We start from the raw sequence: 57,671 nt of genomic DNA, 5'->3' as shown, positions 1-57,671 counted from the left end.
CACCGGGGGCCGGGCCGAGGGGAGCGCCGGTCTCCGTACCGAGAGGGCGGGGACGGCGGCGGCATGCCGGCCTCCTGCTGAGGGGACTTTGGTTCCGAGCTCCGGGCGGGTGACCGGGGCAGTCGTCGTGAGGTCGGTGGGAACGATCACCACCGCGCGGACGCCGCCATAGGCGGAGGGACGCAGCGAGACCTGCAGGTTGTGCTCCTGCGCCAGGCGTCCCACCACGGCCAGGCCGAGGCGCGGCGTTTCACCCAGGTCCTTCAGGTCGATCCCGGACTGCGCCTCGCGCAGCATTCGCTCGGCGCGCTCCCGGGCCTCCTCGCTCAGGCTCACACCGCCGTCCTCGATCTCGATGGCGATGCCGGACTGCACCTCCGATGCGGTCAGAATCACCCGCGTGTTCGGTGGCGAATACCGGGTCGCGTTGTCGAGAAGCTCGGCCAACGCGTGGATGACCGGCTCCACCGCAGGACCGACGAGGGCAATCTGCGTCACCGCCTGCAGGTCCACCCGCTGATAGTCCAGGATCCGCGACATGGCCCCGCGCAGCACGTTGTACAACGGGACTGCCTTGCTCCACTGCCGGCCGGAGCGCGCTCCGCCGAGTACGGCGATGCCGTCGGCGAGGCGTCCGACCAGCGCGGTGCCGTGGTCCAGACGCATCAGATCGCCGAGGACCTCGGGGTCCTGTCCGTGCCGTTCCTGCATCTCCCGGGTGGCGTGCGCCTGTTGGTGCACAATGGCTTGAACCCGACGGGCGATATTGACGAACGCGCGTTGCGCGGACTCCCGCAGACCCTCTTCGGCATCCACGGTTTCCAGCACCCAGCGCATCACCGCGAGGTGCTCGGTCCTGACGGGCCCCGCGAGGTCCAGCGCCTCGTCGACCGTCGCACCCTTCTGCAGCCGGCCCACGGCCTCCGGCAGCAGCTCTTCGGCCAGGCGCAGCGTCTGGATCTCCTGCTCGGCCAGCCGGCGTCCGAGGCCTTCGCCGGCTGCGGCGTGGTCCCTGCGCAGCTCGGCGATGACCTTCCCGCGCCGCACCGCGACAGCCGCCAGGACGGCGACGGCCAACGTGGCCGTCACAGCGCACCAGACGACCGACACACGTGCCTCAGCCGGAACGACGCACACGGCGACGGTCCCGACCACTGCGGTGACCACCGCGGGAAGCAGCAGCGCGAGGGCGGAGGATTGCCGTTGCCCAGGTGGCGATTGATCACGAACCATCTGCAACCTCAAGGTATCGAAAGTGGGGGGATGGCCCAGCGATTACACCTCGGACCAGTCGCTGCCGGCGGCCACACACAACCGACCTGACCCATACGTGTGACCATCACTGCGACGGCAGGCAGCAGGGCGACAACGGAGAGTATTGTGATCAACTCACCGCGCCGCCAAGGAGCATATCCGCTGCCGGCATGCCCCAGGCACATCCAGTCCAACTGATACGACGTGAACTCGCCTGTGGTACAAGGCATTTACTGGTTTCTGGCATCGCACATGTGGCCACTGCCGAAGCCGCGGACCCGGCTGCCGCAGCGAGCGCGAAGCGAACCGGCCACGCGGCGGACCACATGATTCGTCCCGGATTCGGCTCGTCGCCCCAGTCAGCCTGGTCCGGGCGCCCGGAATCAGCTCGAAGCGGCGGCGCGTTCCGGCCAGTTCCCTCGGCGTGATGCCGAGATCCGTGGCGACCTTCGGGCGGGCTTCTCGAACGTAGAGCTCGACCCGCTGGTGATGACCGCTGAGCCGTACTCCGTGGCCGGCCGCTCATGGATGGCCGAAGCCTTCACAGGATCTCCGCGCGGAGCATCGGGTCGACCAGCGGTGCGAACTCGTCGAACATCCTGGCGCGGGACCGCGCAGCCGGCGGTACCGTGCAGCCGCACGGCGCCCACCACCTGCTCGGACGGCCCGGCCGCGGCGCGTGATCCGTGTCTCAACCCGGCCGGGCCTCATTGCCTATGCAACTCGTTGCATAGCAGGATGCGGGTATGGCCCTAGAGCACGCGATCCTCGTCTCCCTGCTGGAGCAGCCCGGCTCCGGGTACGAGCTGGCGCGCCGCTTCGACCGTTCCATCGGCCGTTTCTGGACCGCCACCCACCAGCAGATCTACCGGGTGCTGCGGCGGATGGAGACGGACGGCTGGATCGCCGTCGAGGAGGTCGCCCAGGACGGCCGCCCGGACAAGAAGGTGTACTCCGCCGCCGCGCCGGGCCGGGCCGCCCTGGCGTCCTGGCTGCGCGAGCCCGTCGAACCGGAGACCGTCCGGCACGAGCTCGCCGTCAAGATCCGCGCCGCCGCCTTCGACGACCAGGCCGCACTGACCTCACTCATCTCCGAGGTCGAGCGGCACCGCGAGAGCCATGCCGCGCTGCTGGCCCGCTACCTCACCGGCGAGCGGCGCGACTTTCCCGACCTGACCTCGCCCTCCGCCCAGCAGGAACTGCAGCACGTGGTGCTGCGCGGCGGCATCGAGTACGAGCGGATGACCCTCGCCTGGCTGGACGACGTGCTCGCCACGCTCCACCGCATCGCCAACTGACCCTCATTCCCCTGGAGTCCACATGCTCTTCAACCCGCGTACCTACGACCCCGTACAGTTCGACGAGCGCACCCGACAGCTGCTCCGCGCCACCGTCGACTGGTTCGAGTCGCGCGGCAAGAAGGCACTCATCGACACCTACGTCGACCGCGCCTGGTACGGCGACTTCCTGGAGTTCGCGGCGAAGGAAGGGCTCTTCGCGGAGTTCCTCACCCCGTCCTCCGCGGACGACTCGAAGCGCTGGGACACCGCGCGGATCGCCGAGCTGAACGAGATCCTGGGCTTCTACGGGCTGGGCTACTGGTACACCTGGCAGGTCACCATCCTGGGCCTGGGACCGGTCTGGCAGAGCGGGAACGAGGCCGTGCGGGAGCGCGCCGCGAAGCTCCTGTCCGAGGGCCACGTCATGGCCTTCGGCCTCTCCGAGCGGACGCACGGCGCGGACATCTACTCGACCGACATGATCCTCACCCCGGACGGTGCGGGCGGCTTCACCGCGAGCGGCTCCAAGTACTACATCGGCAACGGCAACGTCGCCGGCCTGGTCTCGGTCTTCGGCCGCCGCTCGGACATCGAGGGTCCCGAGGGCTATGTCTTCTTCGCCGCCGACAGCCGGCACGAGGCGTACCACCTGGTGAAGAACGTGGTGAACTCGCAGATGTACGTCAGCGAGTTCCGCCTCGACAGCTACCCGGTGCGCGCCGAGGACGTGCTGCACACCGGCAAGGCCGCCTTCGACGCCGCGCTGAACACCGTCAACGTCGGCAAGTTCAACCTCTGCACCGCGTCCATCGGCATCTGCGAGCACGCGATGTACGAGGCCGTCACGCACGCGGACAACCGGGTGCTGTACGGCCGGAAGGTCACCGACTTCCCGCACGTGCGGCGCGAGCTGACCGACGCGTACACCCGCCTCACCGCGATGAAGCTGTTCAGCGACCGCGCCGTCGACTACTTCCGCTCCGCCTCGCCCGAGGACCGCCGCTACCTGCTCTTCAACCCGATGACCAAGATGAAGGTCACCACCGAGGGCGAGAAGGTCATCGACCTGATGTGGGACGTCATCGCGGCCAAGGGCTTCGAGACGGACACCTACTTCGACAAGGCCGCGCGCGACATCCGCGGCCTGCCGAAGCTGGAGGGCACGGTGCACGTCAACCTCGCCCTGATCCTCAAGTTCATGGCGAACTACCTGTTCGCCCCGGCCGAGTACCCCGCCGTGCCGAGCCGTCTCGACCCGGCCGACGACACCTTTTTGTTCCAGCAGGGCCCGGCCCGGGGCCTGGGCGCGATCCGCTTCCACGACTGGCGCACCGCGTACGACGCGCACGCGCACCTGCCCAACGTGGCCCGCTTCCGCGAGCAGGCGGACGGCCTCTGCACCCTGCTCCGCACCCACGCGCCGAGCGAGGAGCAGCAGCAGGACCTGGACTTCCTGCTGGAGATCGGCCAGCTGTTCGCCCTGGTCGTCTACGGCCAGCTGGTGCTGGAGCAGGCCGAGCTGACCGGCCTGGACGCCGACCTGCTGGACGAGATCTTCGACGTCCTGGTGCGCGACTTCTCCACCCACGCCACCGATCTGCACGGCAAGAGCTCCACCACCGACGAGCAGGCCGCCTGGGCGCTGGCCCACATCCGCCGCCCGGTCTCGGACGCCGGCCGCGCGGCCCGGGTCTGGACCCAGGTCGAGGCACTGTCCGGCGCGTACGAGATGCAGCCGTAGGACCGATCGGTCGAGGGGGTGCCGCCGGTGCGGCGCCCCCTCTGCTACGCCGGGAGCCGACGGGCTCCGGTGAATTTTTCCGCCGGTGCGGCAGACTGGCCGTCGTGACCTCGACACCTTCGCTCGGTAAGGGCGCCAATGTCCCCGTTGCTGCCACCGCCGTCCGGGCCGTGCTGACCTGGGGCGCGGGCCCGGGCGTGCCGGACGTCGACGCTTCCGCGCTGCTGCTCACGGAGGCGGGGCGGGTGCGTTCCGACGCCGACTTCGTCTTCTACAACCAGCCGGAACACCCCAGGGGCGCGGTGCGCCATGTGGGCTCGGCGGCGTCCGGCGAGGACGTGATCGACGTGGACCTGGGCCGGATCGAGCCCGCCATCGACCGCGTCCTGCTGGGCGCGTCCGCCGACGGTGGCACGTTCGGCCAGGTCCCGGCGCTGCGACTGCGGCTCCTCGACCTGGCGACCAACGCCGAGCTGGCGCGCTTCGACATGACGGCCACCACCGAGACCGCCTTCCTGGGCGGAGAGCTGTACCGGCGCGGGGACGGCTGGAAGTTCCGCGCGGTGGGACAGGGGTACGCGTCGGGGCTCGCGGGCCTCGCGCAGGACTTCGGGATCAGCGTGGACGAGGAGCCGCCGGCCGCGGCCGCGGCCGCGACGCCGACACCCGTGCCCGTAGTACCGCCGCCGCCACCGCCGTCGCCGGCGGGGCCCGCCGCCCCGGCCATGCCCGCCCGGCTCACCAAGGGCGAGGAGAACCTGCCCGTCGACATGCGCAAGCGGCTCTCGCTGCGCAAGCAGCAGGTCGCCGTCAGCCTGCGCAAGCACGGTGCGGAAGGCGTGGTCGCCCGGGTGATCCTGGTCCTCGACGCCTCGGGATCGATGGCCGGCCTCTACTCGCGCGGCACCGTCCACAGCGTGGTCGAGCGGATGGCCGCGGTCGCCGCACAGGTCGACGACGACGGCGAGATGCAAGCCTGGACGTTCGCCTCGCACCCGGCCCGGCTGCCCGACCTGACCGTCGGCGATCTGCCCGACTGGCTCGAACTCCATGTACGGGTGGGCCAGATCAGCCTGTTCGGCCGCAAGAAGCCGCCGAAGGGACAGCGCCCGGGACAAGTCGACATGCGCGTAGTCGGCATCCAGAACGAGGAGCAGAAGGTCATCGCCGAGGTCCGCCGATTCGTGCGCGACAACCCGGCGCAGGCGCCGACCCTGGTGCTGTTCTTCTCCGACGGCGGGGTGTACCGCAACGCCGAGATCGAGCAGGAGCTGCGCGCGGCCGTGGAGGAGCCGGTGTTCTGGCAGTTCGTCGGTCTCGGCCGGGCCAACTTCGGGGTGCTGGAGAAGTTCGACAACATGCCCGGCCGGCGGGTCGACAACGTCGGCTTCTTCGCCGTGGACGACATCGACAAGGTCTCGGACGAGGAGCTGTACGACCGTCTGCTGCAGGAGTTCCCGTCCTGGCTGAAGGCGGCCCGCTCCGCCGGGATCCTTCGCTAGCCCCGAAGGTTCTGGCAGAACGGAAACGTCCGGGCCGGCCCCTGCGGGCCGACCCGGACGCGGTGATCACCGGCTGTGATCAGTCCTCGTGATCAGACGAGGTCGAACCGGTCGAGGTTCATGACCTTGTGCCACGCCGCGACGAAGTCCGTCACGAACTTCTCCTTGGCGTCATCGCTGGCGTAGACCTCCGCGAGCGCGCGCAGCTCGGAGTTCGACCCGAAGACGAGGTCGGCCCGGCTGCCGGTCCACTTGACCTCGCCCGTGGCGGCGTCGCGGCCCTCGAACGTGTTCGCGTCCTCGGACGTCGGCTGCCACGTCGTGCCCAGGTCGAGCAGGTTGACGAAGAAGTCGTTCGTCAGGGTCCCCGGGGTCGTGGTGAGGACACCGAGCGCCGACTGCTGGTGGTTCGCGCCCAGGACGCGGAGACCACCGACGAGGGCCGTCATCTCGGGGGCGCTCAGGGTCAGCAGGTTCGCCCGGTCGATCAGCAGGTACTCGGCCGGCAGCCGGTTGCCCTTCCCGAGGTAGTTGCGGAACCCGTCGGCGGCCGGCTCGAGCGCGGCGAACGACTCCACGTCCGTCTGCTCCTGCGACGCGTCGGCGCGGCCCGGCGTGAACGGGACCTCGACGTCGAAGCCCGCGTCCTTGGCGGCCTTCTCCACGGCGGCACCGCCCGCGAGCACGATCAGGTCGGCGAACGAGATCGCCTTGCCGCCGGTCAGGGTGGCGTTGAACGCCTGCTGGACGCCTTCGAGCGTGCGCAGCACCTGCGCCAGCTCGTCGGGTTCGTTGACCTCCCAGCCGCTCTGCGGCTGGAGACGGACGCGCGCACCGTTGGCGCCGCCGCGCTTGTCACTGCCGCGGAAGGAGGAGGCCGACGCCCAGGCGGCGGACACGAGCTGGGCCACCGACAGGCCCGAGGCGAGGATCTGCCCCTTGAGGGACGCGACGTCCCCGGCGTCGACGAGCTCGTGCGTCACCGCGGGAAGCGGGTCCTGCCACAGCAGCGTCTCGGTCGGGACCTCCGGGCCGAGGTAGCGCACGACCGGGCCCATGTCGCGGTGGGTCAGCTTGAACCACGCGCGGGCGAAGGCGTCCGCGAGCTGGTCGGGGTTCTCCAGGAAGCGCCGCGAGATCTGCTCGTAGGCCGGGTCGAACCGGAGCGCGAGGTCGGTCGTCAGCATCGTCGGAGCGTGGCTCTTCGACGCGTCGTGGGCGTCCGGTACGGTGCCCGCACCCGCGCCGTTCTTCGGCCGCCACTGGTGCGCACCGGCGGGGCTCTTGAACAGCTCCCACTCGTTGCCGAACAGGATCTCGAAGAAGCTGTTGTCCCACGCGATCGGGGTGTTCGTCCAGATACCCTCGAGACCGCTGGTGATCGCGTCGCCGCCCTTGCCGGTGCGGTAGGAGCTCTTCCAGCCGAGGCCCTGCTGCTCGAGCGGGGCGGCCTCGGGATCGTCGCCGACGCTGTCCGCCGGGCCCGCGCCGTGCGTCTTGCCGAAGGTGTGACCGCCCGCGATCAGGGCGACCGTCTCCTCGTCGTTCATCGCCATCCGCAGGAACGTCTCACGGATGTCGCGTGCCGCGGCGAGCGGGTCCGGGTTGCCGTTGGGGCCTTCCGGGTTGACGTAGATGAGGCCCATCTGGACCGCGCCGAGGGGGTTCTCCAGCTCACGGTCGCCGGTGTAGCGCTCGTCGTCGAGCCAGGTGGTCTCAGGACCCCAGTAGACGTCCTCGTCGGGCTCCCAGACGTCCGCACGACCGCCGCCGAAGCCGAAGGTCTCGAAGCCCATCGTCTCCAGGGCGACGTTGCCGGTGAGGATCATGAGGTCGGCCCACGAGATGCTCTGGCCGTACTTCTTCTTGACCGGCCACAGCAGGCGGCGGGCCTTGTCGAGGCTCACGTTGTCCGGCCAGCTGTTGAGGGGGGCGAACCGCTGCTGACCGGCCCCGGCGCCGCCGCGGCCGTCGCTGATCCGGTAGGTACCCGCGCTGTGCCACGCCATACGGATCATGAGCGGGCCGTAGTGGCCGAAGTCGGCGGGCCACCAGTCCTGCGAGGTCGTCAGCACCTCCGCGATGTCCCGCTTCACGGCCGGCAGGTCGAGGGCCTTGAACGCCTCGGCGTAGTCGAACTCCTCGCCGAGGGGGTTGGCCACGGCGGGGTTCTTGGCGAGGATCTTCAGGTTGAGCCGCTCCGGCCACCACTGGCGGTTTCCGCCGCCCTGCGTCGGGTGCGCGGCGCGCCCGTGCGCGACCGGGCAGCCACCCCCGCCCTCCGCCTTCGCGTCTGTGACGATCGCGTCGTTGTTCTCAGTCATGGGAATCCTTCCGGACCTGGGAGATCACGGTGCTCTGTAACTGCGGGCGGGGGGAACGGCCGGGGCGCGGGCCCCGGGACCGTCCGGGACGGTGACCACCACGGCGTCGACGCCGTGGTGGTCACCGTCCCGGACGGTCCCGGGCAGCGCGACGTGGGCGGCCGTCACCCGCAGGCCGGCACCGCGCAGCTCCTCGGCGGTGGTCCCGTACGTCTCTGTCTCCTGCCGTACTGGAGGCTTCCTGTCTCTTGGCTATTGCCGGAACCGATCCTACGATGGACAGATTCCAAGTCAAGAAGCGCGCCAGGCCCACATCCAATCGGAACCCGGACATCCATCGGTAAACTTCGGGCATCCCACCGAACCTGAATAGGTGAACCGATATGAGTGACCTGCTGGAACGACTGCGTGGCCGTGGCTGGCGGATGACCTCCCAGCGACGTGTCGTTGCGGAGGTCCTCGACGGCGACCACGTGCATCTCACGGCCGACGAGGTGCACGCCCGCGCGGCGCAGCGGCTGCCCGAGATCTCCCGGGCGACCGTCTACAACACCCTGGGCGAGATGGTGTCCCTCGGCGAGGTCATAGAGGTCGCCACCGACGGCCGCGCCAAGCGCTACGACCCCAATGCCCACCACCCGCACCAGCACCTGGTGTGCTCCACCTGCGGCACCATCCGCGACGTCCACCCCACCGGCGATCCGCTGGCCGACCTCCCGGCGGAGGAGCGCTTCGGCTTCGCCGTGTCCCAGGTCGAGGTCACCTACCGCGGACTGTGCCCCTCCTGCGTCTAGGCGCCGCTTGACCGGACCGCACCGACGGATCGCACCGACTGGGCCGGATCAGGTCGTGACAGGGCGCCGGCGGCGGAGCACGCTGTCTCACGGCGGTCCGGTATCAGGGGGCGCGGGATCCACCGCGGCCGGACGCAGGCCCAGACTTTCCCGTGGCCTCCCGTCCGTTCGAGGAGGATGCCATGGCGTCGGCGGCCGGCGGCGGAACGAACGGTCGAGCGGCGGGGCCGCGCCATGACGCGGCCGCCTACCACCGAGACCCCTTGGCGTTCCTGGAGACGGAGTTCGACGCCACCCACGACGTGTGGCGCTCCGCGTCGGGCCGGCTGTGCGTGGCCGATCCGGAGGCCGCACGCGCGGTGATGGGCAACCGCCGGGGCCTGTTCGTCGAGACGTCCGATTTCTTCCACACCCGCGACGGCGTCTTCGGCCCCAGATCCGCGCAGATCGAGATCGGCCGGGCGGCCCGCGCGCTGGTGCGCGGCCGGCTCGACGCCCGCCGGGACCGGCTGCCGCTCCTGGTCGAAGAGCGGCTCGCACCCTCCGCCGACTGGCCGGACGCGGGAAATCTCCTGGTCCGCGAACACCTGCGGGACGTCCTGCTGTGCCCGGAAGCACCCGCGGAGCTGCACGAAACCGTCGACGGCATCATCACCCGCGCGGTGCTGTCCGGCGCGCCGCTGCGCCATTCCGCGCTGTCGCGGCTCGCGTTCCGCCGCCGGGCCATGCGCGTCCTGACCCGGGAGATCCGGGCCCGCCGGAGCGCGGGCCCTCACGACCGTCCGCCGCGCGACCTGCTCGACGTGACCATCACCGGAGCAGGACCGCCGGCGGATCCCGGCCAACTCGCCGAGGTCTATCTGTCGTTCCTGTTCGCCACGGTCGGCTCGATCGGCTTCGCCCTCGGCTGGGCGGTCCTCCTCGTCGGCACCCACCCCGGCACCGACGGCGACGAGCCGGAGTGGATCGTCAGGGAGGCGATGCGGCTCCGGCCGGTCGCGTGGCTGTTCGCCCGTACTCCGAGCCGTGTGCACGAGCTGGCCGGAGTCACGGTCGGCCCGCGGGACGACGTGGACGTGTGCTCCTACCTCGTGCACCGCCACCCGCGGCACTGGGACCGCCCCGACGAGTTCGCGCCACGTCGCTGGGCGCAGTCCCTCGTCGATCCGGCCTTCATGCCGTTCGGGTTCGGGCCGCACACCTGTGCCGGCGCGACCGTGACGATGACGCTGCTGGAAGACCTGATCCGCATCATCACCCACGACTGGCGGCTATCGGTCACAGCCGGCGGCGACAGGCCCCGTCCGGGCCCCGCGCTGGCTCCTCCGCGTTTCACCGCGGAACTGCACGCCCGCGTCGATCCCCCCGGGAGGAGGTGAACACGATGAGGAAGCTCTACCGCTCGGCGATGTCGGCACTCAACATCCGGGCCGGCTACTCCACGAACATCCACTGGTACCTCTACCACCACATCTGATCGGCAGAGCTGCGGGGAGCCGCCGACGGCGGCTCCCCGCACGCCGCGAGAGGCGAGGCGATGACCACTCCGCACCATCCCACCGACTTCCTGCACGATCTGCGCCAGCGCAGCGCGGCCGAAGGCGGCCTCTTCTGGATGGACGACGACCTGCTCGCCGTCTTCGAGCCGAACGCGGCACGCCAGGTGAGCGGTGCGAACTGGCACCACCTCGTCATGCCGGACCGCCTCGTCGACCTGATCAGGCGGCGCCGCAGCCCGCAGGTGCGGTGGACCCGGGTACGCGGCGCGTGGCTCGCCCAGCTGCACAAGCTCACCACCGGCGAGCACAACGCCGACATGATCACGCGGATGGAACGGATCATCGACGCGCGGCTCGGCGACGACGTGGACCTCGTCCTGCTCGCGCAGGAAGTGGCCGTTCAGTCCATGCTGCCGGTCGCCCTGTCGGGCCTCACCCCTCGCGAGGCCGGCCACATCAGCCAGGACCTCGACCAGAAACTGCTCCGCCTGATCGCCCGCCAACCGGGCACCGGGCCATGGCATCACCTGCGTTTCGCCGCGGTACAGGTCCGGGCCGGCGTCGTCGTACGGCGGGTGCTGCGTGAGCGGGCCGCCGGCCGCCGCCCCCGTGAGCTGGACCTCGCCGATCCGATCGTCGACCTGCTTCCGGAGCTCGGCATGGACCGCGCGCTGGACGTGGTCACCGCCGTGCTCACCGCGATCGGCGGTCCGCCCGGTGCCGCGGCGGCGAGCGTGCTGTACGAGCTGGCCAGGAACCCGGAGTGGGCGCGGCGGCTGACCACCGAGCTGCGGGCCGTGGACCCGGCCGGGTTCTGTGCCGCACCGACGAAGGCGGCGCCGGTCACCCACCGGTTCGTCAAGGAGGTGCTGCGGATGTGGAGCCCGCCGCTGCTCCTCATGCGGCGCTCCCGGTTCTCGTTCGACCTCGGTACCACCCGGCTGGAGAAGGACCAGGGCTACCTGCTGAGCCCGCACATGATCCACCGCGACCCCCGGTGCTGGCAGCAGGCCGACACGTTCGACCCGGACCGCTTCCTGCCCGGCGCGCCGCACGGACCGGTCGACAAGAACCACTACGTACCCTTCGGCTGGGCGCCGAAGAACTGCGTCGGCGCCGACATCGGCATGATCCAGCTGATGACGCTCTGCTATCTGATGTGCACCCGCTACCGCCTCACCGTGCAGGACCCCGCATCGATCACCATGGCGTACCGCTTCGCGCCGGTGCCGCAGGGGTTCCGCGGCCACCTCGCGGCCGAACGATCGGTGGTTTGACCCGCCGGTGCCCGGACCGCTTGGATCGCAGTGGCCAACGCGAGGTGGTTCGGGCGACACGGCAAGGGGCGGGCTGGATGCTGGGCAGGAGATCACTGGGGCGGCAGTTCGAGTGGCTCTGGGCGTCGTTCGCGGTCAGCACGTTCGGCAGCTGGATCGCGCTCGACGCGTTCCCGTTGATCGCGATCCTCGCGCTGCACGCAGGACCGGCCGCGGTGTCGGGGCTCGCGGCGGCGGGACTGGCGGTGGGGGCGGCGGTCGCGGTGCCGCTCGGCCCCTGGGTGGAGTTCCGCCGCAAGCGGCCGGTGATGATGGCGATGGACCTGACCCGGTTCGCCGCGCTGCTGACCGTCCCGGCCGCGTACGCGCTCGGGCGGCTCACCTTCATCCAGCTGCTGGTCGTGTCGGTCGTCGTCGCCGCGGCCAACATCACCTTCCGATCGGCTGCCGGCGCCTGCTTGAAGGCACTCGTGCGGCCGGAGGACCTGCTCGTCGCGAACGGGCGGTTCGAATCCACGACCTGGACCGCCACCGCGCTCGGACCGCCGCTCGGCGGGGCGGCGATCGGGCTGTTCGGCCCGGTGACGACCGTGGTGGCCGACGCGGTCAGCTACTTGCTCTCGGCAGCCGGGATCCGCGCGATCGGCGGCAAGGAGCCGCGCCCCGAGCGAACCGCCGCACCCCGCTTCCGGGCCGGCGACCTGCTCGAAGGGTGGCGGTACATCCTGAGCCACCCGGCGCTGCGCCCCTTGTTCTTCAACACGATCCTGGTCAGCGGCCTGATCATGGCGACCTCGCCGGTGCTCGCCGTCCTGATGCTGAGTCACCTCGGCTTCGCACCGTGGCAGTACGGTCTCGCGTTCGGAGCACCGTGCGTCGGCGGTCTCATCGGCTCACGGCTGGCCCGTCCGCTCGTCGCGCGGTTCGGACAGCACAAGGTCATGCTCGCCGCCGGGACGCTGCGCGCCTGCTGGCTGCCCGGGCTGTTCTTCATCCGCCCAGGCGTCGCCGGGCTCGTACTCGTCATCGCCGTCGAACTCGGGTTGATCACCTGCATGGGCGTGTTCAACCCGGTGTTCGCCACCTACCGCCTCGAACAGACCCCGACGGACCGCGTCGCCCGCACCCTGTCCGCCTGGTCGGTCTCCAGCAACGCCACCATCGCCGCGCTGACCGCCCTGTGGGGTCTGCTCGCCGGCGTCACCAGCCCGCGCACCGCGATCGTGATCGCCGGACTCCTCATGCTGGCGACGCCGTTCCTGCTCCCGCGCCGTGACCGGACGCCGCACGAGGATGACGCCGCGGTCGGCAGCCGGGCCGTGACGGGCGTCTGATCCGGCCCTGCCGCGTCGGGTGCTCCCGGCCGGTGGCCGCGCGCCCTCGCCGGGTCGCACGGCCACCGGCCGGAACGTACTCAGTGCCGGGCGACGTTCGGCGCGATGTCCTCGTAGAACGGCGCCTTCGGGGTGGCGGCCGCCGACCGCTTCGAGGACGGGCCCTGGGTGGCCGGAGTCTTCGGGGCGGGGGCCTTGCCGCAGAAGGCCGCTTCGAGGGTGTTGCCGAGGATGGTGTTGACGTTGCCGTTGTTGGAGGTGTTGGCCATCGAGCTGACGCTGCGGCGGCCGTCACGGGTCGTGAAGGCGTAGGAGTAGAAGCCCTGCACGGTGCCGGTGTGACCGTAGACCGAGATCCCGCAGGACAGGTCGCGCTGACGCAGGCCGAGTCCGTAGAAACGGGTTCCGGTGTCGTCGCTGGGCGTCATCTTGAGCATCTCGGTGAGCATGCCCGAGCTCAGCAGCCGGCCGCCCAGCAGGGACGAGAAGAAGCGGTTGAGGTCCCGCGGGTTCGAGACCATGGCACCGGCCGACTGGGCCCAGGAGACCGTCTGGTCGGTGGAGTCGACCAGCGGCGCGCCCGCCTCGTCGGGGGTCAGATAGCCCTTGATGTGGCGGCCGGGGATGGTGGCGCTCGGGTGCACGTAGAAGGTGTTGTTCAGCTGCAGCGGAGTGATGATGCGCCGCTGGTACTCGGCGCCCACCGGGTTGCCGGTGACCTTCTCGATCAGTGCGCCGACGACCACGAAGTTGGTGTTGGAGTACTGGTAGGCGGCGCCCGGCTTGGCCGTCCTCGGGTGGGCGAGCGAGAGATTCACCAGCTCCTGGTACGTGAACACCTTGTTCCGGACCGCCTCGAACCCGGGAACCGTGTTGGCGAACATGTCGTTGGTGTAGTCCCACAGACCACTGCGGTGGGTCAGCAGATGCCGCACCGTGATCGTCGAGTCGGGCAGCAGACCCGGCAGGTACTGGTTGACCGGCGCGTCCAGCGCGATCTTGCCCTCCTGGACGAGCTGCAGCAGCACCACCGTCGAGAAGGACTTGGTGATGCTGCCGATGCGGAAGCGCGCATCGGTGTTCATGGCCTGCCCGTTGGCGCGGTCGGCCACCCCGGCGGTCTCCCGGTAGACGGTGTTCCCGTTGTCGATACGGGTCATCACGCCCGGCGCGCCGCCGGCCATCACCTGCGCGAAGACCTTGTGCAGGGCATCGAGATCCGGCTTCGGCAGCGCGTCGTCCTGCCGAGCGGTGATGCCCACTTCGGTCCCCGCCGTGGTCCGGGCTTCGGACGGGGCAGCGAGGGCCGGGACCGAGGCGACGGCGAGAGCCAGCACCGAAGCGCTCATCGCCGCGCGCCTACCGAACTTGCCTTGCACCATGACGCTCCTTGTTCCTGACTCGGCTGATCCGGTGATCATCGCAGCTGCGGATTCTGTTCCCGCGTATGCCGCGCTCCTTCTCGCCGTCGAAGAGAGACCGGCGCGGCGTTTGGTTCCACTGCGGATGATCTTGTTCGGATTTCCGGCCCGCAAGTCGGCTGGTTTACGACGTTCCTCCTTCGCGGGCGTCCAGGAGACTGTGACGGTCCGACAGCCCGCTACTCGCCGCTCTGGCTGCGTGCTCTCCGGCGCGGCGGGACGGCGTGGACGGCCGTGAGGACGCTCGGTTCGTGAAATGGAATGCCCGCTCTTTCGCGAAAGGATCGATATGAGCCCTGTGGAACTGGACATCCGTGACGCCGGTCCGCTGGATGTGGAAGCGGAGGGGATCACGTTCGAGGACGAGCTGGATCCCGGCCGCGGTGCCGAAGCGTGCTTGGCTGATCCCTGGGTCACCGCGACCACGCGGTTCGCATGTGACTAGCCCGGCCGGTCCACCGTCGGCAGAACCGATCCTTTGAGGCCGGAGCCGGCACCGGTGCCGGCTCCGGTGCCGGGCTCGGTTCCGGGGTCGGTTCCGGGGTCGGTTCCGGGGTCGGGGTCGGTTCCGGGCGGGTCCGCGCCGGACCTGGGGGAGCGGCTCGACGCGCTCGTGGCCGGTCACGAGCGTCGCCGTAGTGCGGATGATGTCTGGCTCTATCTGTTCGATCCGCGTATGCCGGCGATGGAGCACGGCTGGAAACTGCACGTCTCCGCCCGGCCCGACGACCTCGCCGGGACCATGGAGCTACTCGTCCCGGTGCTGCTGCGCTACACCTGCGAAGCGAAGTTCGCGCGGAGCGCCGCGGTGCTGGGGGAGTTGAACGCAGGGGTGCGGGACCAGGCCCTCGTCGGGAAGGCGGTCACCGTCTATCCCCGCGGGCAGGATGTGGCGGCGCTCGGCAGGGAACTGGCCGAGGTCCTGGCCGGGCGCGCCGGACCGCGGGTGCTCAGCGATCGCCGGGTGCGGCCGGACGCTCCGGTCTACTACCGGTACGGCCCCTTCCGGGCGCCCGGGGCGATCGGAGCCGGCGCGTCGGCGCTCCTCATGACCGGTCCTGACGGTCAGAGCTTCGCCGGTCGTGCGAGCAGCCGGTACCGCCAACCCCCTTGGACGAAGGATCCGTTCGGGGCGGCCGCGCCCGGCCCGGGGCGACCTGCCACGCGCCTTGTCGGCGGCAGATACCGGCTCACCGGGGGCATCGCGCGGTCCCCGCACGGGGACGTCTACCGCGCTGTGGACACGGTGACCGGTGGCCGGGTGGTGGTCAAGCAGGCCAGAGCGTATGCCGGCGAGGACGAGCACGGAGTGGACGCCCGTGGCCGGCTGCGCAACGAACGTGCCGTGCTGGCGGCGCTGGACGGCCTCGACGGCGTGCCGCGCGTCGTCGACCACGTGCGGCACGGCGAGGACGAGTACCTGGTCACCACGGACTGCGGTCCCCGTGACCTGCGCCGCGACGTGCTGGAGCACGGGCCTTATGGTGCAGATCCCCATCGCACCGGGCGTCAGATCTCCACGCTGGCACGTCAGTTGCTGGCCTCGCTCGACGCGGTGCATGCCCGAGGGGTGGTGGTGTGCGACCTGAAACCGGGCAACGTGGTCATCGGCTCGGACGGCATCTGTCGTCTTGTCGACTTCGGCATCGGTGCTCTGGGGTCTCGTCGCCCGGCCGGTGCGACACCCGGCTACACCCTCCCCGTGTACCGCGCCGGAGCCCCGCCCCACCCGGCGGACGACCTCTACGCACTCGGCGCGACCCTGCACTTCGCGCTGACCGGCATGGACCCGGTGGTCGTCGACCCCGACCACGCCGTCAACCGTGACCGGACACTGGCCTGCTTGGACGGCGCGCTGCCCGGCGCCGCCCACCGTCCGGTCCGCGCGCTGGTCGCCGGGTTGCTCAGCCTCGATCCCGCGGAACGAGTGGCCTGTGCGGGACGGTTACGGGCCGGCCTGCCGGAACCGGTCGGCGGGCGCCGTCCGCCGACTCCGCCACGGATCACCGCCGGGCTGCTGGACGACGTGATCGCGCACACCGTCGCCGGTTGTGTGCGCGCCTCCCGGTCACCCGCCGGGCCGGGCGGACGTCACACGGGCTCGACCGTGACGCTCTACGCGGGCTCGGCCGGGGTGGGCCTGGAACTCCTGCACCACACTGACCATCCAGGCGTACCGCAGGCCGTCGCCGACCTGGCCCGCCGAACGGCGGAACACCCCGAGACGGCCGCGCTGTCCGCTGCCCTGTACACCGGCCGTACCGGAGTGGAGCTGTTCCTGGCATCGGCCGCCGACGCGTTCCCGTCTCCTCACGGTGGCCCGGCGCCCTCGGATCCGCCCGGCCTGCTGCACTACGACGGCAGCGGCGACCAGATCGGCGGTGCGGCAGGCACCGGAACGGGCCAACTGCTCCTGGCACACCGGGCCCGCGTTGCGGGACATCAGGAGAGGGCAGCCGCGCACCTGGCCGCAGCGGGCCGATGCGCCCGGGAGCTGTTGAACCGGACCGGGCAGCCCGAGGAAGAGGGATCGGGGCTGCCGCAGGCACCCTCGCTCGCGGCCTACGACCACGGCTTCGCTCACGGCAGGGCGGGAATCGTCCACTTCCTGCACGTCTACCACCGGGCCACCGCCGACCGGGCCGTCGGTGCTGCGGCCCGGGCCGGCCTCACCCAACTCGCCGCGGACACCCCCGGCCTGCTCGCTGCCGCCGCCCGCCCTGGCGCCTCCCGGCGCTATGGATCGTGGTGTCGCGGAATGGCGGGCATAGGCGCCGTCCTGATCGCGGCGGGCAGCCGGGACGAGGACAGGGAGCTTCTCGAACTCGGCCTGCGCTGCGCCCGGGTGTGCCGCGCGCTCGCACCGCGGATGAGCCTGGTCTCCCAGTGCTGCGGTCTGGCCGGCGTCGGCGAACTGCTCGTCGACGCGGCCGTCGCCACGGGCGACGACAGCTTCTGGCGGGACGCGGAAGACGTGGCGGGGCTGATCCTGGCCCGTAGTGGCGGGACCGCCCGGCAGCCGTTGCTGCCCGACAACACCCTCGTCGGCTCCGACTCGGCCTGGGCGACGGGCAGCGCGGGAGCGCTGTCCTTCCTGCGCCGACTGCGCGACCACGGCGGGCAGCGTCTCTGCGGTGCGTGAGACGTCAGGTATGCGCCGCACGCATTGATGCCGGGAGCACTTCGTATCCGTGCTCCCGGCCGTGCTGAGGGTGTTGAGTCAGGTCAGCTGTCGAGGACGGCGAGGTCGACCTGGTGGAGGGCATCCGGGTCGGCGATGATCTCGATCTCGGTGACCAGGTCATCGGTGATGGTGAAGTCGAGCACCAGGTACAGCCGACCGAAGGGGGCCATGGCGAGCCCGACCGTTCCGTTGACCAGCGCCGCCACGGTGGACCGAGCGCGTTCCATGGCGGCCATCGCGCCCTTGGCCACGGTCTGCGCGCCGCTGATGAGGATGGGCTCGGGGGTGGGGACGACCGACCTGTCGGCCCGGAGTACGACATCCGGGTGGAGCAGGGCGACGAGCGCGTCGAAGTCGCCGCCTCGGGTGGCGGCCAGGAAGGCGTCCACGACCCGGCGTTGGCGGGTCAGATCGGTGTCGGGGACCGCCGTTCCCCCTTTGACCCGGCGGCGGGCCCGGCTCGCGAGCTGCCGTGTGGCGGCAGGGGAGCGTTCGATCAGCGGGGCGATCTCGTCGAAGGGCACGGTGAACATGTCGTGCAGCACGAAGGCGAGGCGCTCGGGCGGCGTCAGCGTGTCGAGCACCACCAGCAGGGCCAGGCCGACGGAGTCGGCCATCAACGCCTCCTGCTCGGGGTCGACCCCGTCCGGCCGGCCGAGGGCCGGGTCGGGCTCGTGGAATGCGAGGGGTTCCTCGCGGCGGTGGTCGCGCGAGCGCAGCATGTTCAGACACACGCGTGACACGACGGTCGTCAGCCAGCCGCCGAGGTTCTCCACGCTGCCGGCGTCGGTACGACTGAGGCGCAGCCAGGTCTCCTGCACGGCGTCGTCGGCCTCGCTCACCGAGCCGAGCATCCGGTAGGCCACGGCCCGAAGGCGAACCCGGTCCTCCTCGAAACGCTCGATCAGCGATGCGTTCTCGTCCATCGGTCACATTCCTTCGTCGCCGGGGGTCATAGCAGTAGATCCACAGAACCGAGCTGAAGGTACCGGGAGGCCGACTCCCGGACCGAACGAATTTGGAGCAGCCATGACGTCAACGATCCTGGTCACCGGTGGTACGGGCACTCTGGGCGGCCACGTCGTCCCCCTGCTGCGGGCGGCCGGGCGCGAGGTTCGCGTCCTCAGCCGGCAGCACCGTGAGTCCGTGGACGGCGTCGCGTACGTGAGCGGCGATCTCCTCACGGGCGAGGGAATCGAGGCGGCGGTGGACGGCATCGATGTCATCCTGCACCTCGCGGGCGGGCCCAAGGGCGATGACGAGGCGACCCGGAATCTGATGCGGGCCGCATCGCGCGCCGGAGTGCGACACGTGGTGTACGTCTCCGTGATCGGCACGGACAAGATGCCGCTGGGCTGGTTCCAGGCCAAGTTGGGCGCGGAGCGGGCCGTCGCCGAGTCCGGCATCCCGTGGACGACGCTGCGCGCGGCCCAGTTCCACGACCTGGTCCTGACGGTGGTGGAGAAGATGGGGAAGCTGCCGGTGATCCCGGTCCCGGGCGGACTGCGGTTCCAGCCGGTCGACTCGCGTGAGGTCGCGGCCCGGCTGGTGGAACTGGCCCTCGGCGAACCGGCCGGCCTGGTGCCCGACCTGGCGGGGCCGAAGGTGTACGGGATGGCCGACCTGAGCCGCGGCTATCTGCGGGCGCGCGGCAAGCACCGCCTGATGATGCCGGTGCGGATGCCCGGAAAGGCCGGCCGCGCCTACCGGGCCGCCGAGAACCTGTCGCTCGACGGGGCAGCCGTGGGCGAGCGGACCTGGGAGGACTTCCTGGCGGAGCGGGTCGGCTGACACCCCGGTTTCAGGCGGTCAGTACGCCGGCCATGGCGGCGAGCACCGCGGGGACCACGCGGTAGTAGACCCAGGTGCCCCGCCGCTCGGAGGTGAGGAGGCCGGCCTCGCGCAGCTTCTTGAGGTGATGGCTGACGGTGGGCTGCGAGACGCCGACGTCGGAGATGTCGCAGACGCAGGCCTCCCCGCCGTCGTGCGAGGCGACCAGGGAGAACAGCCGCAGCCGGACCGGATCGCCGAGAGCCTTGAACATCGCCGCGGTCAGTTCCGCCTCGAGGACGGTCAGCGGCCGCTGCGTCAGCGGCGGGCAGCACGGCACGGCCGGCCGCAGAACCGGCAACTCGGCAACCTCTGAATTCGACATGCGTCTATGTTGACACCCATCGATGCCGGTGGCAAGGTTCACTGTATCGATGCATGTCGAAACAGCGCCGTCCTGCCGCTCTGAAAGGCTCAACCGCCATGAGTACGACCACCGTCCTTCCCGTCGTCGTCATCGGAGCCGGCCCCGTCGGGCTGGCCGCCGCCGCCCAGCTCCTGGACCGCGGACTGGAACCCTTGGTCCTGGAAGCCGGGACCGGTGCGGGCAGCGCGGTGCGCGAGTGGGGGCACGTGCGGCTCTTCTCCACCTGGAGCGAGGTCGTCGATCCGGCCGCGGAGAAGCTGCTGGCCCCCACCGGCTGGCTCCACCCCGACGGGACCACCTACCCCTCCGGCGCGGACTGGGCTGAGAAGTATCTGCAGCCGCTGGCGGACGCTCTCGGTGACCGGGTCCGGTACGACGCCCGGGTGACCGGTGTGTCACGGGCCGGACGGGATCGCGTCGTGGACGCCGACCGTGCCGAGCAGCCCTTCACCGTCCACCTCGCCGGTTCCGGCGGGGCCGAGGAGCGGATCACCGCCCGCGCCGTCATCGACGCCTCCGGCACCTGGTCGACCCCCGCCCCGCTGGGCGGCGACGGCCTGCCGGCGCTCGGCGAGCGCGCCGCCGCCGACCGCATCGCCTACCGCGTCCCGGACCTCGCAGACCCGGCCGTCCGCGCCCGGTACGCCGGCAGACGCACCGCTGTCGTGGGCTCCGGCGCCTCCGCGTTCACCGCGTTGGCCTACCTCGCCGACCTCGCCAAGGACGCCCCCGGCACGCACGCGGTGTGGATTCTGCGCCGTGGCCTCAGCGGGAGCACCTTCGGCGGCGGCGAAGCCGATCAGCTGCCCGCCCGCGGCGCCCTCGGCCTGCGCGCGAAGGCGGCCGTCGAGGCCGGTCACGCCAATGCCGTGACCGGATTCCGCACGGCCGCTGTGGAGCGTGACGGCGGGCGGCTCGTGCTGGTCGGGGAGGACGGCACCCGGCTGGAGCCGGTCGACGAGATCATCGGCCTGACCGGTCTGCGCCCCGACCTGTCGTTCGTCGGCGAACTGCGCCTCGGCCTGGACGAGCGCCTGCAGGCGCCCGTCGCACTCGCGCCGCTGATCGACCCCAACGTCCACTCGTGCGGCACCGTCTACCCGCACGGCGTCAAAGAGCTCTCCCACCCCGAGGCCGGCGCCTACCTGGTCGGCATGAAGTCCTACGGTCGCGCGCCGACGTTCCTGGCCATGACCGGCTATGAGCAGGTCCGCTCCATCGCCGCGTCCCTCGCCGGCGATCACCAGTCCGCCGAACGCGTCGAGTTGACCCTGCCCGAGACCGGAGTGTGCGGCGGAGCGGGGCTCTTCGACGAAGCCGAGGCCCCCACCGACGGCGGCGGCTGCTGCTCGGCCCCGGCCACCCTTCAGATCGGCACGGCCGCCCCCGCACGCACCGCGTCGGGTGGCTGCTGACGGTGGTGCTGCCCGGCGGCCGTACGCCGCCGGCCCGGTGGTGGGGCCGGGCTCGTGGTTGCGCCATTCGGGTGTACCGGTGGGTGGGGCGGACCCGGCCGGTGCCCGACGGGGGAGCCCCGGGCGTACCGGAGCGGTTGTGGCGCCAGGGCTCCGGGCCCACCATGAGGTAGTGGATTAAGGCGGAACTGTGCGATGGACGGAGCTGACGGGGTGGACTCCCGTGGACCCCTCGACGTCACGAGAGCAGCCACAGCGGTTGTCGATGCCCGTGGCAGGGTCATCGGGTGGAGCCCGGCGGCGGCGGAGCTGCTCGGCTACGAGGCGCACGACGTGCTCGGACGCCCCGCTGACGACCTGCTGGGGCGCCGTGCGGGCACCGGCGAGCACGCCGGCCCGCCAGGGGCGGAGCGGAGTACCCGCAGCGTGGTCCTCCATCTGCGGCACCGGGACGGCCGCTCGCTGCGGATCGCCACGACGATGGTCCCGGTCTCCTCCGAAGGGGCCGGGCCGGCCTGGCTCCTCGTAGCCGCCGATTCCGAGGAGCTGGCCCAGTGGGAGGCCCGGCAGGCGATGCTGCAGGGGCTCATCACCCGTTCCTCCGTCGGCCTCGCCATCTACAACGCCGACATGCGGGTGATGTGGATCAACGCCGAGCTGAACCGCGAAATGGGGTCCACCCAGTACGTCGGCATGTCCCCGGACGAGATGATCCTGGACGCCGAGATTCTGTCCGAGGGGTATCCGTCCACGCTGGAACAGGTCATGAGGAAGGTGTTCGCCACCGGCGAGCCCGTCATCGATCTGCACTACGGCGGCCGCGCGCCCGTCGATCCGGAGCACGACCGCGTCTGGTCGTGCTCCTACTACCGGCTTCAGGACGCCCAGGGCAATTCGCTGGGCATGTGCGAGGAGTCGGTGGACATCACCGACCGTTACCGGGCCCAGCAGCGACTGGCCCTGCTGGTGCGCGCCGGAGCGCGCATCGGTACGACCCTGGACATGAGCCGCACGGCCCGGGAGCTCGCCGAGGTCGCCGTCCCGCAGTTCGCGGACTCGGTCACCGTGGACCTGCTGGAGGCGGTACTGGAGGGGGACCAGACCACGCCGGGGACCACGGCCGGACGGCGGCTGGTCCGAATGTGGGGGGAGACCGGGCAGGACGGCGGGACGACGGCCGAGGGGGGCCGGCGACGTACGGCGCGACAGTTGGTCGACTACCCACCGGCATCGGCCCAGGCCCGCAGCCTGACCTTGGGCCGGAAGGTCCTGGAGACCGGCACGAAACCGCAGGGCACAGCGCACGACGTGAAGGACACGCGGGAACCGCTGCTCCGCTCGTGTCTTGCCGTGCCGCTACGGGCCGGGCGCAGCCCGATCGGGCTCGTCACGTTCTTCCGGGACCGGGACACCAACCCGTTCGACGAAGGTGAGCTGGACCTCGCCGACGAGCTCGTCGCGCGTACCGCGGTCTGTATCGACAACGCCCGCCGGTTCACCCGTGAGCACACGGCCGCCCTCAGACTGCAACGGAGCCTGCTGCCGCAGAGCCTGCCGCCGCAGACAGCCGTCGAGCTGGCGTACCGGTATCTGCCCGCCGACAGCCGGGCCGGGGTCGGCGGCGACTGGTTCGACGTCATTCCGCTGTCGGGCACACGTGTCGGCCTGGTGGTCGGGGACGTGGTCGGGCACGGCCTGGGAGCCGCCGCCACCATGGGGCGGCTGCGCACCAGCGTCCGGGTGCTCGCCCAGCTGGACCTCGCCCCGGACGAACTCCTGACCCGGCTGGACAACCTGGTCGGGCAGTCCGCCAAGGAGTGGGCCGCGGTCAGGGGCGTGCGGGGCGGCGGGCCGGAGGACGACGAAGCGGTCGGCGCGACCTGCCTGTACGCGGTGTACGACCCGGTGACCGGACAGTGCAGCATGGCGCGCGCGGGCCACCCGGTGCCGGCCGTGGTCGACGCGGAGAGCGGCCTCGTCAGCTATCCGGAGCTTCCCGCGGGCCCGCCCCTGGGACTGGGCGGCCTGCCCTTCGAGGGCACGGACCTGCAGCTGCCCGCGGGCAGCCTCATCGCGCTCTTCACCAATGGTCTGGTCCAGTCCTCCGACCGCGACATCGACGCCGGGCTCGACCGGCTCGACGAAATCCTCGCCGAGCACCGGCGCCCCCTGGAAGAGCTCGCCGACCGGACCGTCTCGACGCTGCTCCCCGGGCCGTCGGACGACGACGCGGCCCTGCTCCTCGTCCGCACACGGAGGCTCGACAAGTACCGGGTTGCCGTGTGGGAGCTGGCCGCCGACCCGGTCATGGTCGGCCGCGCCCGCGCCGCTGCCACCGGGCAGCTCGGCGAATGGGGCCTGGACGACGTCTCGTTCACCACCGAACTGATCGTCAGCGAGCTGGTCACCAATGCCATCCGCTACGCCGAGGGCCCCATCCTGCTGCGGCTCATCCGCGATCAGACCCTCATCTGCGAGGTCTCCGACTCCGGACACACCTCACCCCATATGCGCCATGCGGCGAGCGACGACGAAGGCGGCCGTGGCCTCTTCCTCATCGCCCAGATGACCGAGCACTGGGGAACGCGCTACACGCCGACGGGCAAGACGATCTGGGCCGAACAGGACCTGCCGCCCGCGGGCAGCGCGGAACGGGCCGACGCGTAGCGGAACGGGCCGCCCCGTAGGCCGCAGTCGACGCCGCCACGCTCTACGTCAGCGGGCGATCGACTTCATCGGCCCGGGCCGGCGCAGCAGCCACTGCAGGAAACCGCGGCGGGGCGGCTTGGGCGGTCGCACCGTGATGCTGCCGCTGCGCACCTTCCCCGTCACATGGATACGCAGCCGGATCGGCGTCCCGGCGGAGACGTGCGCCCGATGGCGCACGCTGCCGCTGCTCACCGCGACCTCGTCGACGTCCACGAAAACGTCCGGCGGCACTATCAGGGTCACCGACCCGCTGCGCACCGACGCTTCGATCTCCAGGGTGGGCGATCCGATGACGGCACGGGTGAAGTCGAGAACGACGGAGCCGCTGTTGGACTCGATCTCCATCTGCCGGGGCACCGACCACGTGCCCTCCCGCTTCGCGCTCGCGCTGTCGACCGCGATCCGCGACCTGTCCTTCGGTGCGGGGGAGGGGACACCGCCACCCGCCCACGCCGGTCCGGGCGCCGGCAGATCGGTGAGCACCGCTTCGAGTTCTCGGTAGGTACGCGCCGTCAACGCCACCTCGAGCCGTTCGTCCAGCTCTTCGGCGGTCAGCCGGCCGTCTCCTGCGGCGACCCGCAGCCGCTCCACGACCTGGTCCCGGTCTTCGTGAGACGCGCGCAGTTCGCCGTGATCGGGTACCAATTCACCGGACATGCCCACACTGTAGTGGTTGTCCGACGAGGGGACACGGGAGCCGGTCGGAGGGGCGGCGGTCGGCTCTGTTGCGTTCAGAGCGTTCGCTGTCCGCCCTAGCCGGCGAGGGAGGGGTACGGCGAGGGGGAGAGTTCCCGGCGCTGCGGAAGTTCGACGACCTCGGCGCCGCATCCCCGGACGAAGTCCATCACGGAGTCGGCCGTACGGTCGTCGAGGGAGAACACCCAGCGACCGGGTATCAACACCGTGTCGATGGTCCCCACCGCGACCCGGGCGAGCAGCAGGCTCAGCTCCGGCCGCACGGCCCGACAGGAGACGCCGTTGTCCAGGAAGATCTCCGGGGCGTGGTGGCCGAGCCGGTCGGCGTGCTCCTCGAGGGCGTGCAGATGGACGGCCATCCGCCATTGGTCGTACGGGTAGCAGCGGAGATAGGCGGCGATCCGCGCACGACCCCGATAGGTGTCCGCCGTGGACATGACCGCCTCCTCGTTCACCCGGGCGCCGGATTCACCGGAATCGCCGGAGCGGCCGGGTCCAGGCTGGGATCTGTCCCACGACCCGCTACATACCGCCCATAGTGGACGGGAGAAGTAGTTGTTGTCTATACCATTGGCGGTAAATCTTTGGGCATGGGGGTCCCCGGGCGGTGGGACCGGACCCGGCCCCGGGTACGTGCCGCCCGCGATGCCTGGGTGCGGTCGGCCGCCCCCGGCCGGTGCTGTGGCAGGCTGCGAGGAGAAATCCGGCTGCCCGGACCGTCGACTCCCGGGCCCGGAGATATCACGGAGGTACGCCACGGTGAGCACATCGTCGGATCATTCGCGACGCACAGTGACGTCGGCCGATCACCGCGCTGCCGTCGCCACCGAGACCGATCGCTTCGTGGCGGCGGTCAAGGGCGCCGACCTGACGACCTCGGTGCCGAGCTGCCCGGGCTGGACGCTTGCCGACCTGGTCAAGCACACCGGGAGCGTGCAGCGCTGGTTCTCCGTCCTGCTGCGCCAGCAGGTCCAGGAACGGCCCAGGAGCCGCGACGTCGAGCTGCGGCTGCCTCCGGCCGAGGACGGCTACCCCGACTGGTTGACGGCGAGCGCCGCCGAGGCCGCGAGCGCCTTCGCGGCCACCGAGCCCGATGCCCCGATGTGGGTGTGGGGCGCGGATCACCATGCCCGGTTCTGGGTGCGGCGGATGCTCTTCGAGACGCTGGTGCACCGCACCGACGCGGAACGCGCCCTGGACCTGCGACCGGTGATCGACCGAGACCTGGCGGCCGACGGCGTCGACGAGTTCCTGACCAATCTGCCGTTCGCCGCGTCCTTCGCGCCCAAGGTGTCCAACCTGCGCGGCGACGGGAAGACCATCCGGTTCCAGTGCACGGACGTCAACGGCGACAGCGACGGCGACGTCAACAGCAACGGTGACTGGCTGGTCCGGCTGCGGCCCGACGGCTTCGGGCTCGACCCGCGCCCGCCCGGGTCGGCGACGCCTGCCGCCGACGCCACCGTGCGGGGCGCCGCAGCGGATCTGCTGCTGCTCCTGTACGGCCGGCTCGACCGTGACGCGGACCTCTTCGGGATCGAGGGCGACGAGGAACTGCTCGCGCACTGGTTCGCCAACTCGGAGTTCTGAGGCACCCGCACCACCGAACGTCAGGCGTTGCCGTCGGAGTCGCCCGATGCCAGTCGGCGGTGGATTTCCGTGGTCATGGCGTGGATGGCGCGCGTCAGCTCGGTGTTGGTCTTGAGCTCCAGCTCCTGCTCGACGAAGTCGTGATCCGCCTTGGCCTGCTGGAACACGGCCTGCCGATTCTGTCCGATCATGACGAACGTCGACAGGAAGATCGCCTCGAGCGATACGACGAGCGTCAATGTGGGCCAGGGGTTCGACTCGGCGACCAGCATCCAGACCAGGAAGGCGACGGCGTGGAGATAGACGAACATCATGGAGCCGGCGAACTTGGTGATCGCGTCGGCGATGCGCAGCTGAAGGTCGGAAGAACGACTGGCGCGGTGCGCCACGACAACCGGATGATGCCGCGCGTGGTCGTCGGGCCTGCTCATCGGGATCTACCGCCTTCTGGGGTCGTCGACCGGTGCCGTGGCGCCGGGTGAACTCGCTGCATGGTGTCAGACCTGCGGATCCCGGGCCCGGGCGCGTTCCCGGTCGGCCGAACGGGCCCTCGGAGTAGGGACGTTCGGCCCGGTCGTCGGGACTGCGGGCCCCTGCGCTCCCGGCTGCCGCGACGGCACATTGAGAGCGGACGCGGTTGCCGCGTCCGTCCTCCAGATCCCGGAAGGGATGGCCATCATGGCAGTCCACGAGCACCCGCAGCAGCACACCGGGTTCCACCTGCCGGTACGGCGCAGGGCCGGTGCCGCGGCGGTGTCCGGCACGGCGCCCGCTCTGGCGGTCACGTCGACCGGCGCACGGGTCCTCGCCGGGATCCGGGTCTTGACGGGGTTCATCTTCCTGTGGGCCTTCCTCGACAAGGCGTTCGGCTGGGGTTACGCGACCGCGTCCGGCAAGGGCTGGGTCGACGGCGGCTCGCCGACGAAGGGCTTCCTCAGCGGGGTCTCGGCCGGTCCCATGGAGTCCACGTTCCATTCCTGGGCGGGTGCCGGCTGGGCGAACTGGCTGTTCATGCTCGGCTTGCTGAGCATCGGCGTGGCCCTGACGGCCGGTGTCGCACTGCGGTTCGCCGCCGTCGCGGGCACCGCCATGATGGCGCTGATGTGGATGGCGGAATGGCCGCCGGCCCGGCACGGCTCCGACGGAACGCTGAGCATGTCCAGCAACCCGCTCGTCGACTACCACCTGCTGTACGCGGCGGTCATGATCGCGCTCGCCGTCGCCTCCGCCGGCACCGTCTGGGGCCTCGGCCGGATCTGGGCGCGACTGCCGGTCGTCCGCGACCACCGCTGGCTGCTCTGACCCCCACCCGGCACCCGCCCAGCACCGTTCCGTCAGGTGGGGTGCACCGTCGTCACCTGACCGGGGCCGATCGGCCCCGGTCAGGTGATCCTGCGGCCCTCCTCCCGCCGTCCGGCGGCCGGGAGCCGGCCCCACATCCCCGAGAGAGGCCCACACCATGTTCCCCACCATCACCGCCGGCCTGGACGGTTCCCCCGAGAGCATGGCCGCGGCGGACTGGGCGGCCGGCGAAGCACGCCGCCGCGGGCTGACCCTGCGCCTCGTCCACGCAGGCGAATGGCAGCCCGACACCGTCACCCCGCACACGCCGCTGGGCGGTCCCGGCCCCCCGCAGCGCCACTGGGGGGATCGCGTACTGCGCGACGCCGAGGCGCAGGTGCGGCTGCGCCACCCCGATCTGCGGATCGTCGGCGAGCAGATCGCCAACGAGCCCGTGGCGGCCCTCCTGGGCGCCGCGAACGGCTCGGAGATGCTGGTCATCGGCTCACGGGGACTCAGCGCCGTCGCCGGCTTCCTGGTCGGCTCGGTGGCGCTCGGGGTCGTGGGACGGGCCACTCGGCCCGTCGTACTGGTCCGGGCCGGGGAACCGGACGGGACGGCGCAGCCGGCCGACCCCTCCACGACCACGACCGCGACTGGGACCGCGACCGCGACCGCGACCGCGACAGCGACTGGGACTGAGACGGCGACCATCCCGGCTCCGCCCCGCCATGTCGTGCTGGGTCTCGACCTGAACAGCCCGGGTGATGCCGTGATCGGCTTCGCCTTCGAGGCCGCCGCCGTGCGTCAGTCGGCGCTGCGCGTCGTCCACGGCTGGTACCTCCCGGCCTACTACAGCTTCGGGACCGCGGACCTCGCCGTGAACCAGGACGTCGGCGGGGAGCTGGCCGAGCAGAAGAGGACCGCGCTGGCGGACGCGCTGCGTCCGTGGCGGGAGAAGTTCCCCGGCGTGAGGGTCACCGCACAGGCGGTGATCGGCCGGGCCTCGCACCATCTGGTGGACTCCGCCCGCGGCGCGGGCCTGGTCGTCATCGGCCGGCGCACCCGCACCTCGGCGATCGGCGCGCACATCGGCTCGGTCACTCACGCCGTGATGCACCACGCCGCCGCTCCGGTCGCCGTCGTCCCGCACGACTGAGTACGACCGAGCACGTCCGCCCGGTGGCGCCCAGGGCCATGTGGCCCTGGTGGGGGACATGCGGCCCTACCGCGTGCGGGCGTCGTGAGGAAGCATGGTCGGTGGGCGAATGGATCGTCATGACGGCATGGACGGTATTGAGGATCGAACGATGCACCGACACAACGGTTTCCGGGAGCTGGATCGCCGGGAGAGTCTGCGTCTGCTGTCTCTGGTGACGATCGGCCGGGTCGTCTACACCGAGGATGCCCTGCCCACGATTCTGCCGGTTCACTTCCTCCTGGACCCGGACGGTGCCGTGCTGTTCCAGGCCTCCGCCGCCTCGCACATGGCGCGCGCGGTGCGGGGTGCGGTGGTCGCGTTCGAGGCGGACCACTTCGACGAGTCCGGCCACACCGGTTGGAGTGTGGTGATCACCGGCCGGGCCTCCGTGGTCACGAACCTGGTCAAGGACGCACGGTTGAGGTCGAGCGGTCCGCGGCCGTGGCTGGAGACGGGTGACGGGATCTTCATCCATGTCGAACCCGAACTCGTGGCGGGGCGCGTCGTCGACCGGAACGGTCATGTCCCGGCGGAGCAGGTCGAGTTGTCGCCGGCCGACATGCCCTGACGGAGGCGGACGCCACGCAGGGAGCCGGTCGGGGATCCGCTATTCCGCCTTCACCGGCACCTGCCAGACGAGGGTGGTCCCGCCGTCCGGCGGGCAGATCAGCTCCATGTCGCCGCCCAGCTGCAGGGCGCGCTCCCGCATGTTCCGCAGGCCGTTGCCGGTCCGTTGCGCCGGAAGTCCGACGCCGTTGTCGGTGGTGGTGAGGACGACCTGCCGGCCGTCGGTCTCCAGGGCCACCTGCACGCGGGTGGCGTGGGCGTGCTTGGCGACGTTGCTGAGCGACTCCGCGAGCACCGCCATCGCATGGTCGGCGACCTCCCGTGGCACCTGGGTGTCCAGCAGCCCTTCCATCCGCACGCTCGGCGTGAAGCCGAGTACCGCGGAGGCGTCGGAGGCGGCCCGCACCGTACGGGCCCTGAGGGTGTGTTCCGCGCCGGTCTCGCGGGACCGCAGGCCGAAAATGGTCGACCGGATGATCTTGATGGTCTCGTCCAGGTCGTCGACAGCGCGCCGGACCCGTTCCGAGGCCTCCGGGTGCTCGATGAAGCGGCCCGCGCTCTGCAGCGTCATCCCGGTGGCGAAGAGGCGCTGGATCGCGAGGTCGTGCAGATCGCGGGCGATCCGGTCCCGGTCCTCCAGCAGCGCGATCTGCTCGGCGCCGGTACGCCGTTCGGCCAGCTCCATCGCCACCGCCGCCTGCCCGGCGAAGCCCAGCAGCGGCTCGATCTCGTCCGCGATGAAGGAGGTCCCGCCGGCCGCGCGGACCAGCAGCAGTACGCCACGCGGGCCGTCACCCGTACCGATGGGGACCGCGACCGCGGCCTCCAGCCGGTCATTGCGCGGCACGTCCGTGCGGACCGACTCGTCCAGGTTGATGTTCTCGCTGGTCACGGGCTTCCCGGAGGAGAAGGCAGCACCCACGAGGCTGCCCTCGACCGGCACGACCAGACCGCGCAGCGCGGGTGCGTCCCGGCCGATGACGAGTTCGACGGAGAGCGCCGCCGCGTCGTCGACGGGCAGCGCGATAAGGGCGAGTTCCGCACCGGTGATCTCGCGGGCGCGTTCGGCGATGAGGCTGATGACCGCACTGCGCGGACTGCCCGCCATGAGCGTGTGGGTGATCTCCGCGTTGGCCTGGAGCCACCGCTCGCGCCGCCTGGACTCCTCGTACAGCCGGGCGTTGTCGATCGCCACCCCGGCGGCCACGGCCAGCGTGGCCAGGACGGACTCGTCCTCGGCGTCGAACTGCCCGCCGCCGCGCTTCTCCGTCAGATACAGGTTGCCGAAGACGTGGTCGCGCACCCGGATCGGTACCCCGAGGAAGGAGTCCATCGGCGGGTGGTTCGGCGGAAAGCCGTACGAGGAGGGGTGATCGGAGATCCGCGGCAGCCGCAACGGGTGCGGATCGCGGATCAGCACGCCCAGGATTCCGTGCCCCGACGGGTACGCGCCGATCGCGGTGATCTGCTCGGGCGTGAAACCGACCGTCACGAACTCGGCGAGCCGCTCGCCGTCCGGCCCGATCACGCCCAGCGCCGCGTACTCGGCCTTCACCAGTACCGCCGCCGCCTCGACGATATTGCGCAGCACCTGCTCCAGATCCAGCTCACGCCCGACGGAGAGCACCGCCTCCAGCAGGCCGCGGACCTGGTCCCGGGTGCCGCGCGCCGCGTCCAGCCGGTCCTGCAGGTCCTCGAGAAGCTCGTCGATCCGCAGCTGAGGAGACTGCCCGGTGCCCTCGTCGACGTTACCCACCGATATGCCTCCAGGTGCTCGTGACGGAATGCAGGCCCATCGTCACAGCCCCCTCCACCGTACTCGCCCCGGTCCACTCCACGGCGTGCCCGCGGGCGGCGGCCCTCCGGCGGCTGGGCCCCGAAGAGCGGAGAATGGGAGGGTGCGGTGGCGATGACACCACGGATCAGGGCCACCTGGCCCTGTCACCACGGCGCGGGGAGCCGCAGACTGAACGGTGAGCGCCGTTCGGGACCCGTCCGCTGGACGGCGAATCCCGGCGCAGGATTCAGGAGCTCTTGATGTCGGACAGCGACCGTCCCACCCCCGCGGCCGGGATCACGGTCTTCCTCCTCGACGACCATGAAGTGGTGCGGCGGGGGGTGCGTGACCTGCTGGACGACGAACCGGACATCACGGTGATCGGCGAGGCCGGCACCGTGGAGCAGGCCCTCATCCGCATTCCCGCGCTGCGCCCGCAGGTCGCCGTGCTGGACGTGCGGCTGCCGGACGGTGACGGAGTGACGGTCTGCCGGGAGCTCCGCTCCAAGATGCCCGAGCTCGCGTGCCTGATGCTCACGTCCTTCGACGACGAGGAGGCGCTCCTCGACGCGATCATGGCCGGTGCCTCGGGGTTCGTGCTGAAACAGATCCGCGGCTCCGACCTCGTCTCGGCCGTCCGCACCGTCGCCTCCGGACAGTCGACGCTCGACCCCAGCGCGGCGGCCCGGCTGATGTCCAAGCTGCGCGGCGCGGAGGAACCGGCACCGGAACTGGTCGCGCTGCCCAGCCTGACCGAACGGGAGCGGGAGATCCTGGCGCTGGTCGGCGAAGGGCTGACCAACCGGCAGATCGGACAGCGGTTGTACCTCGCGGAGAAGACCGTCAAGAACCACATCTCACGGCTGCTCGCCAAGCTGGGCGTGGAGCGACGCGTCCAGGCCGCCGTGATCGCGACCCAGGCCCAGGACCGGCTGAACCAGGAAGGCCGGCACGACGCCGGTCACCGACGGTGACCGGCGCACACTGACCGTTCGCCCCCGTCCCCGGTTGCTCGTCGGCGGATGCCGCCGCGCAAGCGGGCCACCCCGCCGGCAACTGAGGACGTTCGGGCCCCTGCGCGTCAGCGCCCCCTGGGTGAGGATGGGAGGGCAGGCAGGATTGATGGACAACCGGAGCACGGACAAACCAGAGCGGCGAAGCGCGACCACGCCTGCACACGTCGAAGACCGCGGAGCCGCGGAAACGGACAGTGCGATGTCCACCACACACTCCATTCTCGACAGGCTCACGACCGCACACCGTGACCGACTGATGGCGCTGTCCACACCGGTCGCCTTTCCCGCGGGCACCCGGATCTTCGACGCCGACCGGACCGCCGAACGCTTCTGGGTCCTGGACCGTGGCGAGGTGACCCTGGACCTGCACGTCCCCGGACGGCAGGCAGCCGTGGTGCAGACCGTCTCGGCGGGCGAACTCCTCGGCTGGTCCTGGCTGTTCCCGCCGTTCCGGTGGCAACTCGGCGCCCAGGCGCACACCGCCGTGCAGGCCTGGGAGTTCCCGGCGGCGGCGGTCCGTGAACTGTGTGTTGCCGATCCCGCTCTGGGACATGAGTTCGTCCTGCTCTGCGCCGCGGTCATCGGAGACCGGCTGCGCTCCACGCGCACCCGGCTGCTCGACCTGTACGGCCCGTTCGGGGTGTATCGCGACGGCTCGGTATCGGTGGGCGGCGCGGAGGACGACTTCTGACACCGCGGTTCACGCCGCTGGAAGTGAGGGCCGTTCGGCCCCCCGGATGTCCCTCATCGGCCCAAGAGGCAGGGCCGCACCGCGTCGCAGAGTAGGAGCGACGCCGGTCCGGCGCCTGCGGAGGAGATGGATATGCCTGGCACCAGGTCAGAGACGCAAAAGAACGACACCTACCTTGACGACGCCGAACTGGCGGCACTGAACGCGCATTGGCGGGCGGCGAACTACCTGGCCGTCGGCCAGATCTACCTGATGGCCAACCCGCTGCTCACCGAACCCCTGCTCCCGGAGCACATCAAGCCCCGGCTGCTGGGCCACTGGGGCACCTCGCCCGGTCTCAACCTCGTCCACACCCACCTCAACCGGGTGATCAAGGCACGCGACCAGGACACGCTGTGCGTGTGGGGGCCGGGGCACGGAGGACCGGCGGTACTGGCGAACACCTGGCTGGAGGGGACCTACAGCCGGACGTACCCGGACATCGGCCGGGACGCCTCGGGCATGGGCAAGCTGTTCCGGCAGTTCTCCTTCCCGGGCGGGGTCCCCAGCCACGTGGCACCGGAGACGCCCGGATCGATCCACGAGGGCGGGGAGCTGGGCTACTCGCTCTCGCACGCCTACGGCGCCGCACTGGACAACCCCGGCCTGCTCGTCGCCTGCGTCATCGGCGACGGTGAGGCCGAGACGGGACCGCTGGCCGCCTCGTGGCACTCCAACAAGTTCCTCGACCCGGTGAACGACGGAGCGGTCCTGCCGATCCTGCATCTGAACGGCTACAAGATCGCCAATCCGACGGTCCTGGCACGGATCCCCGAGGCCGAACTCGACGACCTGATGCGCGGGCTGGGCCACGAACCGATCCACGTCACCGGGGACGACCCGCTGCGCGTGCACCAGGACATGGCCCGTGCGATGGACACGGCACTGGACCGCATCGCCCTCATCCAGCGCACCGCCCGCGAGGAGGGCGTTGGAGAACGCGCCCGCTGGCCGATGATCGTCCTGCGCACCCCCAAGGGCTGGACCGGTCCCGCGGAGGTCGACGGGCTGCCCGTCGAAGGCACCTGGCGCGCCCACCAGGTCCCGCTGTCCGGAGTGCGCGACAACCCGGAGCACCTGCGCCAGTTGGAGGCCTGGCTGCAGTCCTACCGGCCGGCCGAGCTGTTCGACGAGCACGGCCGCCCGCGCGACCAGGTGCTGGAATGCCTGCCGGACGACGAACGAAGGCTCGGCGCGAGTGCGCACGCCAACGGCGGTCTGCTGCTGCGGGACCTGCCGATCCCGGCGCTGGAGCGGTACGCCGTTCCCGTCGACAAACCCGGCGCGACCCTCCACGAGCCCACGCGCGTCCTGGGCGACCTGGTGGAGACGATCATGGAGGACACCGCGGAGCGCCGCGACTTCCGGCTGGTCGGCCCGGACGAGACCGCGTCCAACCGCCTGCAGAGCGTCTACCGGGCCACGGGCAAGGCATGGCAGGGCGAGACCCTGGAGGTCGACGAGGACCTGGACCGGCACGGCAGGGTCATGGAGATCCTCTCGGAACACACCTGCCAGGGCTGGCTGGAGGGCTATCTCCTGACCGGCAGGCACGGTCTGTTCTCCTGCTACGAGGCGTTCGTCCACATCGTCGACTCGATGGTCAACCAGCACATCAAATGGCTGCGCGTCTCCCGGCGGCTGCCCTGGCGCCGCCCCATCGCGTCGCTGAACTACCTGCTCACCTCGCACGTGTGGCGGCAGGACAACAACGGCTTCTCCCACCAGGACCCCGGCTTCATCGACCACGTCCTGAACAAGAGCCCCGAGGTCGTCCGGGTCTATCTGCCCCCGGACACCAACACCCTGCTGGCGGTGGCCGATCACGTGCTGCGCAGCCGCGACTACGTCAATGTCGTCGTCGCCGGCAAGCAGCCCTGCTTCGACTGGCTCACCCTGGACCAGGCCCGAGCGCACTGCGCCCGCGGCGCCGGGGTCTGGGAGTGGGCCGGCACGGAGGACGGCACCGGCGAGCCCGATGTGGTGCTGGCGTGCGCCGGGGACGTTCCCACGATGGAAGTCCTGGCCGCCGCGCAACTGCTGCGCGTCCATCTGCCGGAGCTGAGGGTGCGGGTCGTGAACGTGGTCGACCTCGCCCGGCTGCTGCCGAAGGAGGAACACCCGCACGGCATGCACGACGCCGAGTACGACGCCCTGTTCACCCGCGACCGGCCGGTCGTCTTCGCGTACCACGGCTACCCGTGGCTCATCCACCGGCTGGCCTACCGCCGTGCCGGCCACGCGAACCTGCATGTGCGCGGTTACAAGGAGGAGGGCACCACCACCACGCCGTTCGACATGGTGGTCCGCAACGACCTCGACCGCTACCGCCTGGTCATGGACGTCATCGACCGCGTTCCCGGCCTCGCCGTCCGCGCCGCCTCCGTCCGGCAGGACATGGAGGACGTGCGGCTGCGCCACCACGCCTGGATCCGCGAACACGGGGTGGACCTGCCCGAGGTCGCGGACTGGACCTGGACCGGCTGAAACCGGCCGCACGCCACCGTCGTGCAGGGCTGACGCACGAAACCGCCGCACCGAACCGCCGAGCCGAGGGAGTTCCACGATGCTGATGGCCCACCCCGCCGTACTGCGGAACCTGCTGGAACGTTACGACGCCCTGCAGTTACTCGCCCGCTCCGACGCCGTCGACCCGTACGTCCACCGCCAACTCCAGGACACCGCGTACACGTTGTGCGTCTCCACCGGCACCCGGGACATCGGGGCGGCGCTCCTCGCCGCCCGCGAGCAGACCCGGCCGATTCCCACCGCTCCCCGCACGCCCACCGCGGTCGGCTGAGGTCTGGATCCGTCGTCGCGCCGGTTCTGCGGAGTCAGCCGTCTGCAGAACCGGCCGCTCGTTCGGGGTGTTTTGGCGGAACGTCATACTTTCGTGTGAGACGACGCGGTACTCCGTATGGCCACCGGCTCCTTGGGCATGACTGGGCCTGACCAACTGGCGCGCAAAATTGGAGGGGCGGCCCAGTGACTCAGCCGTTTGACCTGCCCGAGTTCTACATGCCGTACCCGGCCCGGCTCAACCCGCATCTGGAAGCGGCCCGTGAGCAGTCCAGGGTCTGGGCCCGGGGAATGGGCATGTTGGAGGGTTCAGGGATCTGGGAGCAGAAGGACCTCGACGCCCACGACTACGCCCTGCTGTGCTCGTACACCCACCCGGACTGCGACGCCGACGTGTTGTCGCTGGTCACCGACTGGTACGTGTGGGTGTTCTTCTTCGACGACCACTTCCTGGAGCTGTACAAACGGACTCCCGACCGGGAGGGCGGCAAGGAGTATCTGGACCGGCTGCCGGCGTTCATGCCGATGGATCTGGCGGACGGCTTCCCGGAGCCGCGCAACCCGGTGGAGGCCGGGCTCGCCGACCTGTGGGCGCGCACCGTGCCGAGCATGTCGTACGCCTGGCGCGAGCGCTTCGCGGAGTCGACCCGCAACCTCCTCAACGAGTCCCTGTGGGAACTCGCCAACATCGACACCGGGCGGATCGCCAACCCCGTCGAGTACATCGAGATGCGCCGGAAGGTGGGCGGGGCGCCCTGGTCCGCGGGGATCATCGAGTTCGCGGCGAACGCCGAGCTCCCGGTCCCGGTCGCGGGGACCCGTCCGCTGCGCGTCCTCACCGACGCCTTCTCGGACGGCGTCCACCTGCGGAACGACCTCTTCTCGTACCAGCGGGAGGTGGAGGAGGAGGGCGAACTCAGCAACGGTGTCCTGGTGTTGGAGACCTTCCTGGGCTGTACGACCCAGGAGGCGGCCGAGGCCGTCAACGATCTGCTCACCTCGCGGCTGCAGCAGTTCGAGAACACCGCGCTGACCGAAGTCCCGGCGCTCTGCGTGGAGAAGGGCCTGGATCCGGCGCAGTGCGCCGCCGTCGCCGCGTACGTGAAGGGGCTCCAGGACTGGCAGTCCGGCGGCCACGAGTGGCATCTGCGCTCCAGCCGCTACATGAACGAAGGCGCGGTCACCACCCCGAACGCCCTGTTCGGGGGAGCCGTCGGCACGTCGGTCCTGGACATCAAGACGCTCTTCGGCCGGCCGGCCAAGGCCCGGCTGCGGAGCCACAGCAACGTGCCGCGCCGGCACGTCGGCCCCTCCCGACTACCGGACTTCGACCTGCCGTTCACTCTGACGGTCAGTCCGCACCTCGATCACGCGCGGAAGGAATCCGTCGCCTGGGCCGGACGGATGGGCCTGCTCGCCGACATCTGGGACGAGGCCAAGCTCGCCGGCTACGACTTCGCCCTCTGCTCGGCCGGCCTCGATCCGGACGCCACGCGTGAGGAACTGGAGCTCAGCGCGGAGTGGCTGACCTGGGGGACCTACGGCGACGACCTGTACCCGCTCGCCTTCGGCCGCACCCACGACCTCGCCGGCGCGAAGCTGTGCACCGATCGTCTGAAGGCCTGTATGACCGTCGAGGACCCGGCCGTCGGAGCCGCCCTGGCGGTCACCCCGATGGAACGCGGCCTCGCGGACCTGTGGGGCCGCACCATCGTGCCCATGGACATGGACCAGCGCCGGGCCTTCCAGCGCACCATCGAGGTCATGCTGGACAGCTGGCTGTGGGAACTCCACAACCAGCACCAGAACCGCATCCCCGACCCCATCGACTACCTGGAGATGCGCCGGTTCACCTTCGGCTCCGACCTCACCATGAGCCTGTGCCGGATGCGGCACGGCAAGAAGCTGCCGCCGGGGATCTATGAGAGCGGCACGTTGCGCGCGATCGAGAACGCGGTCTCCGACTACGGATTCCTGATCAACGACGTCTTCTCGTACCAGAAGGAGATCCAGTACGAGGGAGAGATCCACAACCTCATCCTCGTCGTCGAGAACTTCTTCGACTGCGACTATCCGACCGCCCTGAAGATCGTCGCGGATCTGATGTCGTCCCGGCTCGCCCAGTTCCAGCACGCGATGGAGCACGAACTTCCCGTGCTCTACGACGACTTCGACCTGGACGCCGAGGGCCGGGCGACCATGGACGAGTACATGAAGGAACTGCAGGACTGGCTCGTCGGCATCCTCAACTGGCACCGGGGCGTGCGCCGCTACTACGACGCCGACCTGCCGAGCACCCTGCCCTACAGCGGCGTCCCCCACACACCCACCTCTCGGACCACCCTCCCGTCCGAGCCCCTGGCACTGCCGTCCCTGCCTTCCCCGGAAGGACACGCCTGGGCCACCCCAGCCGGCCTGGGCACCTCGGCCGCCCGCATCTTCTTGCCCTCACCCGCAGAGCGCTCCCACGACCGCGGCGCCCGCCGCGGCGCCGTCTGAGGCGCCGCAGCGATTTCAGGGCCGCTCCTCGGCAGTGTCGACACTGCCGAGGAGCGGCCCTGCACGGTAGAGCGTCATGCCGGCGGGCGTCCCCGCCGGCGGTGTGATGTCGTTGCCGATCTCAACCTGAATCCCCGGCCGCGGATTCCCGCTCCGGATGTGATGATCACCGCACCTCTCCCGGCTTCCCGGCACGCCGACCGGCGCCTCATAATCCGATCTCCGCAGTGCTGCCGGGACCACCGGACGAAGATCGATCGAGAGGACCGCTCTTGCCCGCACGGACGATCACCGCCGAGGCCGCAGGTACCTGGAAGCTCGGTGACCTGACGGTCAACCGGATCGGACTCGGCGCGATGCGCCTGACCGGGAGTGCCGCGTTCGATCTCGGGACGCCGAGCGACCGTGAGCGGTCGATCACGGTGCTGCGCCGGGCGATCGAGCTCGGTGTGAACCACATCGACACCGCCGCGTTCTACTTCTCGTCGCTGCGCTCCGCCAATGAGCTGATCAATCGGGCGCTGGCCCCGTACCCGGACGATCTGGTGATCGTCACGAAGGTCGGTCCGAGCCGGGACGCTTCGGGTGCGTGGCTGCCCTGGCCCACGCCGGACCAGTTGCGCGGGCAGGTGGAGGAGAACCTGCGGCAGCTCGGACGGGACCACCTCGACGTGGTGAATCTGCGGATGAACGCACCCGGCTCGATCGCCGAGCACTTCGGGGCGCTGGCCGAACTGCGGGACGCCGGTCTCATCCGTCATCTGGGGCTGTCGAACGTCCGCGCCGAACATCTCGCCGAGGCCCAGGCCATCGCGCCCGTCGTCTGCGTGCAGAACCGCTACGGCATCGACGCGCGGCGCCCGCGTACCGACGACTTCCTGAACCTCTGCGGGGAGCAGCGGATCGCGTTCGTGCCGTTCTTCGCCATCGCCGGTGAAGGGCGCGAGTCGGGCGCGACCGGTGCGGAGAACGCCCAGGTACGCGCCATCGCGGACGCGCGCGGTGTGTCGTCCGCGCAGGTCCGGCTCGCCTGGACGCTCCAGCAGGGTCCGCACGTGCTGGCCATTCCGGGGACCGGCAATCCGGACCACCTCACCGCCAATGTCGCCGCGGGCGCGCTGCGTCTCACGGAGCAGGAGATGACCCTCCTCGACGCGCCCGAGGCCGAGGCGTAGCGGGTCCCGCGAGCCGGCCCCGCTCGCATGGAGGCGAGCGGGGCCGGCCCTGAGCTACCGGCTCAGCGGGCTTCCACCGAGGCCGGGGCCGGCGCGTAGCCGGTGGGCCGGGCGGTGAACGTGCCCCGGCCCTGGGTCCGGCTGCGCAGCCGGGTCGCGTAGCCGAACAGCTCGGCCAGCGGCACGGCCGCGGTGATCACCGCCGTGCCCGCCCGCGCTGTCGAGCCCGAGACCCGGCCGCGCCATGCGGCCAGATCACCGAGCACTCCGCCCACGGCGTCGTCCGGCACCGTGACCGTGACCTCGACCACCGGCTCCAGCAGCACCATCGCGCTGGCGCGCAGTGCCTCCCGGAGCGCGAGCCGGCCGGCCGTACGGAACGCCATCTCCGAGGAGTCCTTGGGATGGGTGGCTCCGTCGGTCAGCGTGACCCGCAGTCCGGTGACCGGGTGACCGCCGAGGGGACCCTCGATCAGAGCGTCCCGGCAACCGGCCTCCACCGCCCGGACGTACTCCTGCGGAACCCGTCCACCGACGACGGCCGACCGGAACACGAACTCCACCGCACTGCCGCCGCTGCCGTCGCCGATGGCGTCGGTGGCATCCAGCGGATCCACGTCGAGGACGACATGGGCGAACTGGCCGGCGCCGCCGTCCTGCTTGACGTGCCGGTACAGCAGTCCGGTGACGCCGCGGGAGACCGTCTCCCGGTAGGCCACCTGCGGGCGGCCGACGCCGATCTCCAGACCGTGGGCGCGGCGGATCTTCTCCACCGCGACCTCCAGATGCAGTTCGCCCATGCCCGACAGCACCGTCTGACCCGTCTCGGCGTCGGTCCTGACCACCAGCGAGGGATCCTCCTCGACCAGCCGCACCAACGCCGACACCAACCGGTCCGTATCGGTGCTCCTGCGAGCCTCGACCGCTACGGAGACGACCGGATCGGCCGTCGTCGGCGGTTCGAGGACCAGCGGGGCCTCGGGTACGCACAAGGTCGCTCCGGCGCGGGCGGCCTTCGGCCCGATCACCGCGACGATGTCCCCGGCGACCGCCTGGTCCATCTCCGCGTGCCGGTCGGCCTGTACCCGGAGGATCCGGCTGATCCGCTCGGAGCGCCGTGCGCCCACGTCCATCACCGTGTCTCCCTTCCGGATCGTTCCCGAGTACACCCGCAGATAGGTCAGCCGCCCGGTGGACGTCGACGTCACCTTGAACACCAGCGCCGCGAACGGCGCCGAAGGATCGGCGGCCCGCTCCTCCTCCATGCCGCGCAGGGTGCCGCGTACCGCCGGCACGTCCAGCGGCGACGGCAGATAGGTCCCGACGGCGTCGAGCAGCGGCTCGATGCCACGGTTGCGGTAGGCCGCACCGCACAGCACCACAACGCCCTCACCGGTACGGGTCAGGTCGCGCAGTGCCGCGGCCAGCGTCGGCGCGGAGATCGTCGACCCGGCACAGAACTCCTCCAACGCGAGCGGATGGAGTTCCGCCACCGCCTCTTCGAGCAACCGGCGGCGCCGGTGCGCCTCTTCGAGCAGGGCCTCGGGTACCGGGCCTTCCTCGAACGTGTCACCGTCGCCGGCCCAGACCAGCGCGCGCATGCGGAGCAGATCCACCACGCCGGTGAACCCGTCCTCCTTGCCGATCGGGAGCTGGACCACCAGCGGAGCCGGATGCAGCCGCTCCCGGATCGACTCGACGGCCGCGTCGAGGTCGGCGCCGACACGGTCCAGCTTGTTGACGAACGCGATCCGCGGTACGCCGTGCCGGTCGGCCTGCCGCCACACCGACTCGCTCTGCGGTTCGACCCCGGCGACGGCGTCGAACACCGCGACCGCGCCGTCGAGGACGCGGAGCGAGCGCTCCACCTCGTCGGCGAAGTCCACATGGCCGGGCGTGTCGATCAGGTTGATCCGGTGCCCGTCCCACGCGCAACTCACCGCGGCGGCGAAGATGGTGATGCCACGGTCGCGCTCCTGGGAGTCGAAGTCGGTGACGGTCGTCCCGTCGTGCACCTCGCCCCGCTTGTGGGTGGCGCCGGTGAAGTACAGGATCCGTTCGGTGACGGTGGTCTTTCCGGCGTCGACGTGGGCGAGGATGCCCAGATTGCGGACGGCGGTCAGTGGATTGACGGGTTGACGATGCAGGTCGGTACGCACGGCCTATGGCCTTTCGGGGTGATCCTGGGAACGGGTCGGCGCGATTCCGGACGAAGACGGCCTGCGACCAGGCCGCACGGAACCCTCTGACGCGGCACATCCGACGCGGCACATCGCATCAGGCCGTACCCGCTCAGCGGTTTCACCACCGGACGGGACGGGTACAGGGGGGTCGGTGCGGAGGTCAGGCGTTCGTCACGGACATCCAGTGGCAGCCGCGCAGCCGGCACTGGGGGCACGAAGACACCAGGATCACCTCGTACCGTGACTGGGGAACAACGACAGCGGTGCGGTAACGCATGGCCGGTCTCCCCTCACTGGTCACGGTGCGCGCCGCGATGACGAAGACGTGGCGGCGCGCGATTCGTTGCGAGTGTAGTGAACCGGGGTGGGGGTGGGGAACCGGATTTCGGAACCCCTTCCGAACCCACCTCGACGATCTGATCGAGGCACTGGCGAAGGCGTTGGCCCACGAGAGCCAAGTCCCTTGCGAGCACGGCCCGGACGGCCATCCTCACCTGCCGGGCAGCGGACCGCCGGCCGCTGAACTCGGCATCAGACTGAGCCACCCCGGCGGACACCGTCTCCATGAACTCGACCGCGAAACGTCGGGCAGGGGGCCGTCGTTGGAGACCCTGCTCTGCCCGGCGTTCATGGGCCGGCCTGCCCGCGGTTCCTCGGCGAGGTCGCCGACGAGGCGGTGAGCGATCTGGGGCGCCTGATCGAGGACGACGACGCGGACGCGGACGAGGACTAGCCCGTCCGTCCGATGACGTCGAGGACCTGCTCCGCCACCTCGGGGCGGTGCTCGCGGAGGTCCAGAGTGCCGCTGGGGTTGCTGACCGCGTTGGCCACGAGCAGCTTCATGACGGCCCAGAGCGGATCGGCCTGTCCCGTCAGGGTGACCTGCTGCCCGTCGGGACCGATCACCACGGCCGGGCCGACCCCGGCAAGAAGGTTGGTGCGTTCCCAGTCGATGTCGTACGACCTCCTGTTCGGGCTGACGCGGACGACGACCTCCTTCGTACGGTGCAGCAGCGCCAGGTAGTTCATCGGCACCGTCAGCTTGCGCCGCACGTCGAAGGGGGCGGCGCCGTCCTCAGGGCGGATGCGCAGCATCGTCTTCACCACCGGGCCGTCGGCCTGGAAGGTGGTCGTGCCCCGGATCTCGAGGAACCGGGCGCGGGCCAGCCGCCCTCCTCTGCGTGCCCAGCCCTTGCCGACACGGCCGAACGCCCCCTTTTCGCCGGGGAGGTCGTCGACCACCCAGGTCGGCCCCTCGCCCGGCGGCGCCGGGCGGTCCCGGTCCGCCACGGCGGTGCGGGCCCGCTCGGCCAGCCCCGCTATTCGTGCTGCCACCTCGGGTTCGAGCCGCTCGAGAACGACCGTGTCGACGACCAGGGCGATGTCGCCGGCGGCGCGCGAGATCTGCATCTGTTCCATCAGGAGGTCGGGATGTCCGGTCAGCTCGACGCTCCGGCCGTCGAGCCCGAGCACCTTGCAGGTTCTGGCACCGGACAGCAGGGCGCTGCGCGGCCAGTCGACGCCCAGCACCGTGGAGCTGTCCGGATCGACGTAGACGGCGAGGCGTCCGGCGGTGACGGCGGCCAGACACAGCGGTTGCACCCGTACTTCGTCGGTGGTCTCGAAGGAGTCGATCCCGTCACCGCGCACCAGGAGCTTCAGCCGGATCAGGGGCCTGACCTCGGTGGGGTCGAAGTCGCCGACGTAATGGACGAAGCTCGCCTCCGAGTCGGGGGTGTACGACACGAACGTCGCTTCCAGAACATCGGCCCTGGCCAACCGGCCCTGCCGGATGTGGTCGTCGGCGCGCGGAGACCACAGGGCGAACGCATCGTCCTCGTGGTGGCCCGCGTCCTCGATGACGTCCCCGCGGCTGATCCGCGGGAAGTCCGCCCGCGCGAGACGCTTCGCCGAGAAGGGCACGGACAGGGCACCGAGCAGCCCCAGGCCGAGGGAAGCCGCCGACAACCTCCCATCGACTCCGGGTCCGGCAGCGGCCACGGCGATGAGGAGGACCACGGGCACCGAGAGATTGATGAAGACGGCGAGAACGAAGTTTCCGACGTACCTACGGGCGTAACCCTGCATGGCCCCTCCTCCGTTGAACGGCTGCCCCTTGATACCACTGACGGGCGGACCGGTCACGGTGGGAGCCCCGTCGAACGTCGCTCAGGAGCGGGCCAGTTCACGCAGCGCCATGCGCGCCGCCGGTGCCCGTCCGGTATGTGCCTCCCAGTACGGATGTGTGGACACCTGGACGGAGAGCCGGTGCAGACGGCGGCGCAGTGCCGTGGTCTGTGCGGCGGTGCTGCTACTGGTGCGGTCGGCGAGCTGGCCGTACACGGCGTACCACTCGCGCTGTGCTTGCAGGAGGTCGTGGGGGAAGGAGTACATCACCCGCTAATTCAAGCACGTGTTCGAATTACGGCGCAGCGGCGACGCCGGTGATTTTTCCCGGCCGGTCCGGCCGGCGCCCCGCCGCCCGTGCTCCCGCCCACCCCGCCGGCCGGCGTGCACAATCGGAAGGGTCGGAACGTCGCCACTTTCTGAGGAGTCACGGATGAACAGCGCGGAGCTACTGGCCGATGCCTTCGGCCGGGTCCAGGAAACCGTCCACGGCGCCGTCGAAGGACTCGGCGCGGACGAGCTGTCCGTGCGTCTCGACGGTGAGGCCAACTCGATCGGCTGGCTGGTGTGGCATTTGACGCGCATTCAGGACGACCATGTCGCCGACCTGGCGGGCACCGAGGAGATCTGGACCGCCGAGGGCTGGTTCGACCGCTTCCAGCTGCCCTTCTCCACCGGAGCCACCGGCTACGGCCACCGCACCGACGACGTGGCCGCCGTACGCGTCGACACCCCGGCGCTGCTCCTGGGCTACTACGACGCCGTTCACGAGCACACCGTCGGCTACGTGCGAGGGCTCAGCGAGGCCGACCTCGACCGCGTCGTCGACGAAGCCTGGACCCCGGCGGTGACGCAGGGCGTACGCCTCGTGAGCGTCATCTCCGACGATCTGCAGCACGCGGGCCAGGCCGCCTTCATCCGTGGCGTCCTGCGGCGGCGCTGACGCGCCGGGCCGCTGTGTTCACCGTGCTCGACCACCAAAGGCTCGACCACCAGAGGTGAGTCAGCTTTTGGCGTCGGCGACCTTGGCGAACCAGCTCTCGGTCTCCGCCGCGTCCAGCACGCCTTCCAGCACGAGCTCACCGGGCATCCCGGGGAAGAAGCGGCCGGCGGGCCACCCGCGTGAGTACGGCGGCGGGTCGAGCACCAGGAGCCGTACGTCGTCCACGACCGGGATGTCGGACGGTGTGCCCTCGTTCCAGATCCATGTCCCGTCGGGTGCGGCCAGGTTGAACGCACCGGTCGTGGGCACCTGGCCCGGGGCGTTCCGGCACACGGCGACGGCCTCGGGGGTGGGCGCCTCGCCGGGGACGTGCCCGGCGCCGACCAGTTCGGCGGCCAGCAGGGTGTGGAGCTGGAAGTTGTCACCGAGCCCGCTCATCCGCATCCGGTAGCCGGACCGGCTCTCCCGGTGCAGGACCACCAGCGGTTCGTCGTCGAGGACGAGCAGCGCGTAGGTGAGGCACTTCAGCTCGTCGCCGCTCACCTCGGCGAGGTGGCGGGCGGCCGTGACCAACTCCTGGCGTCCGTCCACCTGGGCCCGTACCGACCGGTGGCTGAGCATGGCGACCGTGGCCATCTCCCACTGCGGCAGCGACCACCAAGCCTGGGCGGCGTCCGCGCCGACCCGGGCGACCACCGCGGCCTCCGGGCCGCTCCCGTCGGCGTGCGGCAGGTCGCCGCCGCCGGTGGCGGCCCACCGCTCGACGAACTCCGCCGCGCCGGCGAGTGCCTTCCCCAACTCCGCGAAGATCGCCGGGGCGCACCCGGCGGGATCGGCGCCGCGCTCCACACAGGCACCCACGAGGACCGCGATCACCGAACGGGGGCCGGCCGGCACCTCGGGCAGGAGCGCGGCGAGCCGCGGTGCGGCCGCGGCGAGTTCGGCGTCGTCCGCCCGCTGGAAGGACTGCTGCAGCTTCCCGAAGGACTTCCCCGACGCCCGGGAGTCCTGCGCGCGCACCGCGGCCTCGAAGGCGGCGACGGCGTCGGTGAACGTAGCTCGTGCGAATATCACTCGCGCACCCTACCGGCCCGGTCGGACAGTACGACCGGCCCGGTGGGGGAGCGGGGACGGGCCCCGGCAGAGGCTCAGCAGTGGTAGGCGGGGCCCTTCTGTTTGGTGAGGTTGTCGTTGGACATCCAGCCTGCGGTCTTGGTGCCGTCGATCCGCACGTAGGTCCAGGTGTGGCCGTACGCGTTGAGGATGAAGCAGTGGTAGAAGACCTTCGCTCCCGACTTGGCCATCGCCACGTCCGGGCATACCGCGTACGGGCCGGTCGTGCGGTGGAAGCTGCCGGTCATGTAGCCGTAGGTGCCTGGATGCGGGTCCTGGTGGGTCCATCCGGTGCAGCTCTTCGACACCGCGCTCGCCGACGTGCTGGGGGCCGCCGGCGACGACGGCGCACCCCCGGCCTTGCTGCCGGAGGCGGAAGGGCTGCCGGCGTCACCCGGACTCGTGCCGCCGGACGGCTTCGTGGGCTTTCCGGACGTGCGAGAGGAGGACGCGGACGCTCCCGGGGACTTCGAGCCGGTCTTCTTGCCGGTCTTTCCATCGGCCTTCTCGCCCGCGATGTTGGCCTCGCCCTGCGGGGTGCCACTGGAGCCGGCCGCGTGGTTCTGCTGCCCGGCACCGCCCGAATCACCCGTTCCCACCAGGGCGTACGCCAGTCCGCCGCCGGCCAGTACAACGGCGGCGGCCGCCGCCGCGACGGTGATGCGGCCGCGGTTACGACGGCGCGAGGGGAGCGGCTCGGTGCGCCGTTCCCTGCCACCGGCGGGGGAGACGAGAGGACCGCCCGAGCCGCCCAGGCCGGCGGACGGCCGGTATCCGGCGGCTCCGGGTGGCGGCGCCGCTTCCGCGGGAGACGCGGCGGGTGCGGGCGGCCGCCCGGCGGATGCGTTGCCCGCTCCCGCGACGGCCGGAGGCGCCGGCCGGCGCAGCGGAGCGGCTCCCGCCACGGACGCGGGCGGCACACTCGTGCCGCTCCCGGCGGCGACCGTCTCCAGCATCCGGCGCGCCTGGTCGGCGGACGGGCGGTCCGCCGGTTCCTTGGACATCAGTGCGAGGAGCACCGGCGCCAGCGGGCCGGACTGCCGGGGTTCCGGCAGCGGGTCCCCGACGATCGCGTTGAGCGTGGACCAGACGGAGGTGCGGCGGAACGCCGAACCGCCCTCCACCGCCGCGTAGAGCGTCATGCCGAGCGCCCAGATGTCCGAAGCGGGGCCGGGCTCCTGGCCCTTGGCGCGCTCCGGCGCGAGGAAGTCGAGCGAACCGACGATGACCCCGTCCTGGGTCAGCTTGGTCATCGCGTCCTCGTCGGGGGCTTCCACACTGGCGATGCCGAAGTCGGTGAGCACCACCCGCCCACTGCGGTCGAGGAGCACATTGCCGGGCTTGACGTCCCGGTGCAGCACCCCGGCCCGGTGCGCCGCGTCGAGCGCGTCCATCACCTTGGCGCCGATCGCGGCGGCCTCGCGCGGATCCATCGCGCCGTTCTCCGCCAGCACGTCGTCGAGGGAGGGGCCCTGGATCAACTCCATGACGATGACCGGCAGTCCCTGCTCCTCGGTCACGTCGTGCACGGTGATGACACCGCTGTGACGGATACGGGCGGCGGCCCGCGCCTCGCGCTGCATCCGGGCCCGCAGATCGGCCAGTTCGGGTCCTGACGCGTCGTTGTACGCGCGCAGGACCTTGACCGCGACCTCCCGGCCCAGCACCTCGTCCACCGCGCGGCAGACGACGCCCATGCCGCCCCGGCCCAGCTGCGCGGTCACCCGGTAACGCCCGGCTATGACCGTGCCGACCAGTTCGCCGCCGTTCGTGTCCCCCGTCGTCACCCTTGCTCCGTCCCATCCTGTTCAATTCCGTCGCGCGTCGCCCGGCTGTCGTCCGTCTGCCGTCCGGCGGTCTTCCGGCGGTCTTCCGTGTCCGCGACGTGGCGGGCTCCAGCGTAGGGGGTGAGGTCAGGGGCGGTGGCTGCCGGGTCGTCCGGCCACGGCCGCGTCAACCCCCTAAAGCTGGGGATACCTGGATCTTCGCGGTCGGATCACTATCGGAACGGTCGTCGCGAGGCGTTCTCCCACCGATCCGGATGAGGGGACACCCCTGCGAGGCATCCGCACCTCAGCGCATCCGCGCTCAGTTCCGATGGAAGGGGAATCATGAAGAAGTCGCACCGATTGATGACGTTGTCGGCGACCGTGGGGCTCATGGCCGGCGGCGGGTTCTTCGCCTCGTCGGCCTCTGCGGGCACCGTGGCGTCGGCCGCCCCGAAGGCTCCTGTCCTGGTCAGCAAGCAGATCTCGGCCGCGGGGTCGCCGGCGGCGACCCTCTGCTGGACGGGGGTCCGCGACGAACAGCCGCTGACCTGGTTCGGTGCGCCGGTCACGGCGTCACAGCCCGTCGTCGCCTCCGCCTCCGAGGGCGTTCTCCATGGAGAGGGCGCCAACGACGCACACGTCTACTCGGAAGGCGTCACCGTGCTCAACAGCGCGGTGATCGTCAGGATCCACACGGGCTGGGGCGATCCGCTCAACGTCTGCGTCCACTACCTCGGCTGAGGCCGGCACCGTCAACGATGAGTCCGTGGCAATAGTATGGTAATAACAAGCCCTTTGGCTTCCCCATTGTCCTTGAGGAAAGGACCGAACAAGCAGCGGGGGAGCGGGGCTTACGGCAGTGCTTACGGCGAGGCTCACAGCGAGGCGGCTCACGAGGTCACGCCCAGGAAGAACCGCAGCGCGGAACTACACCTGTGATGCGGCGTGTTGGTCCTCGGCGGCCCGGCGCAGCTGCTCCATCTTCGGGGGCAGGAGCCGTCGCAGTTCCTCGTACCGGGAGCGCCCGGCGCGGTAGGAGGTGATCAGTCCGTTCTCCTCCAGCGGCATCCCGGCCGGCCGCAGGGTGGCCCGGCCGTCGTCGTCCAGGGTGCCCGCGTGGTTCATGCGGAGGCTCACCCACAGGCGGGTGGTGCCGTGCGCGTGGCTCATCAGATCGGCGCGCAGCGGCAGCCACCGGTCGAGTGCGGCCCGGCTCAGGTCCGACAGCGGCAGCCATTCGCTCTCGGTCGCGACGCCGGTGCCGTGCTGCGGCTGCCGCCGCGAATGGATTCCGGTGTGCGGGCGGCTGTCGTCGCCGGTGAGATGCGTGACGCGCTGCACGGTCAGTTCGCCGGACCGTGATCGGGTGTCGAGCAGCAGGGCGAGTACGGCGGTCAGCCGGATCCGGCCGGGGGAGAGGTGGCCGCCGAGGTCCTGGCCGAGCTGCCGCCGCAGCGCGGCGAGCTGACCTGACTCGGGGGTGGGCCGCAGTATCGGGGTGCCGCCGCCGAGCGGCAGTCGGGGCAGGCCCAGTGCCTGCCGGGCGAGGTTCAGACAGTCGTAGCGGGCCTGGTTGGTGGGCGGGGAGGTCGGCGGGCGCCGTCCGCCGACGAGCCGGTGGCGCAGCGCGCCGGACTCGGCGAGGCGCAGGTAGGTCTCCAACGTTGCGGTCTCCAGCAGCCGTCGCAGGTTGCGCCGGGCCGTCACCGGCAGCGCGTCCCGCTCCAGCGCCGCCGCGAGTTCCCGCCGCACCATGCCCAGCTGCCGCCGGCGGGCTTCTCCTACGCCGGGCAGCGCGGCGAGCAGCGTGTCGAGTGCGGTGAGGGAGGGGTAGCCGGGCACTCGTCGATTGTCGCGCACCGATGGCTGGTCTCGCCCATGAGCCGCGTGGGTGGGGGAGTGCGGCGCGTCACGGTGTCGCGTGGTCGTACCGGAGCCATACGTAGGCAACCGGTTGGATGGCGTTCCAGCTCTCGGCGAGGCGGGGGTCGACCGGTGCGAAGCCGGCGGCCCGGTAGCACCGCAGGGCGCGGTCGTTGTCGGGGTGCACGCGCAGGAAGACGGCGGTATGACCCGTCAGCAGTGCCTGGGTGAGCAGCTCGCGGACCAGGGTCCGTCCGTGACCATTCCCGCGGGCGTCGGGGGCGACGATGATCCGGGCGAGCTCGATCTCCTGCTCCTCGGCGTCGATCCACAACTCCCCGTAGCCGATGGGTCTTTCGCCGTCGACGAGCAGATGCGCCCGGACGTCGTCGGCCTGCTGCCAGGCCTCGACCGTGCGCGCGGGCAGGGGGAACTCCCGCAGGCCGCACCACATCGACACCTCTGCGGGGGTGAGCGGCCAGCCGGCCACCATGACCGCGTGCGTCCGGTCGAAAGGCAGAAGATCCATGGTCCCGCAGGTGATCGGTGGCGGATCCCGTCCGGGTCCGCCTTCCGCTGTGGTGTGCACCTGAGTATGGGTCCCCGACCGTCCTGGGTACATGTCCTGGGCGCGGGCTTCCGGGCGCACGCCCTGGGCACAGGCTTCCGGACCGGCAAAGCGCCTGGAAGGGCGGCCACGACGCCGGCCCGACGGTCTCCGCCGTTCGGGTGATGCCCGCTTACGCCTCGGGCACCCAGTAGTCGTGCACCGGCGAGACCTTCGGCATCTCGCCCATGGGGAGTCCGAGCTCCTGCGCGGCCGGCATGAGGAGGTCCGAGAACGTCCGCATGCTCTCCTCGGACTCCCAGACGTCGAAGATCTGCATCCCCGAGCCGGTCGGGATGGCGACGTGGGACATACAGCCCTTGAACGTGTCACCGGGCAAGGCCTGGAGCTTGGCGTTCAGGGCGTCGTACTGTGCGGTCGTCACGCCTGCCAATTCGGCCTGGATGAAAATCGCCATGGGGGTCTCCTCCGTGTGGCTTTTCCGGTTCCTCCCCGCCGCCCCGATGACGGCCTGCGCCGGAGCCAGCACACCACGGGCGTCCGCCGACGGCATTCCGTTCGGCGCCATCCGGGTGCGGCCTGCCGGCCTCCCGGAAAGTCGGCGGCGCGGAAGCCGGCCGCCGGCAAGTCGGCCGCAGGGCGCGGTCTGTACACCACCGTCGCCCTGCGCCGCGGCGGGACGCCCGTGGCCGTGCCCGCGCTCACTCCCGGAACGGTGACCACCGACTGGCAAGGAGCGATGGCACCGCTTGGCGCCACTCCGCGACAATCTGGCGCCATGAACCCCCGCCCTCTCCCGTACGCCCTTGACCTGCAATGACGTACCTGTCTGTCGTTCCTCGGCCATGCCACGCGCCACGGGTGGCGCCTTTGTGCTTGCCAATGGCGCCATAGTGGTGCCACTATTGCGTCATGGACCTCACGCCGTACGTCGAAACACTCCGCAGGGAACTGGCGGTGGCCGCCGAAGCCGGGGGTGACGAAGCCCGCGAGCTCGCCGAGCGGCTGACCGCGCCGCTGGAGTCGGCCACCCGCCTGACCATGCTCAATGTGCTGTCCGCCGCCATGGCCGAGGTCACCCGTGAACTCGCCCCCGGCTCGGTCGACGTACGACTGCGCGGTCTCGACCCCGACTTCGTCGTGATGCTGCCGCAGCACGAGGACCGGAGCGAACCCCTCGACGCACCGGCGCCCGCACCGGCCCCGGTCCCCGCCGACACGGACGAGGGCGGCACCGCCCGCGTCAATCTGCGCCTGCCCGCCCATCTCAAGAACCGTGCCGAGGACGCCGCGGCACGCGAGGGCCTCTCTGTCAACGCATGGCTCGTACGGGTCGTGTCGGCCGCGGTCGACACGGGCGACGCCGCCACCCCCCGTACTCCCGGGAAGACCAGGACCATCGGCCAGAGCTTCACGGGCTGGGTGCACTGACCAGCCCTTCAGAACACTTCCACTCACACCACGTCCCACCAGCGGGGACGCCACGAAAACCCAGGACGACCCAAGAGGACGGGACAGCCATGCCTGCTTTCGACACTCCCCAGCCGATCTCGGTCAACGCCCGCGTGGACGCGGGATCCATCCAGTTCGCCGCGGCCGACCGCGCCGACACCGTCGTGGACGTGACTCCCCGCGACCCGAAGAAGGACAAGGACGTACGGGCCGCCGAGCAGACCGAGGTCACCTACTCGGGCGGTGTCCTGACCATCAGGACACCCAAGACGCGCTATCTCGTCGGGGCCACCGGCGCCGTCGACGTGACGGTCGAGCTGCCCACCGGCTCACGCGTCGAAATGACCGGCTCCTGGACCCAGGTGCTCGGCGAGGGCCGGCTCGGCGAGGTCCGCGTGAAGACCTCGTCCGGCGACGTCCGCCTCGACACGACCGGGCCGCTGCACCTGACCGCGTCCCACGGCTCCATCACCGTGGACCACGTCGAGGGCTCCGCCGAGGTCACCACCAGTTCCGGCAGCCTGCGCGTCGGCACCGTCAACGGCACCGCCGTCCTGAAGAACTCGCACGGCACCACGACCGTCGGCACCGCGACCGGCGACCTCCGGGTCAGCGGCTCCAACGGCGACATCACCATCGAGCGCGCCGAGGGCTCGGTCGCCGCCACCACCGCGAACGGCACCCTGCGCGTCGCCGAAGTCGCCCGTGGGAATGTCCAGTTGGAGACCAACTACGGCGCCATCGACATCGGTATCCGTGCGGGCACCGCGGCTTGGCTCGACGTCAGCTCCGGCCGCGGGCAGGTACGCAACGCGCTCGACGCCTCCGAGGCTCCGGAGAAGACCGAGGACACCGTCGAGGTCCGCGCCCGGACCCGCTGGGGCAACATCGACGTCCGCCGCGCCCGCGCCTGACAGTCCGCCCCGCACTCCCTTCCAGTACTCCCTTCCAGTCACTTCATCCAGTTGCTCCGTTCCAGCCTTCGATCGGGAGAGGCCCATGCCTTCATCTGTCATGCCCATGTCCAATAGTGGCGACGGTCAGAAGCCGCCCGCCGCCGTCTCCGCCGTCGGCCTGCGCAAGTCCTACGGCGACAAGCTCGTGCTCGACGGGATCGACCTGCGCATCCCGGCGGGTACCGTCTTCGCGCTGCTCGGCCCGAACGGCGCCGGCAAGACCACCGCCGTCAAGATCCTCTCCACGCTCATCACCGCCGACGGCGGTCAGGCCCAGGTCGGGGGCCACGACCTGGCCGCCGATCCGCAGGCGGTGCGTGCCGCGATCGGTGTCACCGGGCAGTTCTCGGCCGTTGACGGTCTGATCACGGGTGAGGAGAACATGCTCCTGATGGCGGATCTGCACCACCTGTCGAAGCAGGAGGGGCGGCGGGTCGCCGCCGAGCTGCTGGAGCGCTTCGATCTGGTGGAGGCGGCGAAGAAGCCGGCCTCCACCTACTCGGGCGGTATGAAGCGGCGCCTCGACATCGCCATGACGCTGGTCGGGAACCCGCGGATCATCTTCCTCGACGAGCCGACCACCGGTCTCGACCCGCGCAGCCGGCACAACATGTGGGGGATCATCCGCGAGTTGGTCTCCGACGGCGTCACCGTCTTCCTCACCACCCAGTACCTGGACGAGGCCGACGAGCTCGCCGACCGTATCGCGGTGCTCAACGACGGGAAGATCGCCGCCGAGGGCACCGCGGATGAGCTGAAGCGGCTCATTCCGGGTGGTCATGTCCGGCTGCGGTTCTCCGATCCGGACGTGTACCAGGCCGCCGCCGTCGCCCTGCGTGAGGTCACGCGGGACGACGAGGCGCTGGCGCTGCAGATCCTCTGCGACGGCAGTCAGCGCGAGCTGCGCGTCATCCTCGACTGGCTGGACGCGGCCGAGATCGAGGCGGACGAGCTGACCGTGCACACCCCCGACCTCGACGACGTCTTCTTCGCCCTGACCGGCGGGAACAACGTCCCCAACCAGTCCAAGGAGACCGTCCGATGAGTGCCTTCTCCCTCGCCGTCCGCGACTCGAACACGATGCTGCGCCGCAACCTCCTGCACGCCCGGCGCTACCCGTCCCTCACCCTGAACCTGCTGCTCACGCCGATCATGCTGTTGCTGCTCTTCGTCTACATCTTCGGCGATGTGATGAGCGCGGGCATCGGTGGCGGCGGCGCCGACCGCTCCGACTACATCGCCTACATCGTCCCGGGCATCCTGCTGATGACCATCGGCGGAACCGTGGTCGGGACCGCGGTGTCGGTCTCCAACGACATGACCGAGGGCATCATCGCCCGCTTCCGCACGATGGCGATCCACCGCGGCTCGGTGCTCGTCGGGCACGTCGTCGGCAGCGTGCTGCAGTCGGTCATGAGTGTGGTCCTCGTCGGCGCCGTCGCCGTGGCCATCGGCTTCCGGTCCACGGACGCCACCGTCCTGGAGTGGCTGGCGGCGTTCGGGCTGCTCGTGCTCTTCGCCATGGCGCTCACCTGGATCGCCGTCGGCATGGGCCTGATCAGTCCGAACGCCGAGGCCGCCAGCAACAACGCACTGCCGATGATCCTGCTGCCGCTCTTCTCCAGCGCCTTCATCCCGATCGACACCATGCCGGGCTGGTTCCAGCCGATCGCCGAATACCAGCCCTTCACCCCGGCCATCGAGACGCTGCGCGGCCTGCTGCTCGGCACCGGGATCGGCAACAACGGATGGCTCACCATCGCCTGGAGCCTGGGCCTGACCGTACTCGGATACTTCTGGTCGACCTCGAAGTTCAACCAGGACCCCAAGTAACCGCCATGACGACGCGGGCCCCTTCCCGCAACTCCTCCCGCCCCAGGGCGGCGTACCCGACACCGCGTCGGCGTACGCCGCCCGGGCGTTTCTACGCTCCGCTGCCCGCCGCGTCGAGGACGTCGCGGACGCCGAGTTCAACGTCTATCTCGAGCGTGACCACGCCGACCCCGCCGCCGACTCGGTGGGCTACCGGCAGCATGCGCTGTGGCTCAGCCAGGACGAACTCGCCGAGATGATCGGTGGGATGCGTGCCGCGATCGTGGCCCAGCTGCGTAACGAGCCGTCACCGGACCGCAGTCAGCATCTGCTCTCCCCGATCCTGTTCCCGATCGGGGAACCGCCCGCACCGGAAAGCTAGGCGCCGTTGTGGCAGGTCATGATCTGTCCGAGGACGGTTCGACGATGGGCTTGCGGCGGCAGTAGGCGGCCTTGCCTGGTGTGGTCCGCAGCTTGCGGCCCATCCGTTCCTTGAGGGCGGCGTTCGCCGGGATGCGTCCGCGTGGTGCGGGTCGAACGCCCGGAACCGCCTGTCCACCACCGCCCCACGGCCCTGCGACCGACTCTTTCGGCCGGCTCGACCTCGAACAACCCGTCCCCACTACGCAGACCACCATCTCCCGCACGAATGATCGCGAAACACGGGCGGGTAGCCCATTGCTGGGACACGCTGCTAGCCGGCAGGCATTCCCGCCGAGGCGTCCTCCAGCGTCCTGCGTAGCAGGGCGACGGTGGAGGCCAACCGCTCCAGCGAGCCGGACGTCAGCGGCTCGGCGAGCCAGGAGCGCAGCCCGTCCTCGAAAGTGGGCGTGGCGGCGGCCAGCAGCGTGCCGCCATCGGGGGTCAGTTCCAGCAGTGACGAGCGGCGGTTGCTGGGATTGGGTCGCCGGACCACCCAGCCGGCGGCCTCCAAGCGGTCCACCGCCTTGCTGGTTGCCCCGACGGTGATGGCGGCCTCCTCGGCCAGGTCGTTGACCCGGCAGGCGTCCCGACTGTCGATGATGCGCAGGAACTCGAACTGGCCCATCGTCAGACCGTGCTCGGCGCGCAGTCGTTCGCCCAGCGCGTTGTAGAGCCTGGTCTCGTAGCGGACGAGATCCATGAACACCTGCGTGAGGTCGGTCACACTCTGCTCCAGATTCTCGGGAATGATATTCCTAGGAATATAGTTCCTAGTGAAGAACAGCACTCATCTGGAGGATCGCATGAGCAAGGCACAGCGCGCGACAATCGACACCCTGATGCGGCAGGCCCCGTTCGACGGCAGCCTCCCGCCGGAGCAACTGCGCAAGGACTTCGAAACCCAGATGACCTCGGGCCCGGCCCCGGCCGGGGTGACCGTCACCCCCTCCGTCCTCGGCGGCCGTCCCGCCCTGACCGTCGAGCCCGAGGGCAGCCCCGCCACCGGGACGATCATCTACTTCCACGGCGGATGCTGGGTCCTCGGCTCACCCGCCACGGCCCTGCAACTTACCGCCGCGCTGGTGCGCCGCACCGGCGTCCGCGCCGTCTCGGTCGACTACCGGCTCGCCCCCGAGCACCCCTTCCCCGCTGCCGTCGAGGACGGCCTCGCCGCCTACCGCGACCTGCTCGACCAGGGCGTTCCGGCCGAGCAGATCGTCCTGGCCGGGGAGTCGGCCGGCGGCGGTCTCAGCATCACCACCCTGCTCACCGCCCGCGAGGCCGGACTGCCGATGCCGGCCGCCGCGGTCGCCTTCTCCCCGGGCCTGGACGCCACTCGCTCGGGCGAGAGCATGACCACCAAGCACGACGCCGACCCACTCTTCACCCGCGCGGACCTGACCACCGTCTTCGCCCACTACCTGGCCGGACAGGACCCCGACCGGCCGCTGCTGAGCCCGGCCCTCCACGCCGACCTGACCGGGCTGCCACCGCTGCTGCTCCAGGCCGGCTCCAACGAGGTCCTGCTGGACGACTCCACCCGGTTCGCCGTCCGGGCGGCCGCTGCCGGGGTCGACGTCCAGCTCGACATCACCGCCGACGTCCCCCACGTCTTCCAGGCCTTCGAGGGCCTGCTGGACGAGGCCGACGCGGCCCTGGACCGCGCCGCCCGCTTCATCACCGCGGCACTGACCCGCACCTGAACCGTTCCGCTCTCCGACGGCACCTCCGGGTCCTGGAGCTCCTGGGATCCGCAGAGCGTCGGTGTCCTGCGCGTGGCCGGCATCGCGGCCGTCGTGTCCTGCGTGAACCTGCTGATCGGCTGAGGAGGCCCTTCATGTCTGCACGGCGTCGCGCTGCCCGAACTGGACCTCGGTGGCGGACACGCGGTTCCGTACGGGCCGGGGGAGAGCGCGCTCGACATCACCACGCTCGCGGACCGGATCCGCCATGAACTGGCCGACGGCTGCGCCCGATCGGGGCTGCCGCTGCCACGGCTGACCATCGAACCCGGCCGAGCGGTCGTCGGACCTGCCGGAGTCGCGCTCTACGACGTGGTGTCCGTCAAGCGGAGCGCGCAGCGAACGTTCGTCGCCGTACCGGTCGCCGGCGCCTACCACGTGTCGATGGCCTCCGGATACAACCTGGTCGGCCGCCCGCCCGTGGTCGCGGTCCCCGACGGCCGCGCACGGCTCCTGGTCCGCCGTCGCGGATCCTAGGCATTGGCTGACGACCAGCTACCGGTCTTGGGCAAGTCGGAGGAGTTCGGCGAAGGTGCCACCGGCGTGCACGAGGTCGTCGTAGTGGCCCTGCTCGGTGATGCGGCCGTGTTCCATGACCACGATGTGGTCGGCCACCTTCGTGTTCTCCAGCCGGTGAGTGACGACGATCGTGATGCGGTCCCCTGAGATGGATTTGATCTCTTCGAAGATCTGGTGCTCGCCTCGTGGGTCCATTTGGGAGGTGGGTTCGTCGAGGATCAGCAGGGAGGGTCGTCGGTACAGCGCTCGTGAGCAGGCAAGTCGTTGCCATTGGCCGCCGGACAGTTCGGCGCCGCCGAAGACTTCCCTGGCGAGGAGCGTGTCGAGTCCGTGAGGCAGGTCTTCGACAGCTTCCCGCATGCCGACCGCGTCGACTGCTTTCCATACGGGCGAGTCGTCGAAGGTGCGGGGCTGCCCCAGTGTCACGTTCTCGCGGACCCGTAGGGGCCATTGCGCGAAGATTTGCGGGACCAGTCCGGTGCAGGCCCAGACGCTTGCTGGGTCGACGGCGGCCAGGTCCGTGCCGTTCCAGGTGACGCGGCCTTTGTCGGCGAGGTAGATGCCGGTGATCAGGCGGGTCAGGGTGCTCTTGCCTGAGCCGTTCACGCCGACGATCGCGAGGATGTCCCCGCGTCGCAGGGTCAGGGACACGCCGTCGACGGCCGGCTTGTCCTTGCCGGGGTACTGGTAGGTGGCCTCTTCCAGCCGGATCTCGTCCACCGGTGCGCGCATGGGCAGCTCGCCGCGCTTGGGGGCCTTCTTGGCCGCGTCGTCGAGGAAGGCCTGCATGTCGCTGAGGTACAGGCTGGTGTGGAAAACGGCGGCTCCGTTGAGGATGACCTGCGAGAGCGCGGCCAGGGTCGTCTGGACGGCGACGACCGCTGTGGCGGCGATGGCGAGCGCGACCCGGCCCGTCACGGCCATCCAGGCGAGAGCGAC

The 57,671-nt window shown here is 70.7% G+C and carries 49 protein-coding genes and 2 pseudogenes (2 of these 51 only partly in view); 31 read left to right on the top strand and 20 right to left on the bottom strand.

The window, feature by feature from the left end:
- A protein-coding gene (locus tag C6N31_RS14505; RefSeq protein ID WP_187145119.1) for a sensor histidine kinase crosses the window boundary here: on the bottom strand, positions 1–1,233 show its 5' portion. The gene continues 270 nt to the left of window position 1, outside the view; only the first 1,233 of its 1,503 coding nucleotides appear in the window; it begins with the start codon at positions 1,231–1,233; its stop codon lies beyond the left edge, outside the window.
- Positions 1,234–2,000: 767 nt separating this feature from the next.
- Between C6N31_RS14505 and C6N31_RS14500 the strand changes: the two genes are divergently transcribed.
- From C6N31_RS14500 to C6N31_RS14490, 3 genes are all read left to right on the top strand, one after another.
- Positions 2,001–2,552: a PadR family transcriptional regulator gene (locus tag C6N31_RS14500; RefSeq protein WP_138352821.1), complete on the top strand. Its 552-nt coding sequence runs from the start codon at positions 2,001–2,003 to the stop codon at positions 2,550–2,552.
- A gap of 22 nt (positions 2,553–2,574) precedes the next feature.
- Positions 2,575–4,275 carry an acyl-CoA dehydrogenase family protein gene (locus C6N31_RS14495; RefSeq protein WP_138352822.1) on the top strand — a complete coding sequence of 567 codons (1,701 nt, stop codon included), beginning with the start codon at positions 2,575–2,577 and terminating at the stop codon, positions 4,273–4,275.
- Between the two features lie 104 nt (positions 4,276–4,379).
- Positions 4,380–5,777, top strand: coding sequence for a VWA domain-containing protein (locus tag C6N31_RS14490; RefSeq protein WP_138352823.1), 1,398 nt, complete (start codon positions 4,380–4,382; stop codon positions 5,775–5,777).
- 92 nt (positions 5,778–5,869) lie between these two features.
- Here C6N31_RS14490 and katG read toward each other — a convergent pair whose 3' ends face one another.
- Together katG and C6N31_RS14480 are read right to left on the bottom strand one after the other, a co-directional pair.
- On the bottom strand, positions 5,870–8,101 hold the full coding sequence (gene katG / locus C6N31_RS14485) for a catalase/peroxidase HPI (RefSeq protein ID WP_138352824.1): 2,232 nt from the start codon (positions 8,099–8,101) through the stop codon (positions 5,870–5,872).
- A 72-nt stretch (positions 8,102–8,173) separates the two neighbouring features.
- A pseudogene (locus C6N31_RS14480) lies at positions 8,174–8,290 on the bottom strand (transcriptional repressor); the annotation flags it as partial.
- Between the two features lie 194 nt (positions 8,291–8,484).
- Between C6N31_RS14480 and C6N31_RS14475 the strand changes: the two are divergent.
- From C6N31_RS14475 to C6N31_RS14460, 5 genes are all read left to right on the top strand, one after another.
- On the top strand, positions 8,485–8,895 hold the full coding sequence (locus C6N31_RS14475) for a Fur family transcriptional regulator (protein WP_138352825.1): 411 nt from the start codon (positions 8,485–8,487) through the stop codon (positions 8,893–8,895).
- A 182-nt stretch (positions 8,896–9,077) separates the two neighbouring features.
- Positions 9,078–10,274, top strand: coding sequence for a cytochrome P450 (locus tag C6N31_RS14470; RefSeq protein ID WP_138352826.1), 1,197 nt, complete (start codon positions 9,078–9,080; stop codon positions 10,272–10,274).
- Positions 10,275–10,279: 5 nt separating this feature from the next.
- A complete protein-coding gene (locus tag C6N31_RS47125) occupies positions 10,280–10,372 on the top strand; it encodes a hyalucidin A family RiPP precursor (protein ID WP_465269113.1) in 93 nt (30 codons plus the stop codon).
- A gap of 60 nt (positions 10,373–10,432) precedes the next feature.
- Complete coding sequence (locus C6N31_RS14465) at positions 10,433–11,671, top strand: cytochrome P450 (protein WP_138352827.1); 1,239 nt, start codon at positions 10,433–10,435, stop codon at positions 11,669–11,671.
- A gap of 77 nt (positions 11,672–11,748) precedes the next feature.
- Positions 11,749–13,005 carry an MFS transporter gene (locus C6N31_RS14460; RefSeq protein ID WP_138352828.1) on the top strand — a complete coding sequence of 419 codons (1,257 nt, stop codon included), beginning with the start codon at positions 11,749–11,751 and terminating at the stop codon, positions 13,003–13,005.
- Positions 13,006–13,085: 80 nt separating this feature from the next.
- Here the strand turns inward: C6N31_RS14460 and C6N31_RS14455 are convergent, their stop codons facing one another.
- Positions 13,086–14,387 (bottom strand): serine hydrolase domain-containing protein, encoded by a 1,302-nt coding sequence (locus C6N31_RS14455; protein WP_232485172.1) that lies wholly within the window; start codon positions 14,385–14,387, stop codon positions 13,086–13,088.
- Between the two features lie 328 nt (positions 14,388–14,715).
- Here C6N31_RS14455 and C6N31_RS14450 point away from each other — a divergent pair, with 328 nt between their 5' ends.
- A complete protein-coding gene (locus C6N31_RS14450; protein WP_187145120.1) occupies positions 14,716–14,871 on the top strand; it encodes an SflA family class IV lanthipeptide in 156 nt (51 codons plus the stop codon).
- Positions 14,872–14,925: 54 nt separating this feature from the next.
- Entirely contained in the window at positions 14,926–17,568 is a 2,643-nt protein-coding gene (gene lanL / locus C6N31_RS14445; RefSeq protein WP_438817420.1) for a class IV lanthionine synthetase LanL, read from the top strand.
- 83 nt (positions 17,569–17,651) lie between these two features.
- On the opposite strand, the gene C6N31_RS14440 is transcribed toward lanL, so the two are convergent.
- Entirely contained in the window at positions 17,652–18,536 is an 885-nt protein-coding gene (locus C6N31_RS14440; RefSeq protein ID WP_138352830.1) for a sigma-70 family RNA polymerase sigma factor, read from the bottom strand.
- Between the two features lie 103 nt (positions 18,537–18,639).
- On the opposite strand from C6N31_RS14440, the gene C6N31_RS14435 reads away from it, so the two are divergent.
- Complete coding sequence (locus C6N31_RS14435; RefSeq protein ID WP_198357655.1) at positions 18,640–19,401, top strand: SDR family oxidoreductase; 762 nt, start codon at positions 18,640–18,642, stop codon at positions 19,399–19,401.
- A 10-nt stretch (positions 19,402–19,411) separates the two neighbouring features.
- Here the strand turns inward: C6N31_RS14435 and C6N31_RS14430 are convergent, their stop codons facing one another.
- A complete protein-coding gene (locus tag C6N31_RS14430) occupies positions 19,412–19,765 on the bottom strand; it encodes an ArsR/SmtB family transcription factor (protein ID WP_138352832.1) in 354 nt (117 codons plus the stop codon).
- 98 nt (positions 19,766–19,863) lie between these two features.
- Between C6N31_RS14430 and C6N31_RS14425 the strand changes: the two genes are divergently transcribed.
- A complete protein-coding gene (locus C6N31_RS14425) occupies positions 19,864–21,222 on the top strand; it encodes an NAD(P)-binding domain-containing protein (protein WP_198357654.1) in 1,359 nt (452 codons plus the stop codon).
- A gap of 195 nt (positions 21,223–21,417) precedes the next feature.
- The gene (locus tag C6N31_RS14420) at positions 21,418–23,889 is read left to right on the top strand and encodes a SpoIIE family protein phosphatase (RefSeq protein WP_198357653.1); all 2,472 of its coding nucleotides are present in this window, start codon (positions 21,418–21,420) and stop codon (positions 23,887–23,889) included.
- Positions 23,890–23,937: 48 nt separating this feature from the next.
- Here C6N31_RS14420 and C6N31_RS14415 read toward each other — a convergent pair whose 3' ends face one another.
- A complete protein-coding gene (locus tag C6N31_RS14415) occupies positions 23,938–24,588 on the bottom strand; it encodes a DUF1707 SHOCT-like domain-containing protein (protein ID WP_187145121.1) in 651 nt (216 codons plus the stop codon).
- 95 nt (positions 24,589–24,683) lie between these two features.
- Positions 24,684–25,064 (bottom strand): serine integrase family protein, encoded by a 381-nt coding sequence (locus C6N31_RS14410; RefSeq protein WP_187145122.1) that lies wholly within the window; start codon positions 25,062–25,064, stop codon positions 24,684–24,686.
- 355 nt (positions 25,065–25,419) lie between these two features.
- Between C6N31_RS14410 and C6N31_RS14405 the strand changes: the two genes are divergently transcribed.
- On the top strand, positions 25,420–26,217 hold the full coding sequence (locus C6N31_RS14405) for a maleylpyruvate isomerase family mycothiol-dependent enzyme (RefSeq protein ID WP_244809575.1): 798 nt from the start codon (positions 25,420–25,422) through the stop codon (positions 26,215–26,217).
- A gap of 20 nt (positions 26,218–26,237) precedes the next feature.
- Here C6N31_RS14405 and C6N31_RS14400 read toward each other — a convergent pair whose 3' ends face one another.
- Complete coding sequence (locus C6N31_RS14400) at positions 26,238–26,648, bottom strand: DUF1003 domain-containing protein (RefSeq protein WP_138352837.1); 411 nt, start codon at positions 26,646–26,648, stop codon at positions 26,238–26,240.
- A gap of 247 nt (positions 26,649–26,895) precedes the next feature.
- On the opposite strand from C6N31_RS14400, the gene C6N31_RS14395 reads away from it, so the two are divergent.
- From C6N31_RS14395 to C6N31_RS14385, 3 genes are all read left to right on the top strand, one after another.
- Complete coding sequence (locus C6N31_RS14395; RefSeq protein WP_138352838.1) at positions 26,896–27,519, top strand: DoxX family membrane protein; 624 nt, start codon at positions 26,896–26,898, stop codon at positions 27,517–27,519.
- A gap of 157 nt (positions 27,520–27,676) precedes the next feature.
- Positions 27,677–28,657, top strand: coding sequence for a universal stress protein (locus C6N31_RS14390; RefSeq protein WP_138352839.1), 981 nt, complete (start codon positions 27,677–27,679; stop codon positions 28,655–28,657).
- A 151-nt stretch (positions 28,658–28,808) separates the two neighbouring features.
- Positions 28,809–29,267: a pyridoxamine 5'-phosphate oxidase family protein gene (locus tag C6N31_RS14385; protein WP_198357652.1), complete on the top strand. Its 459-nt coding sequence runs from the start codon at positions 28,809–28,811 to the stop codon at positions 29,265–29,267.
- Positions 29,268–29,306: 39 nt separating this feature from the next.
- Here C6N31_RS14385 and C6N31_RS14380 read toward each other — a convergent pair whose 3' ends face one another.
- Entirely contained in the window at positions 29,307–31,022 is a 1,716-nt protein-coding gene (locus C6N31_RS14380; protein ID WP_138352841.1) for a sensor histidine kinase, read from the bottom strand.
- Between the two features lie 281 nt (positions 31,023–31,303).
- On the opposite strand from C6N31_RS14380, the gene C6N31_RS14375 reads away from it, so the two are divergent.
- From C6N31_RS14375 to C6N31_RS14350, 6 genes are all read left to right on the top strand, one after another.
- On the top strand, positions 31,304–32,017 hold the full coding sequence (locus tag C6N31_RS14375) for a response regulator (protein WP_138352842.1): 714 nt from the start codon (positions 31,304–31,306) through the stop codon (positions 32,015–32,017).
- A gap of 241 nt (positions 32,018–32,258) precedes the next feature.
- A complete protein-coding gene (locus tag C6N31_RS14370; protein ID WP_198357651.1) occupies positions 32,259–32,750 on the top strand; it encodes a Crp/Fnr family transcriptional regulator in 492 nt (163 codons plus the stop codon).
- A 132-nt stretch (positions 32,751–32,882) separates the two neighbouring features.
- Positions 32,883–35,276 (top strand): phosphoketolase family protein, encoded by a 2,394-nt coding sequence (locus tag C6N31_RS14365; protein ID WP_138352844.1) that lies wholly within the window; start codon positions 32,883–32,885, stop codon positions 35,274–35,276.
- Between the two features lie 79 nt (positions 35,277–35,355).
- On the top strand, positions 35,356–35,589 hold the full coding sequence (locus C6N31_RS14360; protein ID WP_138352845.1) for a DUF5133 domain-containing protein: 234 nt from the start codon (positions 35,356–35,358) through the stop codon (positions 35,587–35,589).
- A 185-nt stretch (positions 35,590–35,774) separates the two neighbouring features.
- A complete protein-coding gene (locus C6N31_RS14355) occupies positions 35,775–38,087 on the top strand; it encodes a terpene synthase family protein (RefSeq protein ID WP_138352846.1) in 2,313 nt (770 codons plus the stop codon).
- 272 nt (positions 38,088–38,359) lie between these two features.
- Positions 38,360–39,262 (top strand): oxidoreductase, encoded by a 903-nt coding sequence (locus C6N31_RS14350; protein ID WP_198357650.1) that lies wholly within the window; start codon positions 38,360–38,362, stop codon positions 39,260–39,262.
- A gap of 62 nt (positions 39,263–39,324) precedes the next feature.
- Here C6N31_RS14350 and fusA read toward each other — a convergent pair whose 3' ends face one another.
- From fusA to C6N31_RS14335, 3 genes are all read right to left on the bottom strand, one after another.
- Positions 39,325–41,421 (bottom strand): elongation factor G, encoded by a 2,097-nt coding sequence (gene fusA / locus C6N31_RS14345; protein WP_198357649.1) that lies wholly within the window; start codon positions 41,419–41,421, stop codon positions 39,325–39,327.
- A 753-nt stretch (positions 41,422–42,174) separates the two neighbouring features.
- Positions 42,175–43,533 carry a hypothetical protein gene (locus C6N31_RS14340; protein ID WP_198357648.1) on the bottom strand — a complete coding sequence of 453 codons (1,359 nt, stop codon included), beginning with the start codon at positions 43,531–43,533 and terminating at the stop codon, positions 42,175–42,177.
- Between the two features lie 81 nt (positions 43,534–43,614).
- Positions 43,615–43,839, bottom strand: a complete 225-nt coding sequence (locus tag C6N31_RS14335; protein WP_187145353.1) for a DUF8825 domain-containing protein — start codon at positions 43,837–43,839, stop codon at positions 43,615–43,617.
- Positions 43,840–44,005: 166 nt separating this feature from the next.
- Here C6N31_RS14335 and C6N31_RS14330 point away from each other — a divergent pair, with 166 nt between their 5' ends.
- Positions 44,006–44,515, top strand: a complete 510-nt coding sequence (locus C6N31_RS14330; protein ID WP_138352458.1) for a mycothiol transferase — start codon at positions 44,006–44,008, stop codon at positions 44,513–44,515.
- 60 nt (positions 44,516–44,575) lie between these two features.
- Here the strand turns inward: C6N31_RS14330 and C6N31_RS14325 are convergent, their stop codons facing one another.
- Together C6N31_RS14325 and C6N31_RS14320 are read right to left on the bottom strand one after the other, a co-directional pair.
- Positions 44,576–45,589 (bottom strand): hypothetical protein, encoded by a 1,014-nt coding sequence (locus C6N31_RS14325; RefSeq protein ID WP_198357647.1) that lies wholly within the window; start codon positions 45,587–45,589, stop codon positions 44,576–44,578.
- 74 nt (positions 45,590–45,663) lie between these two features.
- Complete coding sequence (locus C6N31_RS14320) at positions 45,664–47,415, bottom strand: serine/threonine-protein kinase (RefSeq protein WP_198357646.1); 1,752 nt, start codon at positions 47,413–47,415, stop codon at positions 45,664–45,666.
- Positions 47,416–47,739: 324 nt separating this feature from the next.
- Here C6N31_RS14320 and C6N31_RS14315 point away from each other — a divergent pair, with 324 nt between their 5' ends.
- Positions 47,740–48,138 carry a hypothetical protein gene (locus C6N31_RS14315; RefSeq protein WP_138352461.1) on the top strand — a complete coding sequence of 133 codons (399 nt, stop codon included), beginning with the start codon at positions 47,740–47,742 and terminating at the stop codon, positions 48,136–48,138.
- 186 nt (positions 48,139–48,324) lie between these two features.
- Here the strand turns inward: C6N31_RS14315 and C6N31_RS14310 are convergent, their stop codons facing one another.
- The 3 genes from C6N31_RS14310 to C6N31_RS14300 form a co-directional block, all read right to left on the bottom strand.
- Positions 48,325–49,239, bottom strand: coding sequence for a hypothetical protein (locus tag C6N31_RS14310; RefSeq protein ID WP_244809579.1), 915 nt, complete (start codon positions 49,237–49,239; stop codon positions 48,325–48,327).
- Positions 49,240–49,306: 67 nt separating this feature from the next.
- On the bottom strand, positions 49,307–49,789 hold the full coding sequence (locus C6N31_RS14305; protein WP_187145123.1) for a GNAT family N-acetyltransferase: 483 nt from the start codon (positions 49,787–49,789) through the stop codon (positions 49,307–49,309).
- Positions 49,790–50,000: 211 nt separating this feature from the next.
- Positions 50,001–50,285, bottom strand: coding sequence for a hypothetical protein (locus C6N31_RS14300; protein WP_138352464.1), 285 nt, complete (start codon positions 50,283–50,285; stop codon positions 50,001–50,003).
- Positions 50,286–50,740: 455 nt separating this feature from the next.
- Between C6N31_RS14300 and C6N31_RS14295 the strand changes: the two genes are divergently transcribed.
- The 4 genes from C6N31_RS14295 (at position 50,741) to C6N31_RS14280 (ending at position 54,069) form a co-directional block, all read left to right on the top strand.
- Positions 50,741–51,259, top strand: a complete 519-nt coding sequence (locus tag C6N31_RS14295) for a hypothetical protein (protein ID WP_198357645.1) — start codon at positions 50,741–50,743, stop codon at positions 51,257–51,259.
- Positions 51,260–51,348: 89 nt separating this feature from the next.
- A complete protein-coding gene (locus tag C6N31_RS14290; RefSeq protein ID WP_198357644.1) occupies positions 51,349–52,194 on the top strand; it encodes a DUF4097 family beta strand repeat-containing protein in 846 nt (281 codons plus the stop codon).
- A gap of 85 nt (positions 52,195–52,279) precedes the next feature.
- A complete protein-coding gene (locus tag C6N31_RS14285; protein ID WP_198357643.1) occupies positions 52,280–53,281 on the top strand; it encodes an ATP-binding cassette domain-containing protein in 1,002 nt (333 codons plus the stop codon).
- Positions 53,278–54,069 carry an ABC transporter permease gene (locus tag C6N31_RS14280; RefSeq protein ID WP_164292967.1) on the top strand — a complete coding sequence of 264 codons (792 nt, stop codon included), beginning with the start codon at positions 53,278–53,280 and terminating at the stop codon, positions 54,067–54,069. Before C6N31_RS14285 ends, C6N31_RS14280 begins: the two co-directional genes overlap by 4 nt.
- Positions 54,070–54,742: 673 nt before the next feature.
- Here the strand turns inward: C6N31_RS14280 and C6N31_RS14270 are convergent.
- Complete coding sequence (locus C6N31_RS14270) at positions 54,743–55,195, bottom strand: MarR family winged helix-turn-helix transcriptional regulator (RefSeq protein WP_138352469.1); 453 nt, start codon at positions 55,193–55,195, stop codon at positions 54,743–54,745.
- Positions 55,196–55,274: 79 nt separating this feature from the next.
- Here C6N31_RS14270 and C6N31_RS14265 point away from each other — a divergent pair, with 79 nt between their 5' ends.
- The gene (locus tag C6N31_RS14265; RefSeq protein ID WP_198357642.1) at positions 55,275–56,174 is read left to right on the top strand and encodes an alpha/beta hydrolase; all 900 of its coding nucleotides are present in this window, start codon (positions 55,275–55,277) and stop codon (positions 56,172–56,174) included.
- A 141-nt stretch (positions 56,175–56,315) separates the two neighbouring features.
- Positions 56,316–56,690, top strand: a pseudogene (locus C6N31_RS14260) (diaminopimelate decarboxylase); the annotation flags it as partial.
- Positions 56,691–56,708: 18 nt separating this feature from the next.
- On the opposite strand, the gene C6N31_RS14255 reads toward C6N31_RS14260, so the two are convergent.
- Positions 56,709–57,671, bottom strand: the 3' portion of a protein-coding gene (locus C6N31_RS14255; RefSeq protein WP_198357641.1) for an ATP-binding cassette domain-containing protein. Its footprint extends 927 nt past the window's final position; only the last 963 of its 1,890 coding nucleotides appear in the window; its start codon lies beyond the right edge, outside the window — the gene reads right to left on this strand; its stop codon occupies positions 56,709–56,711.

Source organism: Streptomyces fildesensis (genome assembly GCF_016107395.1).
Lineage (GTDB): Bacteria > Actinomycetota > Actinomycetes > Streptomycetales > Streptomycetaceae > Actinacidiphila > Actinacidiphila fildesensis.
This window is presented reverse-complemented; position numbering and strand designations above follow the sequence as displayed.

Excerpts from the sequence above, each read along its gene's own strand:
- C6N31_RS14500 (WP_138352821.1), top strand. The coding sequence starts at position 2,001 with ATGGCCCTAGAGCACGCGATCCTCGTCTCCCTGCTGGAGCAGCCCGGC.
- C6N31_RS14495 (WP_138352822.1), top strand. The coding sequence starts at position 2,575 with ATGCTCTTCAACCCGCGTACCTACGACCCCGTACAGTTCGACGAGCGC.
- katG (WP_138352824.1), bottom strand. The coding sequence starts at position 8,101 with ATGACTGAGAACAACGACGCGATCGTCACAGACGCGAAGGCGGAGGGC.
- C6N31_RS14475 (WP_138352825.1), top strand. The coding sequence starts at position 8,485 with ATGAGTGACCTGCTGGAACGACTGCGTGGCCGTGGCTGGCGGATGACC.
- C6N31_RS14470 (WP_138352826.1), top strand. The coding sequence starts at position 9,078 with ATGGCGTCGGCGGCCGGCGGCGGAACGAACGGTCGAGCGGCGGGGCCG.
- C6N31_RS47125 (WP_465269113.1), top strand. The coding sequence starts at position 10,280 with ATGAGGAAGCTCTACCGCTCGGCGATGTCGGCACTCAACATCCGGGCC.
- C6N31_RS14465 (WP_138352827.1), top strand. The coding sequence starts at position 10,433 with ATGACCACTCCGCACCATCCCACCGACTTCCTGCACGATCTGCGCCAG.
- C6N31_RS14460 (WP_138352828.1), top strand. The coding sequence starts at position 11,749 with ATGCTGGGCAGGAGATCACTGGGGCGGCAGTTCGAGTGGCTCTGGGCG.
- C6N31_RS14455 (WP_232485172.1), bottom strand. The coding sequence starts at position 14,387 with ATGGTGCAAGGCAAGTTCGGTAGGCGCGCGGCGATGAGCGCTTCGGTG.
- C6N31_RS14450 (WP_187145120.1), top strand. The coding sequence starts at position 14,716 with ATGAGCCCTGTGGAACTGGACATCCGTGACGCCGGTCCGCTGGATGTG.
- C6N31_RS14440 (WP_138352830.1), bottom strand. The coding sequence starts at position 18,536 with ATGGACGAGAACGCATCGCTGATCGAGCGTTTCGAGGAGGACCGGGTT.
- C6N31_RS14435 (WP_198357655.1), top strand. The coding sequence starts at position 18,640 with ATGACGTCAACGATCCTGGTCACCGGTGGTACGGGCACTCTGGGCGGC.
- C6N31_RS14430 (WP_138352832.1), bottom strand. The coding sequence starts at position 19,765 with ATGTCGAATTCAGAGGTTGCCGAGTTGCCGGTTCTGCGGCCGGCCGTG.
- C6N31_RS14425 (WP_198357654.1), top strand. The coding sequence starts at position 19,864 with ATGAGTACGACCACCGTCCTTCCCGTCGTCGTCATCGGAGCCGGCCCC.
- C6N31_RS14420 (WP_198357653.1), top strand. The coding sequence starts at position 21,418 with ATGGACGGAGCTGACGGGGTGGACTCCCGTGGACCCCTCGACGTCACG.
- C6N31_RS14415 (WP_187145121.1), bottom strand. The coding sequence starts at position 24,588 with ATGTCCGGTGAATTGGTACCCGATCACGGCGAACTGCGCGCGTCTCAC.
- C6N31_RS14410 (WP_187145122.1), bottom strand. The coding sequence starts at position 25,064 with ATGTCCACGGCGGACACCTATCGGGGTCGTGCGCGGATCGCCGCCTAT.
- C6N31_RS14400 (WP_138352837.1), bottom strand. The coding sequence starts at position 26,648 with ATGAGCAGGCCCGACGACCACGCGCGGCATCATCCGGTTGTCGTGGCG.
- C6N31_RS14395 (WP_138352838.1), top strand. The coding sequence starts at position 26,896 with ATGGCAGTCCACGAGCACCCGCAGCAGCACACCGGGTTCCACCTGCCG.
- C6N31_RS14390 (WP_138352839.1), top strand. The coding sequence starts at position 27,677 with ATGTTCCCCACCATCACCGCCGGCCTGGACGGTTCCCCCGAGAGCATG.
- C6N31_RS14385 (WP_198357652.1), top strand. The coding sequence starts at position 28,809 with ATGCACCGACACAACGGTTTCCGGGAGCTGGATCGCCGGGAGAGTCTG.
- C6N31_RS14375 (WP_138352842.1), top strand. The coding sequence starts at position 31,304 with ATGTCGGACAGCGACCGTCCCACCCCCGCGGCCGGGATCACGGTCTTC.
- C6N31_RS14370 (WP_198357651.1), top strand. The coding sequence starts at position 32,259 with ATGTCCACCACACACTCCATTCTCGACAGGCTCACGACCGCACACCGT.
- C6N31_RS14365 (WP_138352844.1), top strand. The coding sequence starts at position 32,883 with ATGCCTGGCACCAGGTCAGAGACGCAAAAGAACGACACCTACCTTGAC.
- C6N31_RS14360 (WP_138352845.1), top strand. The coding sequence starts at position 35,356 with ATGCTGATGGCCCACCCCGCCGTACTGCGGAACCTGCTGGAACGTTAC.
- C6N31_RS14340 (WP_198357648.1), bottom strand. The coding sequence starts at position 43,533 with ATGCAGGGTTACGCCCGTAGGTACGTCGGAAACTTCGTTCTCGCCGTC.
- C6N31_RS14335 (WP_187145353.1), bottom strand. The coding sequence starts at position 43,839 with ATGTACTCCTTCCCCCACGACCTCCTGCAAGCACAGCGCGAGTGGTAC.
- C6N31_RS14330 (WP_138352458.1), top strand. The coding sequence starts at position 44,006 with ATGAACAGCGCGGAGCTACTGGCCGATGCCTTCGGCCGGGTCCAGGAA.
- C6N31_RS14315 (WP_138352461.1), top strand. The coding sequence starts at position 47,740 with ATGAAGAAGTCGCACCGATTGATGACGTTGTCGGCGACCGTGGGGCTC.
- C6N31_RS14305 (WP_187145123.1), bottom strand. The coding sequence starts at position 49,789 with ATGGATCTTCTGCCTTTCGACCGGACGCACGCGGTCATGGTGGCCGGC.
- C6N31_RS14300 (WP_138352464.1), bottom strand. The coding sequence starts at position 50,285 with ATGGCGATTTTCATCCAGGCCGAATTGGCAGGCGTGACGACCGCACAG.
- C6N31_RS14295 (WP_198357645.1), top strand. The coding sequence starts at position 50,741 with ATGGACCTCACGCCGTACGTCGAAACACTCCGCAGGGAACTGGCGGTG.
- C6N31_RS14290 (WP_198357644.1), top strand. The coding sequence starts at position 51,349 with ATGCCTGCTTTCGACACTCCCCAGCCGATCTCGGTCAACGCCCGCGTG.
- C6N31_RS14285 (WP_198357643.1), top strand. The coding sequence starts at position 52,280 with ATGCCTTCATCTGTCATGCCCATGTCCAATAGTGGCGACGGTCAGAAG.
- C6N31_RS14280 (WP_164292967.1), top strand. The coding sequence starts at position 53,278 with ATGAGTGCCTTCTCCCTCGCCGTCCGCGACTCGAACACGATGCTGCGC.
- C6N31_RS14265 (WP_198357642.1), top strand. The coding sequence starts at position 55,275 with ATGAGCAAGGCACAGCGCGCGACAATCGACACCCTGATGCGGCAGGCC.